Here is a 56584-nt window from a genome sequence, read left to right on the forward strand (position 1 = left end):
ATGCCGAGATCGGCGGCAAGCCGCTTCAGCTCTTCCAGCAGTTCGCCGCCGCCGATCACCGAATAGATCCAGTCGCGGCGCGGCAGGGCGGCAAGCGCACGAAGCGCATACTCGATGCCCTTCTTCTCGGTCAGACGGCAAACAGAGATGAATGACAGCGTGTCCCGCTCCCAGGACCGCCACCGGTACTCTATCTCGCCAGGCCGCACGCCCATATGGTGCACCACGACCTTCGCTGGCGGTGCCCCGACATCGATCAGGGCGTTGCTGAAAAAGGCATTCACCGGCAGTTGGAGAACGCCTTCTTCGAAGACGGTCTTGTAGCGTGCAAGCGTATTGTCATGCATCGGCCCGCCGACATCATTGCCATGGAATATCGTCACCAACGGTGCGGAAATCCTGCCCCGCTTGATGACGCGGGCGACGCGCAGGCCGTTGGTGCCGAAATGCGCAACGATGACGTCGGCCTTCCGCAATTTGTGCGCGTTGACGAGATCGAGGGCGGTCGAGAGCTTGTCCCACAGCCTGCCTGACCATTTCCTGAGGAGCGGTCGATAGCGGCCGAGGCTACCCCACCAGCACACGACCTTGCCGGGCAGCGCCTGCCAGCGCCGATCGTCGATATTGTGTTCCTTGCCGAAGGTCGTCTCGTTGCAGACGACGCCGACTTCCATGCCGTGTTCAAGGCATCCGGCTATCTGGTCGAGGACGAAAGTCTCGGACAATGAAGGAAACTTGTCCACCACGAAGCAAATCTTCATCGGCAGGATGCGCTCGCGCGGATATCGACCAGGCGCCCCGTTCCGCACGACCACGCAATCGGCCGGACAGGACGTGCGCAAACCTTGCGGGATGGCTGTAGGACATCATCTTCGACCGCGCCGGGAGCCGGTGTGCTCTCAATGACAGCCGGGCCGGAAACGTCGTGCCCGAGGCACAAGACATGCAGCATGAAACTCGACCGCTGTTAGGCCCACCCGCGGGGGACGTTAGTACAGGTCTTGCTGCACTGCAACATTTTTGCTGCAGCGTAGCAACATTTCCCGCAATTTCACGCCGCCGTTGAATCAATCACTGGGGCGCAGTGTCAGCCGGCAGGCTGCCCGTAAGGACCTTGGCAAAGCTGATATGCTTGGTGGATTCATTTGCTGACCCTAGCGCGGCCAAGTGGGTAACGATCTGCGCAAAACGTTCGTTCAGCGCATCTGCGTTGAACTCTTCCTCGACCTTGCGACGAGCGGCAAGTGCGACAGCCTCGCATTCCTTCGGGTGTTCGGCGACCCAGGCAAGTTTGCCGGCAAGCGTCGAAACATCCCGCTCGGGTGCGAGAAATCCTGTCTTCAGGTCCTGGATGAGTTCGGGGATCCCCGAGTGAACTGTGCTGACCGCAATCAGCCCGGCGGCCATGGCTTCCATAAGCGCGACCGGGATGCCTTCCATGTCTCCGTTGCTGGCGGTGATACTCGGCAGCAAAAAGAGATGCGCCGCGCGAAGCCGTCGTTTCACCTCCATGTGGGGAAGACTGCCAAGGAATGTTACACGTCCCGTCAAGCCCAGCTCCGCGGCCAGCCTCTCCAAATCCATCCGCAGTGGACCGTCCCCGATAATGTCGTAGCGCCAGTCTATCTGCGGATGGGAGGCCGCGAGTGCGGCCAAGGCACGCAAGGCGAACTCGACGCCCTTCTTCTCCACCAGCCGGCAAACCGTTGTCACGATCAGCTGGGTGCCCTCCCACGATTCCCAGCGGTAGCTGATCTCGCGGGCATCGATTCCCATGTGGTGGACCGTAGTGCTCGCCGGGGACATGCCGGCTTCGAGAAGAAGCCCGCGGAAGAAATCGTTGACCGTCAGGTTCAAGGTCCCATGCTTGATGAGCCCAGCATATTGCGTTGCAAGCCCTGCCTGCCGCGACGGGATGGCGACATCCGCGCCGTGAAAGATGGTTATGACCGGCGGTTTGAGGAACTTCCATTTCTTCAGCGCAGCTGCTCTCTCGCCGTTCTGTCCGAAGTGAGCGACAATCACGTCACAGCGGTTCAGGCGGCGCGCAAAAACCATATCAAGAGCGGTCGAAGCCTTGTATCGCAGGCCCGGCGGCAGCCGCCGTACGAATTCGCGGATTCCAGCGGCCCATCTCCACCAATGCCGGGTTCTGGCCAGCAGCGTCGCCATCGGCTCGCTTTGCCGGTCAATTCGGTCGTCGCCTTTCGTCCTGTCGCACACGACCTCGACCTCGAAGCCCCGCGCCAGCAGCCCAGCCATCTGGTCCGCAACGAATGTTTCCGAGAGGAGTGGGAATTCGCCCACGACAAAGCCCACGCGCATCGCCCGCCTGCAAGGTTGGGACCTGGCCAGACCCCCAAGCGGTCCGCGTCGCACAAGCCCTAATGTAGACGGTCAGAATACACGTTGATTGCTGCAATGCCACAAGAATATTGCACTGCAACATCACGAACGAGACAGCCCGGCGATCCCTGGTACAGGGGCATGAGGCCTTGCGCAGCAGCCCGCGCCGGCGGCGCTATCGAGGCCTATCGGCGAACGCGGATCCGGCTAGTGCATGCCGCCCCCAGGACGGGCTTCAGGCGGCACGCTCCAGCCCGCTTCGCCTGGCATTGTCGAGGACATTCAGGAATGTCGCGAACTGTTTGTCCGGATTCATCTGCGGCCGTTCTGAAAACAACAGCGCCGCTGCTGAAAGCCGGTCGTACTCGGCCTTGTCGTTCCACAATCGCCTGATCGTCGCAACCCAGTCGGCGAGCGGAGCGTCGTAGTCGAGCACGACGCCGCCGGCGCCGATCGCTTCCGGCAGCCCGCCGCGCCGGGACCCGACGACAGGGATGCCGCTGCAATGGGCCTCGGATGCTACCCTGCCCCAGGCCTCTTCCCATTTGCTGGGCGCAAGCAGAATCTTCGTGCGGCCGTAGACCGTCTTCATATCGCTGGTGCGGCTTTCCAGGGTGGCGTTGCCCAGCGGAGCAATGGTTCTTTCGATCTCAGCCCGGTGGTCGTCGTCAAGCATCCAGCTCTCGACGAACAGGAACGGAATTTCAGGGCATTCGCCGGCAATGCGGACTGCCAGTTCGAATCCCTTTTCGTTGTAGGGGTTGATCATCGTCACGAACTCGCGGGTCGTCGGCGTGCTGTAAGTTCCGGGATTGATGGTGGGCGGAATCACCGTCGAATCGATGCCGAATTTTTCCTTGTAGGTGCGGGCGGTGAACTCCGAATTGGCGATGTAGAGCGCCGAGCGCAGTTCGCGCAGGTCGCCAGCCAGTTCATGGAATTCGACATTCCTCAGATAGACGACCAGCGGCACGCCCAGCGCCTGCAGTTCCCTGCCGATCGGCACCGACTTGTGGCACTGGACGACCGCGACATCGGGCTTCAACCTTTCGACCGCGAAGCCCGCCGCCTCCCAGGGGAACCATGCCCGCACCACCGGGTAACCGGGAAAGGTGTCGATGACGGCGCGCTGGCGGAGCAGTTTCATCTTGGCGCGCGCCTTGAAGCCGAACATGCCGTCGCCGAACAGCGCCGCCAGGACCGAGGCCTCATGACCGTTTTCGCGCAGCTGCTCGACCAGATGGTGCGTGCTCGACTGAACACCGCCGCTGAATTGTGGCGTGTAGCCGTTGCCGCCTGCAAACAGAACTTTCATGGACCCTGGCTCCTTGTTGTGCCGCCCTGCCCTCACGCCGCCATCCTGCCGATGCTGAAATATTCGATGCCGTAGCGGGCGATGACCTTGGGATCGTAGAGGTTGCGGCCGTCGAAGATCACCGGCGTGGTCAGCGCATCCTTCAGCGCATCGAAAGAGGGCGCGCGGAAGCTCTTCCATTCGGTGCAGATCAACAGCGCGTCGGCGCCGCGCAGCGCCGCTTCCTTGGTGCCGCACAGCAAAAGGTCGTCGCGCAGGCCGTAGATGGCCTGGCATTCCTGCATTGCCTCGGGATCGTAGGCCTGCACGTTGGCGCCGGCCTGCCAAAGCGCCTCCATCAGCGTGCGCGCGGGCGCCTCGCGCATGTCGTCGGTGTTAGGCTTGAAGGCCAGGCCCCAGAGCGCGAAGGTCTTGCCCTTGAGGTTGCCCTTGAAATAGCGGTGCACCTTGTCGAACAGCACCGACTTCTGCTCGTTGTTGCGTTCCTCGACGGCGCGCAGCAGCTTGGCGTCGAACTTGACGCCTTCGGCGGTCTTGATCAGCGCGCGCACGTCCTTTGGAAAGCACGAGCCGCCATAGCCGAGGCCGGGATAGATGAAGTGGTAGCCGATGCGCGGATCGGAGCCGATGCCTTTGCGCACCTCCTCGATGTCGGCGCCCAGTTGCTCGGCCAGGTTGGCCATCTCGTTCATGAAGCTGATCTTGGTCGCCAGCATGCAATTGGCGGCGTATTTGGTGAACTCGGCGCTGCGCACGTCCATCACGATCATCTTCTCGTGGTTGCGGTTGAACGGCGCATAGAGTTCGCGCATCACCGCCTCTGTATCCTCGCTGGACGTGCCGACGATGATGCGATCGGGCTTCATGCAGTCGGCGACGGCCGAGCCTTCCTTGAGGAATTCCGGATTGGAGGCGACGTCGAAAGCGAGATCCTCGCGTCCTCTCGCCTTAAGCGTTTCGGCGATCCGGGCCTTGATCTTCTCGCAGGTGCCGACCGGCACCGTCGACTTGCCGACGACGATCTTGGGCGCCTCCATCTCGCGGCCGATGGCCTCGGCGACGGCGAGCACATATTTGAGATCGGCCGAACCGTCCTCGCCGGGCGGGGTGCCCACGGCGATCATCTGGATCTGGCCGTGCTTGACCGCGGCGACAGCGTCGGTGGTGAAGCGGATGCGGCCGGCCGCGTGGTTCTCCTTGACGAGCGCTTCGAGCCCGGGCTCGAAGATCGGGATCAGGCCCTGGTTGAGCCGCTCGACCTTTTTCTCGTCGATGTCGACGCATACCACCTGGTGCCCGACCTCCGCCAGCACCGCGGCCTGCACGAGGCCGACATAGCCAATTCCAAAGACGGTCAAATTCATTCGGTTTTGTTCCTGTTCAGGGCCGTCTTCGGTCCGGCCGGTTCAATGTTGCCTGGCCGTGATCCCCACGGCTGTTCCTGTTTGAGCGAACCCAAGGCCTGCGCGGCAAAATCGGTTCCTGGCTTTGCCGCGTCGACCTTGGGTTCGGATGATAACCCTAGTTGCTGTTGGCGCCGCTATTTATGCCGCACGCCAGCGATTCCTTGAACTGGCATGGTTCGCCCAATGCCGTGAACGCGACGCGCTCGACCTGCATTGTGACCTTGCGGCCAGGGTCCGAAAAGGGGCCCATCCAGTTGGTCAGCTTTTCGCTGCCCCAGAGGCTGAAGAATATCTTCTGCGAATGGGTCGGCAATTCCGCGGGGTTGGTCACTTCCTGGACCAGCTTGCCGTTGACGTAGAAGCGCAAGCGCTCCTTTTCCCAGACAAAGCCGTAGTCGTTGAAGCCCTTGTCGGTGCCACCCTCGACATCGGCGAGCTTCTCGTTCTTCGGCTTGCCGGAAATATAGGTGTTGACCTGGACCTTCGAGGTGTCCTTGGTCAGGACCTCGAAGTCGATCTCGTCCCAGGGCTGCTTGTCGGCGGGACCGATGTAGGAAAAGAAGGCGGCGTTGAGGCCGGATCCGGTGTCGGTTTTCATGCGCGCTTCGTACGTGCCGTAGCCGTAGCGCTTCTTGGTCTGGACCTCGCCGCAGGCGAATTCGCGGTCCTTCACCTGGCGCTTCTCGAAACCGAGCGTCAGCACGCCGTCGGAAAGCTCGACCAGGCTCTTCGACCAGGTGCAATTCTGGTGGGGGCCGTTCGACCAGCCGTCGGAAACATACCAGCGCGAATGATCGAAACTGGTGAAATCATCGACGAATGACGGCGCGCTCTGCACGTCCTGCGCATGCGACGGATGCGGGGCTGCGACCAGGCTTGCGGCAACGGCCAGAAGAAGCGCGCCTGCCGAGCAGAACCGCCGCAGGGCCGCTTGCCGTTGTGACGGCATGGCATCGGCCGCGACGATGGGGGTAGTCTTCGGATATGCGTTCATACCAACTCACCTTTGTGCTGTCCGCCCCAACCCAAAAGTCACCAAATGGCCCGCCCGCGCGAGCCGCTTGAACCTCCGCCCCTAGAACTCCTTAACTGTGCTTCGTACCAAACCTGTGCCTGCGGACCCGTGTTCGCGCCGTCAGCGTCCGCCTGCCGACTTGACGAAACCGGTCCGCGAATCGGGACCTTGCGCACTCTCGTCGACAATCGCGTCGATCGAATGACGCAGTTCCTTCATCACGCCGTTCTGGCGGGCAAGCTCGGCAATGCGCCGCTCGCAATTCAGGATCGACTTCGTCAATACGCTGACTTCCGACGACTTGCCTGTCGACGCCGAACCGTTCTCCATCGCCTCGACCAGGAAAGCGGCATTCGTCGCCTTCGTCCGGTAGCGATTCTCAAGCCCGGTCTTCTCCGCCTCGATCTCGCCGGCGATCTGATCGAGCAGCCTTGCCAGACGATCGAAACGCTGGAGATCGGTCTGCCGGTCCCGGGCCGGATCCCTGGATCTGAAGCCGAATATCGAAGCCATCCGGTTGGCCTTCCAAAATTGCTGCACCGCAACATACACTGCCATTCCGAGGACGAGTAAGCAACCTCGGAGTTTGGCAATGGCGATTTTTTCGCGTTTTGGCCCACCGCGGCGCCGCGGTCCGGCTTACTTTTCAACAGCTTGCGCGTTGGCGGCCATGAGGAAGCGCATCGGCGGCACCGGCCGCTTGGGGGCAAGGCCGGTCTGGCGAAACAGCGCCTCGAACTTGTCGGCGGCAACGCCCAGGACGATAGGCAAGAGGTTCGACTGGCTGGCCAGCGCGTAGGCGGCGGCCGATGCCAGACCGCGCTCGGCCTTCACGTCGAGGAAATTGCGCAGCCGGTATTTGTCGCGCACGTGACGCTCGTGCTTTCTCAGCGCCGCCTTGGACGTTTCCGGCAGGCTGTCGATCGCAAGCAGCGCCAGGTCCGCATCGGCCAGGCGCTTCAGATCCTGCGTCTTGTGGCGACCGCTGAGCGAATCGGCGCGCACGATGGCGCCGTAGCCGCAGGACCTGATGACCTTGAAGCGCGCGCCGCAGGCGACCGCCCGGGCATAGAGCTCATAGTCCTCGCCGAGGCGCAGCTTCTCGTCGTAACGCAGCCCGTGGCGATCGAGGAAGGCCCGGCTGATGACGGGCTTCAGGAAGCCAAGTTCGCCGCGCTGCACGCGGCGCCTGGAGATGTTGCCTTCGACGAAGCGCTCGAAGTCGAGGAACTCCGGATCGGCCGAAAAGGGCGGGGCGACGACCTTGGAGACGTCGGTGGCCGTATCGTCCCTGATCAGCATGATGTTGTCGGCGGCGAAATCCCAGTCGGCGCTGGCGAACAGCCTGCGAAAGCGGCCCTCGAGGAAGAAATCGTCGGCGTCGAGAATGCTGATGAACGGCGCGCTGGAGCCGGCAATCGCGGCGTTGCGGGCAAAGGACGGACCACGGTTGACGTCGAGACGCATGACCTTGAGCCTGTCGCTGCCGTCATCGGCGGCGCGCGCGACCTCGGCGGTGTCGTCGGTGGACGCGTCGTCGACGACGACGACTTCGGCCACCTCCGGTTCGCGCAGCGCCGAAGCGATGGCGGCCGGGATGGTCCGGGCGGCGTTGCGGGCGGCGATGATCACGCAAACCCGGGACATTGTGCTGGACATCAATTCACCTCTCGATTGAACGAGTTCTTCCAAATTTGCTGCCCCTTGATGCCCAAGACGTTCGTCACCGGCTGCCCGCCTCGCCGACTGCCGGCCGTTCGAAAATGCGCCGGCTGAGATCGGCCGAGGCTGCCCAGCCGGCCTCGGCCAGATAGCGCACCGGCGCGCGGCCGCACAATTCCCAAAGCACCGTGCGGCGCTGCGGCCAGCGCAACGACGACAGCCAGGGCGCGATCACCATGTGGAGCAGGTCGGCATTGTCGATGCGCGACAAGATCCGCGTGGCGCGCTCCGACAGCAGCGTGCCCGCTCCACCAAGCAGCACGTCGGCGGCGCGAAGGCCAAGCAGCAGCGTGTCCGCCAGCCCCTGCTCGATTGCGTAGTCGAGCACGTCCCGCTGCTCGGCCTCGCTCAGGCGACCGGCGCTCGCCCTGACGTCGCAGACATAGCCGGCGCAGGGTTCGCGGTTGAAGAACGCCTTGGCGACGCTGATGCAGGACAACAGCAATGTGTCGGAAGCCGAGATGAAGGGCACATGACCGCCGGCGATCCCGACCTCGCGCTTGCGCCGCAGGAAACCATCGGTGTCGCGGGGGCTTGGCGAGCCGGGCTGCTGCAGCCGGTAATGGAGGTCGACGGTGGACGCCTTAGCGTCACCGCCGCGGATCATGTGCTGCTCGCCGAGAAAGCGCAGCCACCACAGCGAGCGCGACTGGCCGGCGACCTCGTAGCCGATCGCGCGCAGCGCCTCGCGCGCCTTGGCGAAGCCCGCCTGCGAGACGAGGATGTCGACATCGCCCGACGGCTTCATGAAGTGATCGCCATAGAGCAGTTGCTGCTGGAACGGTCCCTTCAGGAACACGAAATCGATCTGCCGGTCGCGCAGCACCTGGTGGATGGCCAGCGAATCCATGATGCCGGACGAGTTCATCGAGACCGTGCGGCGGCGGTAGGTGTCGAGCCAGCCAAGCAGTTCGGACGACCCCCCGCCGGCCCCCGCACGGGACAAGGCCTTGAGGACGAAGATCGCGACCTTGTTCAGCCTGGCGATGTCGGCAACCCTGGCTATGGAGATGGACGGCGCCGACGCCCCGCCTGCCACCGCGTCCGTGGCTGGCGAGAAGAACAGCCTCAGGCAGGCCTGCACATAGGCGACCTCGTCGGCGCAGTCGGCGGCGCGCAGCCTTTGGTAAGCACTTTCCTGCACGGCCATTCCCGACAAGGTCCTCGCAAAAATCCGTCCGACGCGTCATATTGCAACTGCGAAGGAAAGCATCGCTAAAATCATCGCCGCCGTCCAGCTTTTCCTCCGGCGGGGCGGCCGTCTGCAACTGTAGCGTTTACACGCCATCGCACGGCGGCGACCCGGCTGACGGTCCGGCCCAGGGTCCGGGACCGACAGGAGTTCGGCACCTCGCGCACAAAATTCTACATGCCTACAATGCAGGCATGTGAGTCAAAAAATTTATCATAATTAAATCATATGCTTAAATAGGCGTCACGGACGCGTCGTTAAATTCCGTTATGAGGCAAGGCCAGGATGGCGCGTGCAAAAGGTTTGATCACCAACCAAGGCAAGCGCAACCAAGAATTGATTAATGGTTGGTAAATCAGGCTTGACTCATTTAGGGTGCCATGCAGCTATTGCGTTGCAGCATAGAAATGTGCTGCCGGCACTCGACAGGCCGTTTCCAGTCCTATCGGAGAGTAAAATGGAACAGAATGTTGAAAAGCAAGAGTACGAGACGCCAAGCCTGACGGTTCACGGTTCGATCGAAACGATCACGCAAGGCGGCTCGGGTACGACGGCGCTCGACGCGGCATTCCCCGCGCACACGCCTTTCGACCAGCTTACGTTCTCTTGAGCTTGACTGTGTTCCGGGGCGAAGAAGTTGGGGCTCCGAATACATCTTCTCGGAGAGCCGGGGGATCCAATCCCCCGGCTTTCTGCCCGGAGCCAGAACTGTCCCGGTGAACCGGGAGGAGACCTCGGCTTCTGTTCGATCATGACCTCTCCTGGACGGATCGGCTGAGATCGATCGATCCTGTCCCGGAAACTGACGAAGCGTAGCGTTTTGTAGGGAGGTTTAGGATGACCTGGGATCCGGCGGATCAAGACCGCGTAACCGCCACCAGCGATGCGGTGGCTTGCGAATTCGGCAGCGGACTGGCGTTGCTCAACCTGAAATCCAACATCTACTACAGCCTGAACAGCGTCGGCGCCTATATCTGGGAACTGATCCAGGAACCGCGGCCGATCGCCGACATCCGCACCGCGGTGCAGACGCGCTACGACGTCGATCCGGAGCGCTGCAAGGCCGATGTCGACGGGTTGTTGAAAGGCCTGGCCGAGGCAGGGCTTGCGAGGCTGCACCATGAGGAACTTGTCTAGGCTCCTCTCGCTGAGCGGCCCGCAGATGCTGTTTCTGGCGCGCTGCCTGCTGGTGGTCGCCGCCGCGCGGCTGGGGCTGACGCTGTTTTCCTTCAACCGTGTTCGGAGCCTGGTGACGCGGCTCGACGCGCGCGAGGCGGCCAGCGTCGCCGATCTGAGACACATCGCCTGGGGTGTCGCGGCGGCCGCTCGCCTTGTCCCCCACGCAAGCTGCCTCACCCAGGCGCTGGCGGGCCAATACCTTCTCGCCCGCAAGGGCAAGGCCTCGAACATACGCATCGGCATCGAGCAGAACACGGGCGCCGAGCTGAAAGCGCATGCCTGGCTGATGAGCGGCAACCACATCGTGCTGGGCGGCTCGCTTGCCGGGTTCGCCCATCTCGTCGACCACGGTCAGTAGACGATGAGCGGCGTGGCCGGAATCCTGTCCAGGCGCAATGGCAAGCCCGCCACCGCGGCCGACATCCAGCAGATGCTGGCGCGCATGCGGCACCGCGCCCGCGACGGCGCGTCGTGGTGGTCCGACACGATTATCACGCTTGGCCACGCCTGGCTGAACACGACGGGCGAGGGAGGACCGGGCCCGCTGACGATGGCCGGCGGCAGGCTGGCGATCACCGCCGACTGCCGGCTGGACAACCGCGACGAATTGCTGGCCAGGCTCGGTATCCGGGACAGGTCGGTCGCCGACGCCACGCTGGTGATGCGCGCCTATCTCAACTGGGGCGAGGCCTGCCCCACCTATCTGCAAGGCGACTTCGCCTTCGCCATCTGGGACAGCGAACGCCAGGCGCTGTTTTGCGCTCGCGACCATTTCGGGGTCAAACCCTTCTACTATCATGCGAGCGACCGGCGGTTTGCCTTCGCGTCGGAGATCGGACCGCTCCTCGGCCTCGATGAGGTCGGCAGCCGCCTCAGCGAGCACCAGATTTCCGGCTTTCTCGCAGGGCTGCCGGATGATCCGCAATCCACGGCTTACACCGACATCTTCCGCTTGCCGGCCCGCCACAGCCTGACGGTGACGGACAGCCAGGTGGCGCTGCGCCGCTACTGGCAGATCGAGCCGTCGCGACGGCCGCTTCGATCGGATGCCGCCGAAGAATTCCGGCACCTGTTTTCGCAATCCGTCCGCAACCGCATGCGCGGCACCGATGCGGTTGGCGCGATGCTGAGCGGCGGCCTCGATTCCTCCTCGATCGCCTGCGTGGCCGGGCTGGAGAATACGGCGCGGAGAAAGCCGAAACTGCCGACCTTCTCGCTGATCTTCGAGAAGGGATCCTCGATGGACGAAAAGCCCTTCATCGACGCGGTGCTTGGCAAGCCGAGCCTCGACGGCACGTTGATGCCCGTGGGCAACTATGCGCCGTTCGCCGAGTTCGAACGCATCCTGGAGGAGCAGGAAGGCACCTTCCTGGCGCCCGGCCTGTCGCTGACCCGCAGCATCTACCGGACCGCGGGCGCGAAGGGCATGAAAGTGCTGCTCGACGGTCATGGCGGCGACGAGGTGGTGTCGCAGGGCCACGGCCTTCTGCACGAACTGGCCATAGCCGGCAGGTGGATGGAGCTGTGGCGCGAATTGCGCGGCGCCTCCAACACCTATGGCGACGGCATGCTCGGCATGTACTTCAAATTCCTGACCGTCTACGGACCAGCCTGGCGGATCGCCAAACTGCGCGGGATGGCCAAGCGTATCGTCGGCAGGCTGCGGCGCGGGCCGGCGCCGGCGCCGCGCGGCTGGGGCGGCCTGGTCAATCCGGAGCTTGCGCGGCGCACCGAGCTTGCCGCGCGGTTCCACAGGGCCGGCTACATGCCGTCCAGCGTCAGCGCCAGCGAGGCGCTGACGCATCGCTGGATCCTGTCGACGGGACTGGTGCCGCACGCCTTCGAGGTGCTCGACAAGGCGGCCGCCAATTTCGGCGTCGAGCCGCGCTATCCGTTCTGGGACAAGCCGCTGGTCGAGTTCTGCCTGGCGCTGCCGGGCGAGGAGAAGCTGAACCGGGGCTTTGGCCGCTACGTGCTGCGCCGCGCCATGGACGGCATCCTGCCGCCCGCTGTGCAGTGGCGACGCGACAAGATCGATTTCACGGCCAACCTGGTCAAGGGCATGGTCGGCAACCACCGCGACCTGCTGGACAGGGTGCTGGTGTCGGACGCCGGCCTGATCGCGCCCTATGTCAATCTGCCGGAGGTGACCGCCGCCTATGCCCGCATCCTGCGGCGGCCGGACGAGGCGGAGCCGCTGGACGTGCAATATGTCTGGCGCTCGACCTCGCTGTCGCTCTGGCTGCGTCAGGTCAAACTCGGCGGGAGCCACGCATGATGTCGTTCAACGGTTCGCTTGCGCCCGATCTTCGACAGGACCCGGCCCGGCCGGCGGCCGAGAGCAGCCGGGAGCGCCGCTTCTACCGCGCCTATGGGCTGACGATCAGTTCGGAGGTGGCCTTGCCCGAGCTGGAGGCAACGGCGCCGGCAGCCGCCGACGTGGTGATCGCGGTCGGCCCGATCGACTATCCAAAACCCCGCTCCGAGGCCGGAACCGCCTTCCGCTTCGAGCCTTCGCGCCAGTATCTGGCCTGGGACGCGGTTGGCGCCTTCCTGGTCAGCGATGCCCGCCGCATCGACATCGAGCCGGCGCCCGGCATTGACGACCAGCTGATCGCCTTCCCGCTGCTGGGACCGGTCATGGCGCTGCTGCTGCATCAGCGCGGCCTGCTCGTGCTGCACGCCAGCGCGATCGCCGTCGGCGGCAGCAGCGCGATCTTCATGGGCGACAAGGGCGCCGGCAAGTCGACCACCGCCGGCGCCATGATCAGCGCCGGACACGGGCTGCTGACTGACGATGTCGTGGCGCTGGACCTGTCCAGGCCGGACGAACCGGTGATCGTTCCCGGCTTTCCGCAGCTGAAGCTCGCCGCCGATGCCGCCGCCGCCATCCCGATCCGGCAAGCGGAAGTGCGTCCGCAAGCGCATCCGGCGATCGACAAGGCGCAGCATCGCCTGCATGGCGGATTTGCCGGCGACGCGGTTTTGGCAACGCGGATCTACATCCTGCAGCGCGGCGACAAGGCCGCGGCCTCGCGCCTGCCCGGGCCAGGCGCCCTGTCGGCGATCATCAAATTCTCCTACGTGACGCGCTTCGGCCGCGCGGCGCTGGTCGGCGACTTCGCCGCCACGCATCTGCGCCAATGCGCGGCGCTCGCCAGCCAGATCGGCGTATACCGCCTCGAAGTGCCGACCGGGTTGGAGCGCATCGGCGAGGCCGTCGCCCTGATCGAGCGCGACCTGGCGGTCGGCGACGGGTCCCGGTGAGGCGCGCCGTGGCTTCGATCCTTCGCCTGTCGCTGTTTCGGGATATCGCCGGCTTCGGCGCCGTCATGGCCGGCATCGGCGGGCGTCGGACATGGATCGCGCTCGCCTTCCTCGTCCTCGGCAGCCTGACCGAAGGCGTCTCGATCCTGCTGCTCATCCCGTTGCTGCATCTGATCGGCAAATCCGACCAGGATTTCGCCATCAGGCTGCCCGACAATGCGTTGCTGCACTGGCTGGCGCCTGGCGGGACGCTTGGGCTGGCGACGGTGCTTTGCCTGCTCGTCGGCCTCGTCGCGCTGCAGGCGGGCTTCAACCGCTTCAAGTCCGTTTACATGGCGCGGCTGCTCTACGACTTCGTCAACCGACTGCGCATGGATCTGTTCGAGGCCATCGGCAGGGCGCGCTGGGGCATCTTCGCGCGCACGCGCAGCTCCGATCTCGACCACGCGCTGACCGGCGACATCGACCGCGTGCAGGCCGCCGCCTTCTCGCTGCTGATGCTGGCGCAGACCGCCGTGCTGCTGGCCGGTTATCTGGTGGTGTCGCTGTTCATATCGCCGGTGATGACCTCGTTCGCCATCGTCATCGGCGTGCTGATGTTCGTTGCGTTGCGGCCCTTCCGCTCGCGCGCGACGGCCTATGGCCGCGTGCTCACGGCCAATCGCCAGGACCAGTACCGCACGGTCTCGGAGTTCCTCGGCGGCATCAAGGTGGCCAAGAGCCTGAATGTCGAGGCGAGCTACTTCGCGCAGCTGCGCGCGACGCTGGAGAAGATGAAGGCCGACAACCTCAACTATGTGCGCAACAGCACGATCGGCACCGCTTTGTTCCAGGTGGCGAGCGTCATCGGCCTCAGCCTGTTCATCTACATCGCGCTCACCCGCTTCCACCTCTCGCTGGCCGAGATCGTCGTGCTGCTGCTGGTCTTCATGCGCATCGCCCCGCGCTTCATGGACATGCAGACGCAGGCGCAGCAGCTGCTGATCAACCTGCCGGCCTACGCCTCGATGCAAGGCCTGCAGACGCGCTTCGACGCCGAGCGCGAGCCGGCGGGAAGCCAGAGCACGCAAGGCGCGAGGCTCAGCCTCGATGTCGGGCTCAACATACGCGATGTCTCGCTCGCCTATGGCGGCCTTGCCGATGCCGTGGAGGGCAAGGCGGTCGTCAGCGGCATCACCTTCGGCCTTCCCGCCGGCAAGGTCACCGCGCTGATCGGCCCCTCTGGGTCGGGCAAGAGTACGATCGCCGACATGCTGCTTGGCCTGCTCGAACCGTCGCAAGGCAAGATCCTCGCCGACGGTGTCGAGATCGGGCCCGGAAACCGCAGGCTTTGGCGCGACCAGGTGGCCTATGTGCCGCAGGACGTGTTCCTGCTGCACGATACGATCGCGGCGAACCTCCGGCTCGCCGCGCCGCAAGCCAGCGACGCGGAGCTGTGGACGGCGCTGCGCTCGGCGCATGCCGCCGATTTCGTCGAGCGGCTGGAGCAGCGCCTGGACACCGTGGTCGGCGACCGCGGCATCCGGCTCTCCGGCGGCGAGCGCCAGCGGATCGCGCTGGCGCGGGCATTGCTGCGCAAGCCGTCACTGCTCATCCTCGACGAGGCGACCAGCGCCCTCGACTGGCAGAATCAATCGCTGATCGCCAAATCGATCGACGGGCTGCGCGGCACGATGACGATCCTGACCATTGCGCACCGGCCTTCGATGATCGCTTTCGCCGATTGGGTCGTGGCCATCGAGAACGGCCACATCGTCGAGGTCGGGCAGTATCAGCGCTTGAAGGCGAAATCCGGCAGCCGGCTGTCCAGGATGCTGTCGGGCGAGCAAGCGGAACGAGAGGTAGCCGACGCCGGCTGAGGGCGCTCGGTCGGCCGTTGCTGCGGGACGCCGCATTGGAGCGGTTCAGCGTTTCATAGAATCGCCGGCCCGCTCTACTCGCTACGCAATTTACCTGAAATTGTTCTAGCGGATGCTGCGCCTGGCGCTGAACTTCTCCCCTTCGGCAGCCTTCGGTGCGCCCAGGCTTCTTTCAGCCTCGCGCATCCTGTCGGCCGTGGTCGGCACGCTCCTGGCAACCATGAGAAAGACCAGCACAAAATAGCCGGCCTGGATAATGGCGGCGCAGATCACGGCGCGCAGCACGATCGTGCCGAGCGAGGCGCCTTCGAAATAGGACCACGAGATCACGATCGCGAGGGCGAACAGCATCCCGAAGATGAATTTTGGCAGTGACATCTCCGTCGATCCATCAACCGACGCGAGCATGCAAAAGTGACGGCTTACCCACCCGAGTATCTCCCCATGCGCCACGCGAGCTATTCCTGCTGCTCGCTTTCGACCGGTTGCTTCCGGCCTTCCCAACCTATCCAAACTCTAACAGGAACATTTTGCGACTCTATTAAGGCGGGGACGCGCGGGCAAGGCCAACGGCAAATAATTTCGAATGGGTTTTCGGCTTCGACTCTGCCATGCTGCGTCGCACACGCAGGCTTCACAGCCGATTGCGAAAAGCGGATTATGCTGCAGTAGAATTTACAATATTAATTAGTATTTTACTGGAATAACTTGCCCATGCGAGTGATTCGGAGGTGAGTTTAAGCGATCCCCTCTGCGACAAGGAACGATCCGCCCAAAAATGGCCTCAAAAAGGCACTACATTTCCTGGTGTTGCTCATATCTTGTCACAAACGTGCCATAAAGGTGAATTTTTGGGCAGCGCACGTTTATTATTTAGTCAATTCATGACGTGACTATTTCATCGCGATGGGAAATTGTGTGTTGCGCTGCAGCATTTTTTTGATATCGTGCCGTAAACCATTCGTTCAACGTATGGAGTTGCGGCATGAGGGATATTGCCAAGTCGGCCGATGCGGGTTTCTCGCATGCCGGCATTGATTTTCCGCCACCGATCGGCGGCCTGCTTAAGCGCAGTTTCGACATCGTCGGCTCATTGGCCGGGCTGGTGCTTCTCAGCCCGCTGTTCCTGATGGTCGCGATGCTCGTGAAGCTGTCCGACGGCGGGACTATCTTCTATGGCCACAAGCGCATCGGCCGCGGCGGCCGCATCTTCCCCTGCCTCAAGTTCCGCACCATGGTCCAGGACGGCGAGCGGGTGCTGGCCGCGCATCTTGCCGCCAATCCGGAGGCCAACGCCGAATGGATCGCGACGCGCAAGCTGAAGAACGACCCTCGCGTCACGCGTGTCGGCCAGGTGCTGAGGAAGCTCAGCCTCGACGAGCTGCCGCAGATTATCAACATCCTGCAGGGCGACATGAGCCTGGTCGGACCGCGCCCGGTCGTGCGCGACGAACTGGAGATCTATGGCAGCGCGGCGGTCTACTATTTGAAGTCGCGTCCGGGACTTACCGGGCTGTGGCAGGTCAGCGGCCGCAACGACGTGTCCTATGACAGCCGCGTTGCCTTCGATCGGCACTATGTCGAGAACTGGTCGCTGTTCGAGGACATTCGCATCATCTTCAAGACAGTGCCTGCAGTATGGATGTCACGCGGCAGCTACTGAGCCGCAAAGCCGGGCTCCGCAAGGAGCGCGGCACCTTCGATTGGGACGCCGTTTCGCATCGGATCGAGCGTCCGGCAGCAAGCTCATCGGGCGATGGGGCAAGCGGATCGGAAACGTTCAGTTGAAAACAGACATATTCGGACTCCTTCGCGACAGCCGTCTGTCGCGCCCCATGATGCCGGCGCGGCTTGCTGTCGCCGGCCTTGCGCTTCTGCTTGCCGTCCCGGCGATCGCCGGCGACTACCAACTTGGACCGCAGGACAAGCTCAACATCCGCATCGCCGAATGGCAGACCGTGGAGGGCACCTTCCGCGACTGGTCGGCCATCAACGGAGAGTATTCGGTCGGCCCCGCAGGAACGCTGTCGGTGCCGTTCGCGGGAGAATTGCCGGCCGTCGGCAAGACCACCGCCGAAATCGCCGCGGCGATCAGCGAGACGCTGCAGCGTAAGCTTGCGCTTTCCGACAAGCCGGAAGCCTCGGTGGAAATGGTGCAGTTCCGGCCGTTCTACATTTCTGGCGAGGTGCAGAGCCCCGGGCAATTCCCGTACGTGCCGGAACTGACCGTATTGAAGGCGATCAGCGTCGCCGGCGGCATCCGCCGCAACGCGGAAAATGGCCCGCAGCAGGATCGCGACCTGATCACCGCCAAGGGCAATTTCGACATCTACGACGACCAGCGGCTTCGGCTCGTCGTCAGGCGCGCCCGCATCGACGCCGAGCTCGCCGACAAGACGACATTCGAGGCGCCGAAGGAAGTCGCCGACGATCCGAAGGTGGCGACGATCGTCGCCGACGAGATGGCGGTGCTGACCTCTGACCAGAAGAAGCTCAAGCTGAAGCTGCAGGCGCTGGACGATCTGAAGAACCTTCTGCAGAACGAGATCGAGTCGCTGCAGAAGAAGATCGTCAACCAGCAACGCCAGGTGGACCTCGCCAAGGAGCAACTCGACAGCGTCGGCGCGCTGGCGCAGAAGGGCCTCGTCGTGCAGACGCGGGTGCTGAATTCGGAACAGACCATCGCCGACCTGCAGGGGCAGATCCTGGACTACGAGACGGCGATCCTCACTGCCAAGCAGTCGATGAGCAAGGCGACGCAGGACGCCACCGACGCCGAAAACACGCTGAGATCGAGCCTCGCTTCCGACCGGCAGCAGGTCGAAACCGACCTGAAGGAAGCAGAACTCAGGGTCGGCATGCAAAAGGGCCTGATGACCGTGGCCTCGGACCCCGCGACGCAGGCGGCCATGACCAACAGCGATCAGCCCGCGCTTCAGTATGTGCTGGTTCGGGTGGTCGACGGCAAGACGAGCGAGATCGCGGCGACCGAGGAGACCCCGGTGCTGCCTGGAGACGTGATCAAGGTGAAGCTGGCGCCGATGACCAGCCAGTAATGCATGCCGCCCAAAAGCGCGCAGCGATTTTGGGACAACGACATGCATAGGAACAACACCTGAGGCGCGACGCGGCTCAGGTGTTCGGCAGGCCGGACGAGTGGGGCGCCGGCAAGAGTTGAAAAAGGCAGCATCGAGTGCCGCCCGGCGGGCGCAGGAGAGCCGCTGAAGAAGTCGCGGAGCGATCCGCTGATGAAGGCCACGAATGCAGCCGGCAACCCGTCACGTCTACCTCAATCTCGACGCGTTGCGCGGTGTGGCCGCGATCTGCGTGATGCTCTACCACTTTTCGCCGTTCCTCGCCGACGGCAAGGTGCTGCCGTCGAGCTACCTGGCGGTCGACCTGTTCTTCCTGCTCAGCGGTTTCGTCATCGCCCACGCCTATGACCGGAAGATCGAGGCGGGGATGGGATTCGGATCCTTCCTGCTGGTGCGGCTGATCCGGCTCTATCCGCTCTACCTCGCCGGCACCTTGCTCGGCGCCTTCTACCTGCTGATCAAGAACACGCTGATGCCCGGCGACTACATGCCGATGTCCGACATCGCCATGATGCTGACGACGGGCATGCTGTTCATCCCGCTGGTCGGCAACGCCTATCACACGATCTTCCCGCTCAATCCGGCCTCGTGGTCGCTGTTCTTCGAACTGCTGGTGAACATCGCCTATGTGCTCCTGTTCTTCGCCCTGTCGAAGCGTGTGCTCTCGGCGCTCGTCGCCGGCAGCCTCGCGCTGTTGATCGTCGCCGCGGTGTTTTCCGGCACCCTCGATTTCGGCATGACCGGCGCGACCATCGCCAGCGGCCTGCCGCGCGTCGCCTTCTCGTTCTTCCTAGGTGTCCTCATCTGCCGGTCGATGGCGCAGGGAGGCACCGGCTTCCTGCAGAGCGGCTACTGGGCCGAGATGGCGCTGCTTCTGACGCTGGTGATCTTCGCCATAGCGCCGGCCGGCGGCGGCGCGCGCGCTGGCTATGATCTGATCTGCGTGGTGCTGCTGTTCCCGGTCATGGTGACGGTCGGGGCGGCGGCGCCCACCCGGCCCGGCCTGGCGAAGCTGTTTGGCTGGCTCGGGCGGATCTCCTACCCGATCTACATCATCCATACGCCGATGCTGATGATCATCGCGGGAGCGGGCAAGGCCGCCTCCATCGATCCGTTCGCCAACCATCCCTGGTTCGGCATCGCCATGGCGGGCGCCGTGATCGTCATCGCCGACGTCGCGACACGCATCTATGACGAGCCGGTACGGCGCTTCCTGCAGCGGCTGACCCAGCGCTCTCGCGCCATCGCCTGAGTTTTTCTCAACGAGAGCAGGCGCTCAGCCGCTTGCGGGCTTCGCTTCCTGGATAGCGACGCGCGTGCGGTGCGGCCGCGCCGCCACGGGCGCCGGGCGCAACTTGAACAGGCCGTAATAGACGACGAACGAGGCCGTGAAATACGGGCCGAGGATCTCGACCTCGAAGAAGGAGCGGAGCAGCATCAGGCCCACCGCGCCGGCAAGCACGACCGAATCGACGCGCCAGTCGCGGAAGATCACCGACGAAACGTGTCCCCAGAAGGACCGCAGGATGACCAGGGCAATGAGCGTCACCCCGACGAAGCCAAGCTCGACCAGCGTCTCGATATAGGTGTTGTGGAAGTGGAAGCCGGTGCGGGTGGTGATGTAGAACTCGGCCCACAGCCGCTCGGCCTCGGCGAAGCCCTGCACCCAGTAGGCGGCGTAGCCATAGCCGAGAATCGGGAATTGCTGCGCGGCCTCCCAGCCCTGCTCCCACAGATAGGTGCGGCCGGTAAGCGTCGAGTCCTTGCCGAAGAGGCCGAGCACGAAGTCGAGCAGGCCGAGATTGAGCGCAGCCATGACCGCGCCGACCAGCGCGCAGGTGCCGACCGTGAACAGCACCCGCCGATAGCGGCGCGACAGGACCTTGCTCACGCCGAGCAGCAGGACGACGCCGACGGCCGCCGGCAGCGACGCCACCGAGGTGGCGGAATGGGCGATCGCCAGCATATAGAGGGACAGCAGGCCGATCGGCGCCGTCCACACCAGGCTCTGCCAGCCGCGCCGGTAGAAGATGGCAAAGACAAAGCAGAAATAGAGGCCGAGCGAGGCGAAGAAGCCGACCTGGTTCTTGGAGCCGAAGGCGCCGACGAAATTGGTGGTCCCGTCGATGGTGTCGAGCGCGTAGCCGCCGACGCGCAGCGAATAGAGCAGCACGAGGAAGATGCCGATCAGCGAGCCGACCACCAGCGTGCGGACACTGACCGTGCGCGCGGCGACATAGGCGCACAATATGTGCGAGAAATACTGCAGCGCCGCCCGCGCCGTTGTGCCGGGCGCATGCGACCAGAACACCGAGAAGCAGATATAGGCGGCGAACAGCAGCGGCAGCCAGGCGTCGGAGAGATGCCGCAGGAACCGCCGGTAGTCGACCAGGATCAGCGGCAGCCAGACCGCATAATAGGCGAGGATGAGAACCTTGCCGAAATTCGTGGAATAGGCGAAGGCGATGACCGAGATGGCAACGGCAAAGGCGCCGTAGACGGCATTCCTGTCCGGATCGATCAACAAGGATTTTGGAATCTTCATACCCCTACCGGATATCTCTTTCGCTGAGCCCTCGGGAGCGGGCTGTCAAAGGCCGGTGCGAAGCCCCGGGGCATTCCCGATCCGGGCTTCCATTGTGCAGTGCAATATAACTTACCGTCCTATCGTGCGGCACTCAACGACAAATGTTGTCGCGGGCAAATGAGCGCCTGCAAGCCATATGGCACAAACGCATGGCGCGAATGCGGCGACGGCGCGTGTCGAGGCGCTGCCGGCCACCCTCGCGCGCCGGCGCTACCACAAGGCGCCGCCGGTGATCTGGATGTTTTCCATGGTGATGCCCCTGGCGGCGTCCGAGCACAGGAACACCGCGAGCGCGGCGATCTCCTGCGGCTGCAACATGCGGCCCTGGGGATTGCCCTTCCTGAGTTCGTCCATCGCCTCCTCGACGCTGCGGCCCTTGCCTTCGCGCGCCACCACCTGGGCGACGTTGCGGCGCATCAGCTCGGTCTCGACCCAGGTGGGGCTGATCATGACGCAGGTGACCCCGTGCGGCGCGCCTTCCAGCGCGACGCACCGGGTGAGGCCGAGCAGGCCGGCCTTGGAGGCGCAGTAGGCGGGATTGTCCTTCCAGCCGACGGTGGCGGCGGTGGAACCGATGTTGACGATGCGGCCCCAGCCGCGCTCGATCATGGCGGGCAGCACGGCGCGAGTGACGCGGAAGGCGCCAGTCAGGTTGGTGTCGACGATCTTGTCCCAGAGCGCGTCGGAATGACCGCAGACCGGCTGCTCGGCGGTGGTGCCGGCAGCGTTGACGAGGATATCGATCGGCCCGAGCGCGCCTTGCGCCTCGGCAACGAAACGGTTGGTGAGATCGCTGTCGCGCACATCGAGATGCGCGGCGTGCACCCTGGTGCCATGCGCGGCCAGCGCCGAGCGGACGCGTTCTATCTCTTCGGCGCCGGGATAGTAGGCGGCATCGGTCCCGCCCGAATCTGGAGCGGCCACGTAAGAGCCGACGGCGACGCTTGCCCCGGCCTGGGCGAGCGCGGCGGCGATGGCGAAACCCATGCCGGAAAAACCGCCGGTGACGATCGCGCTGCGGCCGGACAGATTGGTCATCGAGCACCTCCGGGATCAGACGGCTGCATAACCTCCCCGCCCATCGCCATCAACCTCCCTTGCTTGACGGCTCCAGCGGCTTGCCCAGCCAGTCGCGATAGAAGCCTTCGAGGTCCGGCTCGAAATCATGCACGATCGGATAGCCGGGCGCCGCCGCCTCGACCTCGTGCAGGGTACCGCATTCGGGGCAGATGAATTCCCGGATCTCCATCCATTCGGGATCCGGCAGGTCGCTGTTCGGGTAGATTTCGCGCAGCGTCTCCTCTGTGTCGCGCACGATGATCGCGGCCTTCAGCTTCCAGTTCCGGCGGTAGTCGCCGAAGGAATGGCCGCATTCGCATTTCGTCACCCGCTCGCCACCGCTCTGGCAGATGAAGAGGTGGTCGCCGACCGGCAGCAGGATCGGATCCTTCCAGCCGACGCGATCCTGCAGCACCGCGACATACTTGAAGAAGCGGTCGTCGTCCTTGTAGGCGCTCATGATGCGACGCGTCTGCGGCCAGGGCAGCGTGCCGGCTACCAGATCGGCGATGACTTCCTTGCTGTATGAGGTCATGTCCCCTACTCCACGCCGAAGGTCGATTGGGCATCGACATCCCAGAAGGTCGAAAAATCCCTGGTGAAGCGCGCGGAAAGCTTGATCGCGCTGGCATACATCTTCTTCACCTCGGGCGCGAAATCGGCGGCCTTTACCCGCTCGCGCTCCTTGGCCATCCACTCGGAAACGGGCTTGGCGCGCGCCAGCCGCTTGGCCCGCATCTCGGCGCGGTGGCGCTTGGTGGCCTCGATATTGGCGACCGGGAAGCCCTCCCCGTCCTCGTCGAGCACGATGCCGAAGATGCCTTCCGCCGCTTCCCTGGTGAGAAAACCGTTCTCGACGTCCCAGGCGGTCTTGAGCGGATCACGCTCCAGCACGTCGCCGTAACCGCCGCCGCCATTGTAGGAATGGGTGAAGACGTCGCCGGTCTTGTGCGGCGCGGTGATGTATGGCCCTTCCATCGTCACATGCTGGCCTTCGAGCCGCACCTCCAGTTCCGAGCGATACGGATTGGTGCCGGTGTGGTGCGCCAGCGGCGCGCCTTTTTCGGCAAGCTCGAAGATGTTGGTGTCGCGCACCGCGCGATGTTTCTGGCAGGTCGGCGCCGGATAGCCGCCGCACAAGCCGCCATTGTCGAAGACGCGCGAGGAGTGCTCGGAGGTGACCAGCCGCAAATGGTCGGTCTTCGAAACCAGCCAGGTCGACAGGAAGGAACAGCCGCCGCGATATTTGCCGGCGCCGCCGGAATTGGGAACGATGGAGCGGCCGATATAGAGCATCGGCATGTTCTGTTCCCAGATCTCGATATTGCCCATGTCGGATTCCGGGTTCCAGCCGACATAGGCGGTGTCGAGACCGTCCTTGATGGCAAGTGCGCCGGAGCCGGCGGCGGCGCATTCGAAATGCGCCATGCCGAACAGCGTGCCGTACTGGCTCTGGCCGCCCATCTCGATCATCGGGCTGTTGACCTGGCCGACGAAAGCCTCCTCGACGAAGCCGCGGGCGATGAAGGAGCGCGACAATAGCCGCTGGAAGACGCCATAGGCGGGCAGCAGCAGCGCCCAGGAGGTGGCGGTCGCCACCATCTCGTTGTCCGGATTGGTCCAGGTGCCGTGCGGCAGCTTCAGCTCCGTCGCCATCCAGGCGCCGTCATTGACAAGACCCTCGAAATTCATGTGCTGGGTCAGGGTCACGAACATGCCGCCATCCATGCCGGCCGGCGTGCAGTTCATCGAATGGTAGCCCCAGGGCTGGGTGCCCTCGAAGTCCATGATGATCTTGCCGTCGGTGGTGATCTCCATCTCGATCGGCATGTTGTAGAGCCAGTCGGGATCGCCGAGCGGCTGGTAGCCCGGCTTGCCGGCGGTGACGTGGCCGTAGAAGGTGTGGCCGCGATAGATGCCGGGCACGGTAAGCTGGCGGGTGCGGGCGAGCTGGGCTCGGCGGCCCTCCTCGATGAATTCCTTCGACACCTGCATCCAGTAGTCGAGGCCGATCTCGTCGATCAGCGCCTTGACGCTCTCGCGCATGTCGATGCAGGAGGCGACCTTGGCCTTCTCGTCCAGCACCCAGTAGATCGGCATGCGCAAGTTGCGCTCGCAGCGGATGACATAGTCGCGGCGCAGCTCATCGTTCTCGCCGACCTTCTCGGCGCAGACGAACAGGCCTTCGGTGAAGCGCTCCTGCGCCAGCGCCACGTCGCCGCCGGGGGTGATGCCGCCGGCCTCGAGCTCGTGGCAGACGGCGCCGGCCCAGCCAACGAGCTTGCCGGAATGGAAGATCGGCACCACGTCCATCACATCTGGCACCTGGACGGTGCCGATGAAGGCGTCGTTGTTGGCGAAGATGTCGCCGTCGCGGATCTGCGGGTTCTCCTCGTAGCCGTTGCGGATCATCCATTTGATGAAGCGGCTCATCGTGTGCACATGCACCATGATGCCGTTGGAGAGCGCGATCGCGTCGCCTTCCGGCGTGTAGATGGCGACGACCATCTCGCCGACTTCGCGCACGCCGGGCGAGGCCGAGATGCGGCGGGCCATCTCGCGCGCCGACACGCAGTAGGCGCGCAGCTTGGTGTGCAGCGTCTCGAACTTCAGCGGGTCCTGGTTGCGCAGCTCGAGCTCGGTGATGCCGTCATAGCAGCCGGTCTCTTCCATCAGCCTTTCGGATTCGATCAGCCGCTCGCGGATGCGGAGCGCTGAGGCGGGTTTGTCCAGCATGGCGTTCGGCCTTCTCAAGCGTGGGAGTAGTGGAGCAGCGTCCATTCATCGACGAAGACGCGGTCCTGCGGGTGGACGACGAGCGTCGTCGCCGGATGTTCGATGATGGCCGGGCCGATGACTTCGTGGCCGGGCTGCAGCAGGTCCATCTCGTAGAGATTGGCCTTGTGCCAGCGGCCGCCGATATAGGCTTCGCGCACGCCCTTGTGGGCAGAAGCCGGATCCGGCTTGCCGAGCGGCCGCTTGACCAGCATCGGTTTGACCTTGTCGGCGGTGGCGATCAGCCCGAGCTCGGTGATCGAGAAGCCGGCTTCGCCATAGCGCGAGACGCGGTGGTTGACCTTGGCGTAGACCGCCTCGAACTCGGCGATGACCCTGCGCATGTCGTCGGCCGAAGCGATTGCCGACAGCGGCGCCATCACCTCGACATCCTCGAGCTGGCCGGTGTAGCGCATCATCAGGAACGGCACGGTCCTGACCTTGTCCAGCGCATGGCCGTCGGCAACCATTTCGTCGACCGCCGCCCTGGTCAGATCGTTCCAGACGGCCGTGACCTTGGCGCCGAAGGCCTGCAGCTCGTCGTCGCTGGCGCGCGCGCCGATGTCGATCTGCGTCGACACCGAATGGCGGCGCATGAAGTCGGCGGTGGTGCAGCCGAAGGCCGAGAAGGCTGCGGCGAACTGGAAGGTGAGGATGTCCTTGAAGCCGATGCCCCTGGAGCAGCCGGCAAGATGCAGCGGCCCGGAGCCGCCATAGGACAAGAGCGTGAACTCCGACGGATGGATGCCTTGTCCGGAGATGACGCGGCGCAGCGCGTTGTTGGCGTCGGCCTCGAGCATCTCGATCATGCCTTCGGCGGCTTCCTCGACGCCGACGCCGAGCACCCGCGCGCATTTCTCCTCAAAGGCCTCCCGCGCCTTCTCGACCTGCAGCACGACCTTGCCGCCGAGGAAGTAATGCGGGTTCAACCGGCCCAGAATGGCGTCGCAGTCGGCGATGGTCGGCTCGGTGCCGCCCTTGGCGAAGCAGATCGGTCCGGGATCGGAGCCGGCGCTTTCCGGTCCGAGCGAAACCTTGCGGGTGAGCGGATCGACCTTGAGGATCATGCCGGCGCCGGCGCCGATCGTATCAAGATGCAGCGTCGGCACGTTGAGCTTGAAACGGTCCATCAGCGGCTCGTTCTCGATCCGCGTCTGGCCGCGCGTGATGACGCCCATGTCGAAGGAGGTGCCGCCCATGTCCGAGCAGATCAGCGAGTCGTTGCCGATCAGCTTGCCGACATAGGCAGCACCCAGGATGCCGCCGATCGGCCCGGAGATCATGGTCTCGTGCAGGCGAGGATGGTTGATCGAGGTCAGGCCGCCGAAAGAGAGCAGCGTCTGCACGCCGTATTTGAAGCCGTATTTCTTGGAGACGTCCTCGATGCCCTTGAGCTGCCTACGGCCGCGCGAGGTGGCGTAGGCCTCGATCAGCACCGAGTTCAACCGCGACTGCTCGCGGACGACCGGACGCACCTCGTGACTGGTGTAGACGAGGATGTCGGCGCCGGCGGCGGCGATTTCCTCGCGGCAGATTTCGGCGATGCGCTTCTCATGCGCCGGATTGACGTGCGAGAAGACGGTCATGATGCAGATCGCCTCGACCTCGTCGGCAATCAGCTTCTTGGCCGCCGCATGCACCTCGTGCTCGTAGAGCGGCAGGATGACGTCGCCGAACTGGTCGATGCGTTCGGTCACGCCATGGGTGCGGCGGCGCGGCACCAGCGGATCGGGATGGTGATGGGTGACCGCATGCAGGCGGTCGGCATAGGAATAGTCCGCCCAGGCCTGCAGGCCGCGGCCCATCAGGATCATGTCCTCGAGGCCTTTGGTGGTGATCAGGCCGAGCTTGCGGCCGGTGCGCGACAACAGCGTGTTGAGCATGCCGGTGCCGGAGTAGAGCACCACGTTGACGCCCGAAAACAGGTCCTGCAGCGAGATGCCCCAGGCATCGGCCGCGTCCTCTGCCGAGGCGAGGAAGCCCTCGGCCTCGTTCTTCGGCGTGGTCGCCGACTTGCCGATCTTGAAGTGACCGTCCTGATCGACAAGGATCGTGTCGGTCATGGTGCCGCCGGCGTCGATGCCGATGACGATGGGATTGGTGGTGATCTGGTCCACGGGTCGCTTTCCCTTGCCGAGAATGACCGCAGGCTAGATTCGATCGGCCCGATCGCGCCATATGCCTAAAGACACAATGACGCTTGGGCCGGGTTCGCCGAGAAAAGGGCATGCGCATGGGCACTATCTGGGCGCCGCTGGCCAGGGCGATCGCCGCCACCGGCACGGACCGGCATGTCGACTGCCTGATCGACCTGATCGGCGCCGACATCGCGCATGACCTGGTCACGGTCACCCGCTATTCGGCGACGACGACGCCCGAATTCGTCAAGCATCGGCGCTTTTCGGACGAGATGGTGCGACGCTATCTCGCCAGCTACTACATCTTCGACCCCTTCTATGCCTCCTGGCGGCAGGAGCGCCGGCTGGGCATCCTGCCTCTGAAGCATTTCGCCGACGACAGGGCCAAGCGCGGGCAATACATAGCCGGTTTCCTGGCGCAGTCGGAGATCTGCGACGAGGTCGGCATCATGCTGTCCGACGGCGGCGACTGGTGCCTCGGCATCTTCCTCGATCGCTCGACCGCGTCGTTCAAGGACAGTGAGATCGCGCTGCTCGTCGAGCGGTTGCCGGTGTTCGAGGCACTGCATGCGCTGGACATCAAGGCGCGCGGCAGCGCGTTTTCCCGAACATCGACCCCCACAGGCCCCGGTGCCTCGCCTCAGCAGAAACCGACTGTCCCGGCGAGCCTCTGGCCGGAACTTTCGCTGCGCGAAAGAGAGCTGGTCCAGCTGGTGCTGGCCGGGCATCCGACCGCCAACATCGCCGAGCGCCTCGGCATCACCGTCGGCACCGTCAAGAACCATCGCCGGCGGATCTATGAGAAGCTCGACATCACCACCGAGCGCGAGCTGTTCCTGCAGTTTTTCCAGCACCCGACAGAGAGATAGCGGCAAACTCCGCATCGCACTGCCGTCGTTGCAATGAGATAGGTCATCCGCCTACGCTTTGGGGAGTGTTCGTTGCGCCGGAGGGAACGGAATGGCCAAACCTCGTATCTTTCTCGGTTCGTCGGGGAAACAGAAGAAGCTGTTGCAGGCGCTGACGCGCGGCCTCGAGGACATCGCCCATGTCGAGCCGTGGACGACGGTTTTCAATCCCGGAACGACAACGCTGGGACGCCTCCTCGAGCTGACGCGCGAGGTCGACTTCGCCGCGTTCGTGTTCGCTCAGGACGACTGGACGAGCGCGGGCCAGCCGGAATCGACCGCCACTGTTCCCGCCCAGGCTTCGCCGCGGGACAATGTGGTGTTCGAGGCTGGGCTGTTCGGCGGGGTGCTGGGGATGCGGCGGACATTCATCCTGCATGCCAATGGCGCCAAGCTGCCCAGCGATCTGCTCGGCCTGACGTCGGTCCGCTATGGCGAGGCAACGAGCGCCGCGGAGACGCGGGCGATCAACCAAAAACTGCGTAACGCCATCGAAAATGAAGGACGGGTCGCCCGTATCGAGGGATTCTGGTGGCAATTTTCCCTGACGGAGCGCACAGCGAGGGAGCCTTCCGCCGTCAGTCTGCTGAAAGTTTCGCGGGACCGCAATGGCGCGCTGGAGCTGAACGGCCGCTCATGGCAGGAGAATGGCAGCCTGTCAGCCAGATACTGGAGCGAGGCGACGAAGGAGAAGGGCGAGTCTGCTGGCATCTTCTACTATTGGAACGGCGAACGGCCGCTGGACGCAAATGCGCCGCAGCTGTACGGGACGGGCGAGATAAAGCTGGAGTCCGCCGATCGCGCATCCGGGTACTTCACAACGCGTTCGGACACCAACTCGGAGGTGAATGCACGAACCTCCGGCGTCTATCTGCGCGCCGATCCGGAGGACCTGACCATCCTGGACGGAAACGACAATCAGCGGCGCGTGGAATTGATCGCCGAGCGCCTGAACCACTGGAAATCGATCAAGAACATTTGAAGTTGGGTTCTCCCCCGGTCCACCCGACAGCTATAGACGGCGGACTGAACGCGGTCGCGCCCGATCGAGATGCCTGCACAATCGCGTGAAGGGACCGGAAGCGGAAAGGGGCCAGGCGGCAGCGAATGCGCCAATGCTTGACGAACGGGCTGTTCGGCTAAAGAGATTGGGCAGGGAATTTCATGGTCGCGGAACATTTGTCGGATGCAGCCCCGAATACTGACCGACTACGCAGTCCGGCTGCTGACGCAGGGCTATGTCTGCCTGCCGCTTCGTGCCGGCGGCAAGCATCTCGACCTCGCGGCGATGGGCTATGAACCCTTGCATCTGCCCAGCCAGCGCAAGGATCTGAAAGAGCTTGCCTTCTGTTCGATAAGCTTTCAGCTGTCGCAGAAACCGCCAAGCGCCGACGATGTCGGACGCTGGTTTGGCGACTTCTCCGGCAATGTCGGCCTGCTTGCGGGCCTGGCCAATCTGTTGATCCTGGATTTCGACGACATTGCCGCCTACCTGAGCTGGCGGCGCCGCTATGACGCCGTGGCAAGCCGCACACCGGTGGCAAGATCGCCGAGCGGTTTCCATGTCTATCTGCGGACACGCGAGCCGATGGTGTCGTCGAGCCTCTATTGCGGCTTACGCAGGATCGGTCACCTCAAGGCGCTTGGCGGCTATATCGTCGCCAGCCCCTCCGTGCTGAGGGACGGCTCATCCTATAGCTGGCTGGAGGGCCAGTCGCCCTTCGATGTCGAGCCGCAGCTGATCGAGAGCCTTGCCAGCCTGTCGCTGCGCCAGGTCTCGCCGTTCAAGCACTACTACGACCACATGCTGAAGCGCGGCTTCTTCGAGCGGCAATGAGCAGGGAAGCAGCCGCTGATATCACGGTCGTCATTCCGGCGAAGAACGCCGTCGCGACGATCGACGCCGCGCTGGGCAGTCTTGCCCCCGACGGCGCGCTGATCCGCGAGGTCCTGCTCGTCGACGATGGTTGCGACGATCGGACGGCGATTGTCGCGGCCGAAAGCGCGGTGCGGCACGGCTTGCCGCTGGAGGTCGTAGCCGGGCGCTTCGGCGGGGCGGGCGCCGCGCGCAATGCCGGCATGGCGCGCGCATGCGGCCGGTTCCTGTTCTTCCTCGACGCCGATGACGAGGTGATCGAGGGCGGCCTGACGCAACTGCGTGAGGCGTTCGAGCGCCATCCGAAAGCAGGCGTCGCGGTCGGGGCCAGCATCCGGCGCACGGCTGGGCGACCGGACAAGATGAAGACACCGCACGGCTACGGCAGCGACAGGACCGAGAATACCCGGCGCTACCTCCGCAACGAGCTGTGGCCGATCGCCATGGGGAGCGCGCTGGTGGCGCGAGCGGCGACGGCCGGCATCCGCTTTCCGGAGGCGATCGGCCTCGACGAGGACACGTGCTTCTGGACAGCCGTTCTGGCGCGCGCCGACGTCATCAGCATCGCGGCGCCGGTGCTCCTCTATCATCTCGATGAAACCAGGATGGCGCGGCGCTTCATCACGGCGCCGCGCGCGACGTTCCTTGCCGTAGCGCTGGCGCTGAACCGGCTCGCGGCTCACGGCGTCGACCGGAAGGCGCTGCAGTGGCGAAAGGCCTGGATCGCGCAGCGGATCGCGCGCCAGCTGATCAAGCAGAGGATGATTGCCGACGCGGGCGGCATGATGCGGGCCGTGCGCGCGCACGAGGCGTTGGGCCGAGCCCGGAAGGCATGGCAATACCGCGCCCGCATCCGCCTGGCGCGGCTGGCCCCGGCAAGGCCCCCCGCGCCATCGCTTCCGGCATCCGGCAGACCGAGGCGGACCCTGGTGGTTTGCCACGAACCGGCCTTTCCGCCGGTGTCGGGCGCCGATCTGCGAAATTTCGACAATGCCATGGCGGCGGCCGAACTCGGACCGGTCCGCCTCGTCTCGATCCAGCCACGGGCCGATGATGCGCAGCCGCTCCCCAGCGCTATCAGCGTGGCCGCGCTGACGAATGCGGACGAACCGCGCGCTCCGGCGCTCGGCTGGCGGCGAGCCAGGGGCGAGGGCCGGATTCCGCGCCCGGCGCTCACCCGCCTCAAGGCGCTCGTTCGCGAGTTCCGCCCCGACACCATCATCGTCGAGGGCATTGCGCTGTTCCGATTGCTTCGGCCGCTGCGACCGCTGGCCGGGCAGCTCGTCCTCGACATGCACAATGTCGAATCGGATCTCGCCGGACAATTGGAGCTGGCCGATGGTTCGCGGGTCAGCGCGCCCGGCCTCAAACGCCTCGAGCGAAAGGCCGCCGGGATCGTCGACAGGATCTGGGTCTGCTCTCGTCTCGACCGTGAAAGGCTGTCTTCCGGAACGGCGCCGATCGACGTCGTTCCGAACGGCATTCCGCGGGCCGAGGCCATGCCGGCGGCGTTGCCGGCGCAGCCCACGTTTGCAGACGGGTTTCCGGTTGTTCTGCTTGTCGGCCATCTCGGATACAGGCCGAATGTCGAAGCCGCCGAGCGCCTGGTGCGCAACATCCTGCCGCGCATCCGGCAAGCGCTGCCGGCGGCGAGCGTTGTCCTTGCCGGCCGTGCGCCCAAGCCGGCCGTGCGGGCGCTCGCCGGGCTGGACGGCGTTTCGCTCGTCGAGGAACCGGGCGACACCAGGCCGCTCCTGGCCAGGGCTCACCTCAGCATCGTTCCGCTGTCGTCGGGCGGCGGCACGCGCATCAAGATCCTTGAGGCGATGGCTTGCGGCGTTCCGGTGGTGGCGACGCCGCTGGCAGTGGAGGGCCTCGATCTGATCGAGGACGAAGAGGTGCTGCTGTCGGAGTCGGACGAGGGGCTGGCGGAGATGGCGATCGCCCTGTGCAGCGACCCGGCCCGCCTCGCCCGACAGCGCGCTCGCGCGCATGCGACCGTCTGGTCACGATTCGGGCCCCAAGCCATAAGAGAGGCCGTCCGCGACGGCCTTGGACCGGACGGGGCCGGCCAATGACGACAACAGCGTCTTCAACGTCCCGCCCGATGAGCCGCCGATGATCCCCAAGATCCTGCACCAGACCTGGAAGACCGACAGCATCCCGGCTCGCTTCCAGGCCTATGTCGAGAGCTGGAAGCGGCTTCATCCGGATTGGACGGTGATGTTCTGGAATGACCGGATGCTGCTCGAATTCGTCGCCCGGCACTATCCGGACTTCCTGCCGATCTTTTGCAGCTATTCGCAAGGTGTGCTGCGCGCCGACGCGGGACGCTATCTGCTGCTGCATCATTTCGGCGGCGTCTATGCCGACATCGACTGCGAATGCGTGGCACCCTTCGACCTCTTGACGGGCGAGGATCGCATCGTGGTCTGCAGGGAGCCGGACACGCATGCGCGGGTGCAGGCGGGTTTCCGCGGACTGCCTTACCTGTTGTTCAATGGTACGATCGCCAGCCCGCCCGGTCACCCGTTCTGGCTGCGGCGCGCTCGACTACCCGAAGGACAGGATCAAGCTGGTCTTCTGCGAGGGCGACAGCGCGGACGGAAGCTGGGAACGATTGCAGCGGGCGGTGGCGCCGCTTGCCGGGACATATCGCGACATCGTTCTGCTGCAGAAGCAGACGGGCACCAGCCTCGACCGTGCGAAGCGCGCGCGGCCAAAGCTGCAGCGCGCGCGGCGCGGCGCCATCGCCAAGGTGCGCAACCACCTGATCGACCATGGCCTGGCGCCGGATGATGACTGGGCGCTCTGGGTGGACATCGATGTCTGGCGGTTCCCGGACGATGTTCTAAGCCGGCTTGTCGGAGCCGGTCATCGCATCGCGGTCCCGCATTGCGTGAAGATAGCCGGCGGCGACAGTTTCGACCTGAACTCCTTCATCAGCGTTCGGCCGGAAAAGGACTATCGCTACTATCGCCAGATCCATGGCGGCCTCTACCAGCCGCCGGCGCGGTCCTACAGCCGCCTCCATCTCAGCGATCTCAGGCATCTCGACATTGTCGGGCTCGACGGTGTCGGCGGAACCATGCTGCTCGTCGACGCGGCCCTGCATCGCGGCGGTCTGCGCTTTCCCGAAATCCCCTATCACGACCTGATCGAGACCGAAGCCTTCGGCGTGCTGGCCAACGAGCTGGGCATCCGGCCGGTCGGCCTGCCCAAGCTCGAAATCCTGCACGTGCCTTGGTGAACGGCCGTGCCCGCCCCGCATTCAACGGCGACGGTGCGCCTTCCGCCAGCGGCGCAGCCTGGTGCGCAGGAAGGAGAGGCCGCCAAACGGCAGTGACGGCCGGCCGGCCGACAGGCCCTGATCTTGCTGAAGGCGCTGATGTATACGCTCGGCCAGCCGGCATTTTGCCGGCGTTTCCAGGAGCGCCAGACGGCTGGCGAGGGGTCCCGGCAGCGGTTGCGAGCGCCAGGCGAAATAGGCCTCGTAGGCCTGAGGCGTCTCCAGCAGATGGCGGAGATAGGCGGCAAGCTCGGCCGGCGTGCCGAACGCCGTCGCGTCGATGTAGGAATTGGCGGGGACGAACTCGCCGACATTGGGGGCGCCGAGATAGACCGGCACGCTGCCTGCACAGAGCGGATCGAAGATCTTCTCGGTGACATAGTCGGGCGCGATCGAATTCTCCAGCGCCAGGCAGAAGTGGTATCGCCCTATGGTCTCGATCTTGGTCCGCGATCCGAGATCGGGGCCTTCGATCTGTCGCGTGGGACGATAGCGGCCATAGGAATCGACGCCGATATGCCCGGCAAGCTCGGCTGCGAACGCCCCACGGCCGCTAAGGTCGATGCTTGCGGACTGGAAACGCACCACCGGGGCGCTCTCGGTCTTGGACGGTATCGCGCTGTTGCGTATCGCCTCCCACCAGCTCGCCTCCTGAAGATAGGGTGTCCAGATGTCCGATCCGGACTCGTGCGTCATCGTGAGATCGAAATGCCGCATGAAGCCGGGAGCGGCGGCGCGTGGATAGTTCTGCGGGTTCTCCATCGACCACGCGACCCATGTCTGGCCGGTATATTTGCGGGCGTCGCCGATCTCGCGGTAATCCGGAAGGTGGAACACCACCGCCGCGGCTTCGGCAAGGCGGCGGCGGTCATTGGTCCATTCGACTGGCACCGCGCAAGCGGGGATGGCCGATATGTCGACCGGCTTGCCGAAGAAGGTCGTGTAGAAAAGGATGAGCGGTTGGTTCGATGGCATGAAGACGCTTTCAAAGCGCGGGAACCGCTTCCGTATACGCTTTGGACCCAGCTTCGGGGAAGGACCTCCGATTATCCGCTCGGCCAAGCCGGCCCTAGTCGTGAAGCTCCCTGGCAATGGGCGGACCGATCGAAAAATCCGAAAAGGTGACCTCGAAGCCTTCACGCTGCGGCGAGCAGCACATCATGCCGACATCGACCGATTTCGAGGCCGGGAAATAGGCGAGCCGCACCGGCTTCCAATGGCCGTCGGCGGCGTCCAGATACTGGATGCGGATAGCCTCGGCGTGGCGGGTCAAACGGATCCTGACGCCGTTGGGATCGGCAGCAATGCTGACCAGCGACCAGTCCGAGGTATCGTTGGTAACGACGACCGAGAAATAGGCCAGCCCGTCGGTGTATTCGATGCCCGCCTTGATCCAGAGCGTTTCGCTCAGCCGCACCATCAGCCCGGCCTGGTCGTAGAGCACCCGATAGTCGCCCTTGACCGTGACCTCGGCGCTGAAATCGCCGGCGACCGGCCGATAGAGGAAATGGCCGTTGTCGCGCCAGAAGCCATAGAAGGTCTCGCGCCAGAAGTCGGTCTCCTTGCCGGTGCGCACATGCACGGTGCCGCCGGCAAAGTCGTGGTGCGGCGGCGGGTTGAGCCAGGTCAGGTCCGCTTTCCAGTCTGTCGTCGACATGCTCGCCTGCCTGGTTCCTCCCGTCGTCGCCAGCTTGCCTTATTGTTTAGACGCAATTCCGTTACGGAAGGCTACGGCGACGTCGCCGAGCTCAACCGTTTCACACTTTCCTGGAATTGCTTTAGCCAGCGAATGTATAGGCCGTCTTCACCGTGGTGTAGAACCCCATGGCGTAGCGGCCCTGCTCGCGCGGGCCGTAGCTCGAGCCCTTGCGACCGCCGAACGGCACGTGAAAGTCGACGCCGGCGGTCGGCAGGTTGACCATGACCATGCCGGCTTCCGAATTGCGCTTGAAATGCGTGGCGTGCTTGAGGCTGGTGGTGCAGATGCCGGAGGTCAGGCCGAACGGCGTATCGTTGGCAACAGTCAGCGCCTCGTCATAGTCCTTGACGCGGATGACGTTGGCGACCGGCCCGAAGATCTCCTCGCGCGAGATGCGCATGGCATTGGTGGCGCCGACAAACAACGCCGGCTGCAGGTAGAAACCCGGCGTCTCGCGGCCCAGCCGCTCGCCGCCGAAGGCAAGCTCGGCGCCTTCCTGGCGGCCGATGGCGATGTAGTCCTCGTCCTGTTTCAGCTGCGTGGCGTCGACGACCGGTCCGATCTGGGTCTTGGCGTCGAGCGCATCGCCGATGACGAGCTTCTCCATGCGCTCCTTCAGCGCGGCAACGAAGCGGTCGTGGATGCCGTCGGTCACGACGAGGCGAGACGAGGCCGTGCAGCGCTGGCCGGTGGAGAAATAGGCGCCGTTGAGCGCGCAATCGACGGCGACCGCCAGATCGGCGTCATCGAGCACGACGAGCGGGTTTTTGCCACCCATTTCGAGCTGGAACTTGCGCATGTGCTCGACGCTGGCGGCGGCGACGCGTTTTCCCGTGCCGACCGAGCCGGTGAAGGAGATGGCGTTGACGTCCGGGCTGTCGAGCATGGCCTGGCCGACCACCGAGCCTTTGCCCATGACCAGGTTGAGCACGCCCTTGGGCAGGCCGGCGCGGTGCAGGATGTCGACGATGGTCCAGGCGCTCTCCGGCACCAGCTCGGCCGGCTTGAAGACGATGGTGTTGCCGTAGGCCAGTGCCGGCGCGATCTTCCAGGCCGGGATCGCGATCGGGAAATTCCACGGCGTGATGATGCCGACCACGCCGACGCCCTCGCGGGTCATCTCGACGCCGACGCCCGGCCGCACGCTCGGCACCAGCTCGCCCGCCAGACGCAGCGTCTCACCGGCGAAGAAATCGAAGATCTGGGCGGCTCTGATCGTTTCGCCGATGCCTTCGGCCAGCGTCTTGCCTTCCTCGCGGGCGAGCGCGCGGCCGATCTCGTCTTTGCGCGCGGTGATCTCGTCGGCAGCCTTCCTCAGCACCGCGTGGCGGACGAGTGGCGCCGAGCGCGACCAGACGGGGAAGGCCGCCTTGGCGGCGGCGATCGCCTGACGCGCCTCATCCGGTCCGGCAGAGGCATATTCGCCAACGACATCGCCGGTGTTGGAGGGGTTGATGTTGCGGGAGCCGGCCTCGCCCACCCAGTCGCCATCGATGAGGTTCTTACGAAACAGGGTCATGGTCTTTCCTTGTGAAGCTTTGCTGGCGGCCTTGTCCGCCGCGGTCATCTCTCAGTCAAGCCATTTATCAGACAAATGATGACAGCGAGAAGGCGGGCATGGATCGGAATAGCCGATGGCGCGGGCCGATGAAAGCCCGCGCCTGTCCGCCTTGCCGAACCGACATATGGGTGGTCAGGCCGGGAAGGTCCAGAACAGGCAGGCCAGCGTCGCCGCGGCAAAGACGACGAAGAACAGGCTTCTCAGCAGGATATTGCGGCGCAGCTCGTTCATGGCGAGGTGGGCCGCGACGATGGCCGCGACGAACAGGAAGCGCCAGTTGACCAGCGCCCACAGCACGCCGCCCTGGCCGAAGGCCCATCTGGCGACGAGGCAGCCGACGATGGTGGCAAACAGCGCGACCGTCGCCCAGAACAGCGCATCGGCGGCGTTGGTAAGCACGATGCTGGCGGCGCGCAACGGCAGGATCATCATCAAGAGCGCGCTGAAGAAATAGACGGCGGCTAGCGGAATGAAGGAGCCGGCATCGGCGATGCCGTCGAGGCGCTTCACGCCGAAAGCGCCGTAGGGATAGCCGTGCCTGGCGACCGCCAGCGAAAGCGCCATGAGCAGGGCGGTGAGCACCGCGACCAACGCGAAAGTGGTAAGAGCCTTGCTCATGCCGTTCCTGCTCCTGCTCTCCGGGCCATGACCGGGGACGAATCAAACAGGGACGATCTTAATCGAATGCGCTCGTAAAATTACCCGCAAGCTTCAAGGCAGCGGCAGGTCTTGAGACTGCCACTCAGGGCTTCTGCGTCGCCGTGACCAGCTCGGCCTTGCGCCGCGCCGTCTCCAGCCCGACCGCGATGAAGCGGCGGGCATGGCGGGCGAGCTCCATATTGTCGGTCCACAGATTGCGCCAGATCGCCGTCTTCTTCGACAGGTTCTCGTCGACGATCTCCGAGGAAAAGGATTCGAAGCTGAGGTCGTCGTCGTAGCCGATGGCGGTCAGCGCATCGAAGATCCCAGCGAAATCGATGCTGCCGGTGCCGAGGAAGCCGCGATGGCTCTCGCCGATATGGACATAGCCGATCTTGCCCACGGCGTTGCGGATGGCCAGGGCGGCATCGGCCTCCTCGATGTTCATGTGGAAGGTGTCGAGGTGCAGGAAGATGTTGTCGGAACCGGTGTCCTCGATGAAGGCCAGTCCCTGCGCGGCGGTGTTGAGCAGATTGCTCTCGAAGCGGTTGACGATCTCAAGGTTCAGGGTGACGCCGGCGGCCTTGGCCGTCTCGGCCACCTTGGCCAGCGTTGCGGCGCTGCGGTTCCACTGGTCGCGCGTCGGCGCCTCGGTCTGCAGGCCGTGGCTGGTCGACAGTATGCCGCCCACCTTGCGGCCGCCGAGATCGCGGGTGAGCGCGATGGTGCGGTTGAGGATGTCGACGCCGCGCGCGGCAACCGCCCTGTCGGCGCTCGAGATATCGCCGTTGGCCGGCAGCCCGATGCTGATCGCGACGCCAAGATCGAGATCGGCGATGCGCCTGGCGAGCCGGCCGATATCGACATTGGCGGGGTCGAGATAGGAGAACTCGATCAGCTCGAAGCCGGCTTCCTTCGTGTTGGCCAGCGTGCGCTCGAGATCCGCTTGCGCCGAGCTCGCCGACCAGACGAAGGAGTGGATACCAATGCGCGCCATGATCGTCTCCATCTGCTCAAATCTATCGTGCCGCAGTGCGGCCCTTGCCGTTCTCGGCGCCGATCGCAAGATCGCGCCAGCGATCACGATAGCCGGCTAACTCGGCAAAGTGCGCGGCATCAACGGGCTCCGGCGTTTCGGCCGCCATGCCGCGACCGGCGCTCTCGAAGGCGAGCGCCGCGGCGCCCGTGGCGCTGCCTTCCAGCGTGGCGCCCTGCAGAAAGGGCTGGCCGGGCCGTAGCTGCGCCAGCAGGCTGGCGAGCAGGCCGCCCGCGTTCAGCCCGCCATCGACGATGACGGTGTCTTTGGAATGGATCAGGTCGAGCGACAGATCGACCATCAGCGCCACGTAGAGCAGCGCCACCGCAGCGCGTTCTTCGCTGTCGGGCGCGCCGCCGATCACTTCGCCGACGCGATCAGGCATCGGACCGCCCGGGGCGAAGCTGGGCAGGGCCATTATGCCGGCGTCGATCACCCGCTGTATCGAAGCCGGCGATATCGCGCCTTGCCAGCCGGCGCTGATCACCGCGAATTCGCGCCCACCCATGAAGCGGATGGTCGGCACCGGACCGCCGTCGACATCGACATTGACCAGCATGTCGCGGTCACGGTCGAGCACGTCCAGCGGACAATCGGGGTTGAGCACGACCACCCAGGTGCCGGTCGAGACCACGGTGAGCGATCCAAGCTGTTGCCGGCGATAGGCATGGAGCGCGGCATTGGAGTCATGGACGCCGTTATGGATGGCGATCGGCCTGCCGGCCTTGCCGAAGTTCCGCTCGCCGATAACGGCGCCGGCGCGCCCGAAGCCCGGCATGCGGCCGCGCCAGCCCTCGGCATCGACCAGCGAGGAGAAGTCGCGCCGGCGCGGCGCCCACAGATGCGAATGGCAGCCGAGATAGGACACTTCCGAGACGGCGCGGCCGCCGAAACGCCAGCTCCAATATTGCGGATAGCCGAGGATCGATGTCGCCGAGGCGAAGGCGCCGGGCTCGACCTCGTTCAGCCACAGCATGTGGCGGCCATAGTTGAAGCCGAGCGGCAGTCGCGGCGAGAAGGTCTCGGAGAAATCCGGGATGCGGCGATCGATGCGCGCCGCGACCTCGGCAGGCGGTTCCTGCTCGTAGTCGAGGATCGGGTGCGTCAGTGCCGTATCATCGACCAGGGCGAAGGTGCAGCCATGGCCAGAGACCATCAGCCCTTCGACGCCGTGACTGTCGACCGCTTCGTCGACGGCAGCGAGCGCCCAGTCATGGAGTGCCGCCTCGTCGAGCACGCTGAAGTTGCCCGCATGTGTCCAGACCGGCTTGGTCCGGCGCTCGGCGAGGATGCGCCCGTCCTCATCGAAGACGAACAGCTTCGAATTGGTCTTGCCGAAATCGAGCACGGCCAGTTTCACCGGATGGCTCCCGAGGACGTGGCGATGCGGACCGTGACGCCGGCAGCTTCCAGCATGCGCGCGTCGGTGTCGGACAGGCCGTCATCGGTCACCAGCGTGCCGATGCGCGACAGCGGCAGCGCGACATTGCGGGCATGGATCGACAGCTTGCGGCTGTCCGCCAGCACCACGATCTGGTCGGCGCACAGGCTCAAATCGACGATCGAGCGGACCAGCAGCGGGTGCGATTCCAGCACGCCTTCCTGGCTGAGCCCCTGGGCGCCGAGGAATAATTTCGAGGCGTAGAAAGGTGCCGCCTGGGCGAGCGAATGGATGATGCCGGGCTCGCGATGCAGGTCGCCGCCGGCGATCGTCAGGCTGCAATGGCCGTGATCGCTGAGATAGGCGGCGAGCGGCATGGAATTGGTGAAGAGGCGGATGTTGCGGTCGGCAAGCCTGACGCCGAGATGGAAGCAGGTCGAGCCGCCGTGGACGATGATCGCCTCGCCGTCGCGCACCATAGTCGCGGCAAGCGCGGCGATGCGCCGCTTGGCCTCGACCGCGAGATCGCGGTTCTCGTCATAGGGCCTGGCGTAGGCGATGCCGGCCTGCGCGGCGCCATCGAGTGCCGAGATGCCGCCATAGACCTTGCGCGCCTCGCCGGCGCCGTCAATCTTGTCGATGTCGCGCCGGATCGTCGCCGCCGAAACGCCAAGCCGCTGCTGCAACTCGCGCACCGAGGCGAACGGGCGGTCCCGCAAGATCTCGACGATCTGACGTTGGCGGCCGGAGTCGCTCAACTTTTCCTCCCGGATGTCGCTTGGCGTAACTTACTCAAGCTGTACGTGACAGCAAGGCCATTTCTGACGAAGGAAGATCATGATTGACGTAGATCGCTCGCATCTGCGATACCGACGTCGGTTCCCTTGCAGGGATTTCGAGCGGAAAGCGCGACGCGGCCGGCAGTTGCGAAGGACAGCGACATGGCGCCATTGGCCATAGGCATCGACATCGGCACCTCGGGCGCGCGCGCCGTCGCCATGCGTCCGGATTTCTCCATCGCCTCGCGCGCCGCCGTGCCGCTCGACCGCTTTGGCGCCAACGGCCGCGACCCCGCCGTCTGGTGGGCGGCGGTCGAGGCGACATTGAAGGAACTGCTCTCCGGCATCGATCGGACGTCGGTGCGCGCGATCGCCGTCGACGGCACCTCGGGCACCGTGCTGCCGGTCGACTCCGCCGGGCGGCCGCTGGCCGAGCCGCTGATGTACAACGACAAGGTTTTGGACGACGCGATCCTCGCCGTGATCGCCCGCGAGGCGCCGGAAGCAAGTGCGGCACATGGCGCGACATCGGGCCTCGCCAAGGCGCTGGCGTTCCAGCTCGTGCCCGGCGTCGCCAGGATGCTGCACCAGGCCGACTGGATCGCCGGGCAATTCTCGGGCCGCTTCGATGTCAGCGACGAGAACAACAGCCTCAAGACCGGCTACGATGTCGAGACCGGCCGCTGGCCGGACTGGATCGCGGCGACCGGCATGCGCACGGAACTGCTGCCCGAAGTCACCAGGCCGGGCAGCGTGGCCGGCTGGCTCACCGCCGGCGCCGCCGGGCTGTTCGGCCTTGCGCGAGACGTCGTGGTGGTTGCCGGTACGACGGATGGCTGCGCCTCGTTCCTGGCCACCGGCGCTACGGACGCCGGCGAAGGCGTCACCGCGCTCGGCTCGTCGCTCACCATCAAGATCCTCTCCGACCGGCCGATCTCGGCGCCACGCTACGGCATCTACAGCCATCGTCTCGGCGACGCCTGGCTGGCTGGCGGCGCGTCGAACTCCGGCGGCAAGGTGCTTGCCCAGCATTTTTCCGTTGCGCGCATCATCGAGCTGAGCGCCGCGATCGACCCGGCGACCGAAACCGGCCTCGACTACTATCCGCTCGGCATACCCGGCGAGCGCTTCCCCATCGCGGATCCGGCGCTGCCGCCGCGGCTCGAGCCGCGACCCCAATCCGAAGCCGACTATCTGAAAGCCATGCTGGAAGGCATCGCCGGCATCGAAGCGCTCGGCTATAGAAGGCTTGCCGAGCTCGGCGCGCCAAAACTGACCTCGGTGCGCAGCGTCGGCGGGGGCGCCGCCAATGCCGCCTGGACCGCGATCCGCCAGCGCAAGCTTGGCGTCGATTTCCTGGCCGCGCTGTCCGACGAAGCCGCCGCCGGCACGGCGCGGCTGGCGCTCAAGGGCGCAAGCGAAGCGGGGCTGCTGTGAGCGCGAAACAAGCCAGACATCTCGACGGGGTTGCCGCGCTGGCCGAGTGCTACAGCATGTTCCTGCTCGACCAGTTCGGGGTGCTGCACGACGGACAGCAGCCGTATCCCGGCGCGGTGGAGACCCTGTCCGCGCTGAAGCGCGCCGGCAAGACGGTGACCCTGATCTCGAATTCCGGCAAGCGGGCGGCGCCGAACGAGCGCCGCCTGCTGAAGCTCGGCTTCGAAGCTGGAAGCTGGGATCATTTCGTCTCCTCCGGCGAGGTGGCATGGCGCAGCTTCCATGACATGGCGGCCTCGGGCACGCTCAAGGCCGGCACCAAATGCCTGCTGATCAGCCGCGACGATGACCGCTCGGCGATCGACGGGCTGCCGCTTGCTCTGACCGACAATGGCAGCGACGCCGAGCTGGTGCTGATTTCCGCCAGCGAAGGCGATCGCTACGACCTCGAGCACTATCGCACTCTGCTCGGTCCGGCTGCGGCGCGGCGGGTGCCGTGCTTCTGCACCAATCCCGACCGGATCATGCTGACGGCGGTCGGGCCGCGCTTCGGCGCCGGCGAGCTCGCCGATCTCTATGAAAGCCTCGGCGGCAACGTCACCCGCATCGGCAAGCCCTATCCGGCGATCTATGAGGCGGCGCTGGCGCTGGCCGGCAATCCGGATCGCGGCAGCGTGGTCTGTGTCGGCGACAGCGTCGAGCACGACATCGCCGGCGGAGCCGGCGCAGGCGTCGCGACCGCGCTGGTGCGCTCTGGGATATTGGCCGACGTCGACGACCTCAGCGCGCTCTTCGATCGGGAAGGCGCGTACCCAGACTATACGCTGGACGCGTTCCGCTGGCGCTGATCGGCCGGCTTACTCGATCCGGTTTCCATCTTTCGGATCGAACAGGTGCAGCGCCGCCGGATCGGCCGACAGCCGCACAATGTCGCCCGGCCTGACGTTGCTGCGCCCCATGACGAAGACGCAGGCCTGCTGGTTGGCGAGCCTGACATAGAACTGCGTCGACAGGCCGAGCGGCTCTACCACCTCGACCTCGCCTTTCAGCGCGCCATCGTCGGCCAGTCTGATGTGTTCCGGGCGCAGCCCGATGGTGAGCGCATCGCCATCCTCCAGAGGCAGCCCGTCCGGCAGCCTGAGCTTCTGGCCGTCGGCGAGCACGGCATCGACCTTGCCGGCCTTGGCGACCTTCGCCGGCAAGAAATTCATGCCGGGCGAGCCGATGAAGCCGGCAACGAAAGTGTTGACCGGCCGGTCGTAGAGTTCGAGCGGATGGCCGACCTGCTGCACATAGCCGTCATGCATGACGACGATGCGGTCGGCCATGGTCATCGCCTCGACCTGGTCGTGCGTCACATAGACCGAGGTGGTCTTGAGCTGCTGGTGCAGCGCCTTGATCTCGGCGCGCATATGGACGCGCAGCTTGGCGTCGAGATTGCTGAGCGGCTCGTCGAACAGGAAGACTTTCGGATCGCGCACGATGGCGCGGCCCATGGCGACGCGCTGGCGCTGGCCGCCGGAGAGCTGGCGCGGCAGGCGGCCGAGGAAACTGTCGAGGCCGAGGCGTTTGGCGGCAGCGCCAACCCTGCCATCGATGGTCGTCTTCTCGGCCTTCTTCAACAACAGGCTGAAGCCCATGTTCGACGACACGTCCATATGCGGGTAGAGCGCGTAGGACTGGAACACCATGGCGATGTCGCGGTCCTTGGGCGCCACATCGTTGACCAGCCGCTCGCCGATGCGGATCTCGCCGCCCGAAACCTCCTCCAGCCCGGCGATCATGCGCAGCAAGGTCGACTTGCCGCAGCCGGACGGGCCGACCAGCACGACGAACTCGCCATCGGCGATCTCGAGGTCGACGCCGTGCAGGATGCGCAGCGAGCCATAATCCTTCTCGACATGTTGCAGCGTGACGGAAGCCATCGATTATCCTTTGACCGCGCCGGCGGTGAGGCCGGTGACGAGATAGCGTTGCAGGAAGGCGAAGAAGATGCAGACCGGGATCAGCGCCAGGATGGAGGCCGCCATCATCTGCCCCCAGTCGACGGCGAACTTGCCGATGAAGGTGAGCAGGCCGACGGCGAAGGTTTTCTGGTCGTCGCTCGAGATCAGCATCAGCGCGAACAGCAATTCGCTCCAGGCGGCGGTGAAGACGAAGCCGAGCGTCGCCCCCATGCCGGGCAAAGTCAGCGGCACGATCACACGGCGCATTGCCTGTGCGCGCGTGCAGCCGTCGATCATCGCCGCCTCCTCCAGATCCTTCGGGATGCCGTCGAAGAAGGACTGCATGAGGAAGGTGGCGAAGGCGGTGTTGAAGGCGGTGTAGATGATCATCAGCCCGGTCAGGCTGTTGGTCAGGCCGAGATCGCCCATGATGCGGTAGATCGGCGGGATGACCATGACCAGCGGGAAGGTCTGGGTGAGCAGCAGCAAGATGGCCAGCGTCGCCTTGCCGCGGAAGGTGAAGCGCGACATGGCGTAGCCGGCGAGCGTGGCGATAACGGTCACGAGCGCCGCCGTCGACACCGAGACGATGACGCTGTTCAGGAAATAGCGCGGGAAGTCGGAGGCTTCGAGCACGGTAACGAAATTCTGCAAGGTCGTCTCGGACGGCCAGAAGGTGATGCCTTCGGAATAGAGCAGGCGTTCCGGCGTCACCGAGATCTTCAGCGTCCAGAAGATCGGGAACAGCGCAAAGATCATGTAAGCGGCGATTGCCGCGTAGAGGCCGATGCCGCCGGCGAGGCGCGAGGAGGTGGAGCGTCCGGCGATCATCAGACGTGCCTCACAAGCGAGCGGCGGATGGCGATCAGCCCGATAGCATAGGCAATGAGCAGCACCAGGAGCAGCACGGCGACCGCCGAGGCATAGCCCTTGTCGAGCGACTTGAAGGCGCTGACATAAATGTAGACCGGCACCGTGCTGGTCGATCCCGCCGGTCCGCCTTCGGTCATGACGAAGATCAGGTCGGCGAAGGTGGCGATCCAGATCGTGCGCAACATGACGGTGATGACGATGGTGGGCGCCAGGAACGGCAGCGTCACCTTGGTGAAGCGCTGCCAGGGCGACGCGCCGTCGATTGCCGCGGCCTCGTGCAGTTCCGACGGGATCGACTTCAGCGCGGCAAGCAGAGTGATGGCGAAGAACGGGATGCCAAACCAGATGTTGGCGACAATCGGCCCCCACATGGCGGTGGCCGGATCGGAGAGCACATTGGTCGGTTCGGCCTTCAGCCCGAGCGCGAAGAGCCAGTGCGGCAGCGGCCCGATAATCGGGTTGAACAGCCAGGCCCAGGTGAGGCCGGAGAGGAAGGACGGCACCGCCCAGGGCAGGAACACCACCGCTTGCACCACCTTGCGGCCGACGAACGGCTTGTCGAGCAGCAGCGCCAGGCCGAGGCCAAGAAAGAACTGGAAGAACAGGCTGGCGACGGTCCACCACAGCGTGTTGATCAGCGCCTGGCCGAGCACGGCGTCCGAGAGCATCGTCTGATACTGGCCGAGCCCGACATATTCCGACTTGAAGGCCGAGAATTTGCGGAAGGAATAGCTGATGCCGATGATCAGCGGCACCAGAAGCACAACGACAAGCAGGACGATAGCCGGCGAAAGATAAAGCCAAGGCTCGATCGCGGCCTTGCTCAGCCCGCTCTTGCGCGACCGGGCGGCGGATCGGATTTCGGACACTGCGTAGGTCATACGGTGCTCGCGTTGGAGGGTGGGTGCCGGCGTTAGCGACAGCGTCCTTCTCCCCGTTCACGGGGAGAAGATGCCGGCAGGCAGATGAGGGGCGGCGCGAACCTTTCGGAAGTGGGCGCTGCCCCTCATCCGGTCCTTCGGACCACCTTCTCCCCGTGAACGGGGAGAAGGAAGAAGGGTCACTTCTTGTTCTTAGCCATCCAGTCCTGCTGTTCCTTGGTCAGGAACGCGGCCCATGCGTCGGCCGCCTCCTTGGCCGTCTTCTGGCCGAGCAGCACTTCCTGGAAGTTCTTGATCGCCACCTGGTCGACGAAGTTGCCGAGGTTTTCCAGATGCGTCGGCGGCGTGACCATTTCATATTTGGAGCTGTCGCTGAGCTCGGTGAACCAGCCCTTGAACTGCTCGGTCTTGAAATGGGCATCCTGGTCGGCGCCGTTGTGGATCGGCACGACGCCGACTTCCTTGGCCCATTCCAGATTGTCCTTCGGCGACAGCAGGGTGGCCATCAGCTTCCACGCATCGTCCTTGTGCTGCGAATTGGCAAACATCGCCCAGCCGGCATAGCCCAGCGTCGGGTAGGACTTGCCGCTCGGTCCGACCGGCAATGGCGCGACGGCGAAATCATCGGCGCTCATCTTGTCGGCGATGCCGAGCAGCGCGTCGGGATCCTGGTTGAGCATGGCGCAGGTGCCGGAATAGAAGCCGGTGACGGTCTCGTTGAAGCCCCAGCTCACGGCATCCTTCGGCGCCAGGCCGTTCTTGTACATGTCGGCCAGCATCTGCAGGCCCTTGACCGAGCCTTCGTCGTTGATGGTCGAGGTGCCGTCTTCGTTGAAGTAGCCGCCCTTGCCGGCGGCGATGTTCATGAACATGTGCATGCCGTTGAAGGCGCCCGGGCCGCCGCGCAGGCAGTAGCCATATTTGCCGGGGATGGCCGAGATCTTCTTGGAGTCCTCGACGAACTCGTCGAGCGTCGCCGGCGGGCCGTCGAGACCGGCTTCCTTGAACAGCTTCTTGTTCCAGAACAGCGCGTTCACATAGTAGCCGTAAGGGATCATGAACTGGGTGTTGTTGACGGTCGAGCCGAACTGCTTGGCGCGATCGCCGAGCGTCTTGGCGTCGTCCCACTTGGCCATGTAGGGACCGAGGTCTTCGAGCTGGCCGTTGTTGGCATAGAGGCCCATCCAGCGTTCCGGCATCTCGACGACGTCGGGCGTGTCGCCGGCCTGGACCATGGTGAGGAATTTCTCAAAAGCCTGGCCCCAGGGCAGCGAGACGAGCTCGACCTTGACGCCCGGATTGGCGGCCTCGAATTCGGCGATCTGCTTCTTGAGGAATTCGGTGCGCGGCGGGCTGGTGATGACCTCGACCATCTTGATTGTGCTGTCGGCCAGCGCGCCGCTGGCGGAAATCGCCAGGCCGGCGACGGCGGCAAGCATCAGCGTCAGTCTCTTCATGTTCAGGACTCCCATTTTGAACGCTCAGTTTATTTTTTTGCTTTGTCGAAGGCCTGGGCGATGTCGGCCCAGAGATCCTCGACGCTTTCCAATCCGACATTGAAGCGGATGGTTCGGGGGCTGACGCCGAAGCGCGCCATCGAATTCAAGCCCGGCGTCTGCTCGAGCGAGGCCTTGGCCGGCACGACCAGGCTTTCATGACCGCCCCAGCTGACGCCGATGCGGAAGAATTTCAGCGCATCGACGAAAGCGGGAATGTCGACATCCTCCGTCACCTCGAAGGAGAACAGCCCGGCATAGCCGGCAAGCGTCTTCTTGCCGGGATGGTTGGAATAGGCGGGATGGTTGACGCGCTCGACCTTGCCATGCGCCTTCAGCCGCTCGGCGAGGATGAGACCGCTTTTCATGTGATGCGGCAGCCTGAGCGGCAGGGTGCGCAGCCCGCGCAAAAGCAGCCAGCCTTCGAAGGGCGACAGCTTGCCGCCGAGCGAGGAATAGGTCTGCTCGTTGATGTGCCTGATATGCGCGGCCGATCCCGCCACCACGCCGGCGACGGTGTCGCTGTGGCCGCCGAGATATTTCGAAGCCGAGTGCAGGACGAGGTCGACGCCGTGCGCGATCGGCTTCTGGAACACCGGCGTCGCCCAGGAATTGTCGATGGTGGTGACGATGCCCTGCTCCTTGGCCAATCGCGTCAGATGGGCGATGTCCTGCAGTTCGAACATCATCGAGGTCGGGCTCTCGAGGTAAAGCAGCTTTGCGCCGGGGAGTGCCGCCGCCACCCCGTCCGGGTCCGAGCCGTCGACATAGTCGACCTTGATTTGCAGGCGCGGGAACAGCCGCTCGAACAGCCGGTAGGCATCGCCATAGCAGTTGCGCACGGCGACGATGCGCTCGCCGGCGCCGACAAAGGCGAGCACGGTGGCGCTGATCGCCGCCATGCCGCTGGAGAAGCCGCGCGCGGCTTCGGCGCCTTCCAAAGCCGCGACACGCGCCTCGAACTCCATCACCGTCGGATTGTCGCCGCGCGAATAGATCGGTTGCTTTCTGCGGCCGGCGAATGTGTCGGCCATGTCGGCATAGCTGGCGAAGGTGAACAGCGAGGTCTGGTAGATCGGCGGCACCACCGGACCACCCGGGAACGGATCGTCATGCGCCAGCAGCGTCGCCGCCTCGGCCAGATAGTCGCTGCTGGAAAGGCCCGGGTCGAAACCGGTCGGGTGCTCGTTCATTTGCGGTCCGAAAGCTTGAGGTTGGCGGCGCCGCGCTTCAAATCGTCCTCGACGGTGGCGATGAGCTTCAGCGCCTCGACGCGGGCGCCGTCGGGGTCACGCGCGGCAATGCAATTGAAGATGCTGCGGTGATAAGGAAAGCTGGCATGGCCGAAATCGCGCACGCCCAGAGGATGTTCCCAGAAGCGGTGAAACATCTCGTACATGGCGGCGATGATCTGCTCGAACAGCGGATTGCCGGAGGCGCGGAAGATCGCCTGATGGAATTCCCAGTCCTCCTCCGACGACATGCCGGCGCGGGTCTGGAAGGCCTCCTCCATCAGGTCGAGCTTGCGCTCGATCTCGGCGAGCTCGGCCTTGCCGGCACGAATGGCGCAGAGCGCGGCGGCCTCCGCCTCCAGCGCGCGGCGGATCTCCAGCGTGGACATCAGGCCGGCGAAATCGTTACCGCCGGCAAGCGTCAGCGGCATGTGCAACATGTCGGGCGAGACCGCGGCCTTGAGATAGGTGCCTGAGCCCTGACGGCGCTCGACGAGGCCGAGGCCCTCCCAGCGCGTCAACGCCTCGCGCACCGTGTTGCGGCTGACCTTGAGGCGCTCGGCCAGAATGCGCTCGGTCGGAAGCTTCTCACCGGGGCCGAGCGCTTCCTGCCTGACGAACCCCGCCAACGCCTTCAGCACCGCGTCGTCGCGGGCCGTCGTCTGGATGGGGGGCAAGAGATCGGTCACGCCGGCAGGGCCTAAAGTGGTTCAATGGTCCAACCAATTTCTGCACAGGCCGACGGGCGAGTCAACAGCCGAGACGAGACAGGCCGAACGGCGCATGGATGCGCCATTCGGCCGGAAGGTTCAGCCGTGGGCGCGCACCGGGGCATTGCGCCAGCGCGCGAACATTTCCTCGCGGACCCGCCGCGACGCCGAGAGCCGCTCTTTCGCCTCCGCCAACACGGCAGGCGATGCCTCTGCGGGCGTGCCTGAGCGGAACGGAGGTGCCGGCGCATATTCGAGTGCAAGCTGCACGGTTTCGGCTTCGGCCTGTCCGAGCAGCCTCGCGACCAGGAGAAGACCGAAATCGATCCCCGATGTGACGCCCCCTGCGGTGATCAGCTTGCCGTCCTCGACGATCCGCTCGTCGACAGGGATGGCGCCGAATTCTTCCAGGAAATCATGCGCATACCAATGCGTTGTCGCGCGCTTGCCCTTCAACAGCCCGGCCGCGCCGAGCACCAAAGCGCCGCTGCACACCGAGGTGATGTAGCGCGCCTGCACCGCGCGCTCCCAGACGAAGTCGAGAACTGTCTGATCCTCCAGTAGTGCGTTGACGCCGCCGCCGCCAGGAACGCACAGCACGTCGAGAGGCCGGCAATCGTCGAAGGTGGCTGTCGCGGTAAGGGGCAGCCGCGTCGACGACATCACCGGATCGCGATCCTTCCAGATCAATTCCACCTCGGCGCCCTTTGCCGATGCCAGGACTTCGTAGGGGCCGGTGAGGTCGAGTTGCTGGACGTTGGGGAACACAAGGATGCCGAGACGAAGGACCATGGAAATCTCCTCAGGTTGACTCCGGCCAAGCTAAGGCATCATGCTTTGGCAAGATCGCCAATCACCCCTCGTTTCAAGCCAAAGCCATGCGCCGTATCGAAATCCTTGCCTATCCCGACGTCCAGCTCCTCGATGTCAGCGGGCCGCTACAGGTGTTCGCCAGCGCCAACGACTTCAAGATCCAGGCCGGCGAACCGGCGGCCTATGAGGTCATGGTCGTAGCCGCCTCGCCGCGGATCAGGACGTCGGCTGGCCTCGTGCTCGAGGCCACGCTGCTGCCGCCGCATGGGTCCGGGATCGACACGCTGATCGTGCCGGGCGGATGGGGCGTCAACGCGGCCTGCGAGGATCGCGAGCTCCTGCAATGGGTGATCGGCCGCTCGCGCGATGCCACGCGAACAGCCTCGGTTTGCAGCGGCGCCTTCCTGCTAGCGACCGCAGGCCTGCTCGATGGCCGTCGCGCGGTTACCCATTGGGGACGCTGCGCCGAGTTTGCACGGCGCTTTCCAGCGGTCCGGCTCGAACCCGACCCGATCTTCATTCGTGACGGCAATGTCTGGACATCGGCGGGGGTCACGGCGGGCATAGATCTCGCGCTGTCCTTCGTCGAGGCCGATCTTGGCCGACGCATGGCGCTTGCCGTGGCACGCCAGCTGGTGGTGTTCCTGAAACGTCCCGGCGGCCAGGCGCAATTCAGCCAGACGCTCAAGCTGCAGGAAGGCGACGAGCGCTTCGACCGGCTGCATGGCTGGATCCTGGACAATCTGGACGGCGACCTTTCGCTGCCGAATTTGGCCGACCGCGCCAACATGAGCCCGCGCAGCTTCTCGCGGCATTATCGCGAAGCGACGGGTCGGACACCGGCCCGCGCCATCGAAGAGATCCGAATCGAGGCAGCGCGGCGAATGCTGGAACGGGGACAGGCGATCAGCCAGACGGCCCGGCGCTGCGGCTTCGGCTCGGAAGAAACGATGCGGCGCGGCTTTCTACGCGTCCTCGGCACCAACCCGCGCGACTATCGCGAGCGTTTCTGATCGCGCCTTCTCGCCCTGAATGTTCGCTACAACGGGCTCTCGACCAGCCGATGTGACTGCACGGCGGCGCGACCGATTTCGGTCAGCGCGTAGATGCCGCGTTCGGCCCTGGCGAACCAGCCATAGTAATTGTGCAGCAGGATGCTCGCCGCGCGCGGCGAAAGCACTTTCAGGTCGCGCGGCCGCTTGGGACCATCGGCCATGGCGGCGGCACAAGCGAGCGCCTCCTGCCGGTAGGCGGTCATGATGGGCGTGCGCGTGCTGCCGCCGGTAGCCGGGTCGCCCTTGCGGCGATGATGCTCCTCCATCAGGCGCGAGCGCCGCCTGGGATCGCGCCTCGGCGGCAGGGCGGCGGGACTGAGCAGGAGTTCGACCTCGCCCTTGCCGCCGACGCCGAGCAAGCCGAAGCCAAGTCGCCGGCACAGGGCCCGGAAGCGGCGGTCGTGCTCGCGGCCCTTGCCGCGCGCCGACATGCGCGCGGCAAGCCAGACCTCGTCGCAGGCGGCGGCGCGATCGACCGCCTGGAGCACAAGCTCGAGATTGAACTGCAGTTTCAGTTCGCAGATGACGACCACCGGCGGCTCGCCTTCGCGCAGCCCGACCACGTCGCAGCCGCCGACTTCGCCCTTGACGGTGAAATCCAGGCTCTCGAGGAACCGCTTCACCGGGACGTAGAGGGACGTTTCCTGCATGCGGCGAGACATAGCCGATTCGGCCCGGGCCCGGACAGCGCCGCCAAAGTGAAGCCGGCCCGCACTATCGTGAAGAACCGCAGCGCGCGTTCGGGCTTGGATCGATTGCGGCCAACGCCGCGACGGCCATTCACTTCGCCAGAAGGCTACTGCCTGGTGAACGAACCGGTGTAGGTCTGGCCGGCAAGCGCATAGCTGGTGGCCAGCGTTCCGTCGGGAAGCATTGTGGCGGTGACGTCGGCGCCGTTCGGCAGGCGCCCGAGCTTCAAAGTGCTGCCGACGATTTTCCCGGCACCATCGGCCACTCCCGGCTTGTTGTCGGCCAGATCGCCCCACGCATAGGTGACGGTCACCTGCCCGCGCGGAGAAACCGTCAGCACGGCGAGCTTGCCTTCGTACATCCCGTCCAGCTGTCCGGCCCATATGCCCGAAAATGCGGCATACTTTGCCGGAACGCCCTTGCCGGGGGGCGTGACCACCACTGATGGATCCAAGACCGCCGAACCCTGGGGAGCAGGAACAGCAACCGCGGCAGCCAAGGCAGGCTGGGGAGGTGGCGGTGGCGGCGCTTCAGGCGCCGACTGGCAAGCAGCGAGCGCGAATGCCGCGAATCCGAGCATCGGAAAAAGACTGTTTGGTGGAGCCAATCGGAATCGAACCGACGACCTCTTGAATGCCATTCAAGCGCTCTCCCAACTGAGCTATGGCCCCACTCCCGGCAGTCAGCCGGCGCCGTTTCCGGCGAAGAGATCCGGCGCGGGTTTGGATCCGCGCCGTCAAGTGCAGGCGGCTTCTAACCCCGCCTTCGGTCAAGATCAAGCCTTCAACGACCGCTTTTTCGTCACAGGCCAAAAAGGCCGGCAAACGGTCGCGCCCGGGGCCTGATCAGACCTCGTCGTCGTCGTCGCCGACGCCGATCATGTCAGAGACATCGTCGTCCTCTTCCTCTTCATTGGCAAGGAAGGTGTCGTCCTCGTCGTCGCCGAGGTCCACATCGTCCTCGTCGTCGCCGAGATCGGGAAGATCGTCGCCGCCCTTGGCCTCTTCGTCGGCCTCCTCGAGCGAAACGACCTCGGCGCCCTCTTCGTCCTCGCCGTCGACTTCCTTGTCGGCAACTTCCTCGTCCTCTTCGAGGGCAGAAATCTTGCCATCCTCGAAATAGGAACGCGGATAGCTCTTGCCGGTATAGGGCGAGACAATCGGGTCCTTGTTCAGGTCATAGAATTTCCGACCCGTTTCCGGGTCGATGCGTTTGGTGCCAAGTTCAGCTTTTGCCACAGCAGGCCTCGTAGATAGAAGAGTGGTCCCCTTAACCGCAGTTTACGGCGCTGTCAAAGCCAAAAGCCGGCTTCGGGCCGACGCCGCAAAAGCCCGCAATCGCAGGCGTTGCACCAAGGGGATGACCATTCCCGTCCGCCGTGATACGAGACCGCCGCAACAAAAGAAAAGTGCCGGTGCGCCGGCGTTCCATCCAGGGAAAACCATGTCTCACGCTGCCGCTCCGAAACCGGCCACGGCCCGCAAATCATCAGCGCTTTCCGGCACGGCGCGCGTGCCGGGCGACAAGTCGATCTCGCACCGTTCCTTCATGTTCGGCGGCCTTGCCTCCGGCGAAACCCGCATCACCGGACTGCTCGAGGGCGAGGACGTCATGCGCACCGGCGCGGCGATGAAGGCGATGGGCGCGCATATCGAGAAGCGCGGCGCCGAATGGGTGATCCGCGGCACCGGCAACGGCGCGCTGCTCCAGCCCGAAGGCCCGCTCGATTTCGGCAATGCCGGCACCGGCTCGCGGCTCACCATGGGCTTGGTCGGCACCTATGACATGGAAACGACCTTCATCGGCGACGCCTCGCTGTCGGGCCGGCCGATGGGCCGGGTGCTGGAGCCGCTGCGCCAGATGGGCGTGCAGGTGTTGAAGGCGACGCCCGGCGACCGCATGCCGATCACGCTGCGCGGCCCCAAGCACGCCGCCCCCATCACCTACCGTGTGCCGATGGCCTCGGCTCAGGTGAAGTCGGCGGTGCTGCTGGCGGGCCTGAACACGCCGGGCATCACCACCGTGATCGAGCCGGTGATGACGCGCGACCACACCGAAAAGATGCTGAAGGGATTTGGCGCCAATCTGACGGTCGAAACCGACGAGCGCGGCGTGCGCCACATCTTCATCGAGGGCCAGGGCAAGCTCAGCGGGCAGACGATCGCGGTGCCTGGCGACCCGTCCTCGGCGGGCTTCCCGCTGGTGGCGGCGCTCATCGTGCCGGGCTCGGACATCGTCATCGAGAACGTGCTGATGAACCCGACTCGCACCGGCCTGCTCCTGACGCTGCAGGAGATGGGGGGCCGGATCGACATCCTCAACCCGCGCAATGCCGGCGGCGAGGACGTCGCGGACCTGCGCGTGCGCTCTTCGGAGTTGAAGGGCGTCACCGTGCCGCCGGAGCGGGCGCCGTCGATGATCGACGAGTATCCGGTGCTGGCGGTTGCGGCGAGCTTCGCCGAGGGCGAGACGCTGATGCAGGGGCTGGAAGAGCTGCGCGTCAAGGAATCCGACCGGCTTTCGGCCGTCGCCAACGGGCTGAAGCTCAACGGCGTCGACTGCACGGAAGGCGAAGCGACGCTTGCGGTGCGCGGAAGGCCGGGCGGCAAGGGGCTGGGCAGACACCCCAACGGGCCGGACACGACGGTAAAGACGCATCTCGACCACCGCATCGCCATGAGTTTTCTCGTCATGGGCCTGGCGAGCGAAAAGCCGGTGACCATCGACGACGCCAACATGATCGCGACGAGCTTTCCGGAGTTCATGGGGCTGATGAAGGGGCTGGGCGCGGAGATCGATGTCCAAGGCTGAACGCGGGCCGGGCTGGATAAAGAGGGACGACGGCAAGATCTTCTACAGAGCAAGCCGTTGGTCTCCGGCTTATGCTGTAAGCCAAGAGCAATTCGACCGCCTTCGATCGCTTACAAATTCAGAGTGGGTCCTTGCGTGGTCAACAATCTCGATACCCGCCTTCGCATTCTTTGCGTGGTTTCAAGGTTTCTCTACCCTCAATACTTTCGCTTACTGCCTCGTTGGCTATTGCATTGTGAACTCGGCTTACAGCGCCGTTTCCTGGCGCCGTCGTCAGCTGATCCTGCGGGACTCAACCCCCACAAGTGAGCATGTAGCTTTTCTCTCGCCATCGGATGTGATTTCAAGGATGCTGTCCGGTTTGAGCGTTTGGCAGAAACGACGCCTTCTCATCGTCGTTCTATGCGTAGTTGTGGGCAGCATAATTTCTCTTTCCCAAACCCTCTTTGGCTATTCACTGGGCTCACTTAAACCTGTTCATCCTATCGCTGCGTCGCTCGGCCTCTTGATATTTGTCCCAATGATGTTCCTGCTGATCAGTCATATATGGTTTGGCCTATTTGCGGACACATCCAGCATCGAGGATGATCGTGGCTAACATGGGCGATGCTAGATACGTGACCATAGCCATCGACGGGCCTGCAGGCGCGGGCAAAGGCACGCTTGCCCGCCGGCTTGCCGACCACTATCGGCTGAACCTGCTCGACACCGGCCTGACCTATCGCGCCGTCGCGCATGCGCTGCTGCAGCTCGGCCTGCCGCTCGACAATGTCTCGGCGGCGGAAACCGCGGCGCGGCAGGTGGATCTTTCGAAACTCGATCGCGCCGTGCTGTCGGCGCATGCGGTGGGCGAGGCCGCTTCCAAGGTCGCCGTTTTCCCGACTGTGCGGCGCATTCTGGTCGAAAAGCAGCGCGCCTTCGCCAAAACGCCGCCGGGCGCCGTGCTCGACGGGCGCGACATCGGCACCGTCGTGTGCCCCGACGCCGACATCAAGCTTTATGTGACGGCAAGCGCAGAGGTGCGGGCGAGACGCCGGCTGGCGGAGATCGAGAGCATCGGCGGCAGCGCCGATTTCGCCACCATTCTGGCCGACATCGAGCGGCGCGACGAGCGCGACATGGGCCGCGCCGACTCGCCGCTCAAGCCGGCCGCCGACGCGCACTTGCTTGATACGTCCGAAATGGCTATAGAGGCCGCGTTCCTGGCGGCCATGGCGATCATCGACGACGTCCTGGCCAAGAGAAACAAAGCCTGAGCCGGGTTTTTCCTCGTGTTTCCGTTGCCGGAGGCGAAGAAAATACCCATATCGGGCACTAACCAGCCTGCCAGCATTCTTCATGCGCCGGACTTGCCGCTTTGAGCGGCCAAGGGCTCTTCAGCCCGGAACGCCGGCAGGCTCACGCAACGCTAACCCACGGCGCCCGTCCCGCTCGATATGCGGGGCACTTCAGGAGAAACAATGTCAGCTGCTAATCCGTCTCGCGACGATTTCGCGAGCATGCTCGAAGAATCATTCACCGCCGGCCATTCCGGCGAGGGCCAGGTTGTCCGGGGCACGATCACCGCGATCGAAAAGGACATGGCCATCATCGACGTCGGCCTCAAGGTCGAAGGCCGCGTGCCGCTGAAGGAATTCGGCGCCAAGGGCAAGGAGTCGTCCCTCAAGGTCGGCGACACCGTCGAAGTCTATGTCGAGCGCATCGAGAACGCGCTTGGCGAAGCCATGCTGTCGCGCGAGAAGGCTCGCCGCGAGGAGAGCTGGGTGCGCCTCGAGGAGAAGTTCACCAAGGGTGAGCGCGTCGAAGGCGTCATCTTCAACCAGGTCAAGGGCGGCTTCACCGTCGACCTCGACGGCGCCGTGGCGTTCCTGCCGCGCAGCCAGGTCGATATCCGTCCGATCCGCGACGTCTCGCCGCTGATGCACAACCCGCAGCCCTTCGAGATCCTCAAGATGGATCGCCGCCGCGGCAACATCGTGGTGTCGCGCCGCACCGTGCTCGAGGAGAGCCGCGCCGAACAGCGTTCGGAAATCGTGCAGAACCTCGAAGAGGGCCAGGTGGTCGAAGGCGTGGTCAAGAACATCACCGACTACGGTGCGTTCGTCGACCTCGGCGGCATCGACGGCCTGCTGCATGTCACCGACATGGCATGGCGCCGCGTCAACCATCCGACCGAGATCCTCAACATCGGCCAGACGGTTAAGGTGCAGATCATCCGCATCAACCAGGAAACCCACCGCATCTCGCTCGGCATGAAGCAGCTCGAGAGCGATCCGTGGTCGGAGATCGGCACCAAGTTCCCGATCGGCAAGAAGATCAAGGGCACCGTCACCAACATCACCGACTACGGCGCGTTCGTCGAGCTGGAGCCGGGCATCGAGGGCCTCATCCACGTTTCGGAAATGTCGTGGACGAAGAAGAACGTGCACCCCGGCAAGATCCTGTCGACGACCCAGGAAGTCGACGTGGTGGTGCTCGAGGTCGATCCGGCCAAGCGCCGCATCTCGCTCGGCCTCA

Annotated in this window: 52 protein-coding genes, 1 tRNA gene and 1 pseudogene (2 of these 54 cut by a window edge); 22 read left to right on the top strand and 32 right to left on the bottom strand. The window is 64.6% G+C overall.

The window, feature by feature from the left end; translation table 11 throughout:
• The 8 genes from EN857_RS02145 to EN857_RS02180 form a co-directional block, all read right to left on the bottom strand.
• Window positions 1-725 carry the 5' portion of a glycosyltransferase gene (locus EN857_RS02145; RefSeq protein ID WP_245511256.1) on the bottom strand. It extends 409 nt beyond the left edge of the window, so 725 of the gene's 1134 nt are visible here — the first part of the coding sequence; its start codon is at window positions 723-725; the stop codon falls past the left edge of the window.
• 346 nt (window positions 726-1071) lie between these two features.
• Window positions 1072-2325, bottom strand: a complete 1254-nt coding sequence (locus tag EN857_RS02150) for a glycosyltransferase (RefSeq protein WP_135857908.1) — start codon at window positions 2323-2325, stop codon at window positions 1072-1074.
• A 256-nt stretch (window positions 2326-2581) separates the two neighbouring features.
• Window positions 2582-3661, bottom strand: a complete 1080-nt coding sequence (locus tag EN857_RS02155; protein ID WP_127391467.1) for a glycosyltransferase — start codon at window positions 3659-3661, stop codon at window positions 2582-2584.
• A gap of 32 nt (window positions 3662-3693) precedes the next feature.
• Window positions 3694-5025, bottom strand: a complete 1332-nt coding sequence (locus tag EN857_RS02160) for a UDP-glucose/GDP-mannose dehydrogenase family protein (protein WP_127286256.1) — start codon at window positions 5023-5025, stop codon at window positions 3694-3696.
• Between the two features lie 157 nt (window positions 5026-5182).
• Window positions 5183-6016 carry a family 16 glycosylhydrolase gene (locus EN857_RS02165; protein ID WP_245478379.1) on the bottom strand — a complete coding sequence of 278 codons (834 nt, stop codon included), beginning with the start codon at window positions 6014-6016 and terminating at the stop codon, window positions 5183-5185.
• A 186-nt stretch (window positions 6017-6202) separates the two neighbouring features.
• Window positions 6203-6595 carry a hypothetical protein gene (locus EN857_RS02170; protein WP_135857910.1) on the bottom strand — a complete coding sequence of 131 codons (393 nt, stop codon included), beginning with the start codon at window positions 6593-6595 and terminating at the stop codon, window positions 6203-6205.
• A 126-nt stretch (window positions 6596-6721) separates the two neighbouring features.
• Window positions 6722-7741 (bottom strand): glycosyltransferase family 2 protein, encoded by a 1020-nt coding sequence (locus EN857_RS02175; RefSeq protein WP_127286259.1) that lies wholly within the window; start codon window positions 7739-7741, stop codon window positions 6722-6724.
• A 64-nt stretch (window positions 7742-7805) separates the two neighbouring features.
• Window positions 7806-8954 carry a nucleotidyltransferase family protein gene (locus EN857_RS02180; RefSeq protein ID WP_127391466.1) on the bottom strand — a complete coding sequence of 383 codons (1149 nt, stop codon included), beginning with the start codon at window positions 8952-8954 and terminating at the stop codon, window positions 7806-7808.
• Window positions 8955-9453: 499 nt separating this feature from the next.
• On the opposite strand from EN857_RS02180, the gene EN857_RS02185 reads away from it, so the two are divergent.
• The 6 genes from EN857_RS02185 to EN857_RS02210 all read left to right on the top strand — a co-directional run bounded on the left by EN857_RS02185 (window position 9454) and on the right by EN857_RS02210 (window position 15301).
• The gene (locus EN857_RS02185; RefSeq protein ID WP_126056859.1) at window positions 9454-9606 is read left to right on the top strand and encodes a lasso peptide; all 153 of its coding nucleotides are present in this window, start codon (window positions 9454-9456) and stop codon (window positions 9604-9606) included.
• 227 nt (window positions 9607-9833) lie between these two features.
• Window positions 9834-10133 (top strand): PqqD family protein, encoded by a 300-nt coding sequence (locus tag EN857_RS02190; RefSeq protein ID WP_127311118.1) that lies wholly within the window; start codon window positions 9834-9836, stop codon window positions 10131-10133.
• Window positions 10117-10533 carry a lasso peptide biosynthesis B2 protein gene (locus EN857_RS02195; protein WP_127391465.1) on the top strand — a complete coding sequence of 139 codons (417 nt, stop codon included), beginning with the start codon at window positions 10117-10119 and terminating at the stop codon, window positions 10531-10533. The genes EN857_RS02190 and EN857_RS02195 overlap by 17 nt, the downstream gene beginning before the upstream one ends.
• Before the next feature lie 3 nt (window positions 10534-10536).
• The gene (locus EN857_RS02200) at window positions 10537-12453 is read left to right on the top strand and encodes a lasso peptide isopeptide bond-forming cyclase (RefSeq protein WP_127391464.1); all 1917 of its coding nucleotides are present in this window, start codon (window positions 10537-10539) and stop codon (window positions 12451-12453) included.
• Window positions 12450-13442 carry a serine kinase gene (locus EN857_RS02205; RefSeq protein WP_245509001.1) on the top strand — a complete coding sequence of 331 codons (993 nt, stop codon included), beginning with the start codon at window positions 12450-12452 and terminating at the stop codon, window positions 13440-13442. Before EN857_RS02200 ends, EN857_RS02205 begins: the two co-directional genes overlap by 4 nt.
• A gap of 65 nt (window positions 13443-13507) precedes the next feature.
• A complete protein-coding gene (locus EN857_RS02210) occupies window positions 13508-15301 on the top strand; it encodes an ABC transporter ATP-binding protein (RefSeq protein WP_127391472.1) in 1794 nt (597 codons plus the stop codon).
• Window positions 15302-15406: 105 nt separating this feature from the next.
• Here the strand turns inward: EN857_RS02210 and EN857_RS02215 are convergent, their stop codons facing one another.
• Window positions 15407-15679 carry an exopolysaccharide production repressor exox gene (locus tag EN857_RS02215; RefSeq protein ID WP_127391471.1) on the bottom strand — a complete coding sequence of 91 codons (273 nt, stop codon included), beginning with the start codon at window positions 15677-15679 and terminating at the stop codon, window positions 15407-15409.
• 607 nt (window positions 15680-16286) lie between these two features.
• On the opposite strand from EN857_RS02215, the gene EN857_RS02220 reads away from it, so the two are divergent.
• The 3 genes from EN857_RS02220 to EN857_RS02230 all read left to right on the top strand — a co-directional run bounded on the left by EN857_RS02220 (window position 16287) and on the right by EN857_RS02230 (window position 19648).
• Window positions 16287-16964: a sugar transferase gene (locus tag EN857_RS02220; protein ID WP_127283223.1), complete on the top strand. Its 678-nt coding sequence runs from the start codon at window positions 16287-16289 to the stop codon at window positions 16962-16964.
• Between the two features lie 172 nt (window positions 16965-17136).
• Window positions 17137-18357: a polysaccharide biosynthesis/export family protein gene (locus EN857_RS02225; protein ID WP_127391470.1), complete on the top strand. Its 1221-nt coding sequence runs from the start codon at window positions 17137-17139 to the stop codon at window positions 18355-18357.
• A 205-nt stretch (window positions 18358-18562) separates the two neighbouring features.
• Window positions 18563-19648: an acyltransferase gene (locus tag EN857_RS02230; protein WP_135857912.1), complete on the top strand. Its 1086-nt coding sequence runs from the start codon at window positions 18563-18565 to the stop codon at window positions 19646-19648.
• Between the two features lie 24 nt (window positions 19649-19672).
• Here EN857_RS02230 and EN857_RS02235 read toward each other — a convergent pair whose 3' ends face one another.
• The 5 genes from EN857_RS02235 to EN857_RS02255 all read right to left on the bottom strand — a co-directional run bounded on the left by EN857_RS02235 (window position 19673) and on the right by EN857_RS02255 (window position 26934).
• Entirely contained in the window at window positions 19673-20941 is a 1269-nt protein-coding gene (locus tag EN857_RS02235) for an O-antigen ligase (RefSeq protein ID WP_127391364.1), read from the bottom strand.
• Window positions 20942-21193: 252 nt separating this feature from the next.
• Entirely contained in the window at window positions 21194-22021 is an 828-nt protein-coding gene (locus EN857_RS02240) for an SDR family NAD(P)-dependent oxidoreductase (protein ID WP_127391363.1), read from the bottom strand.
• Window positions 22022-22070: 49 nt separating this feature from the next.
• Entirely contained in the window at window positions 22071-22577 is a 507-nt protein-coding gene (locus EN857_RS02245; RefSeq protein WP_127391362.1) for an acetone carboxylase subunit gamma, read from the bottom strand.
• Between the two features lie 5 nt (window positions 22578-22582).
• The gene (locus EN857_RS02250; RefSeq protein WP_127283218.1) at window positions 22583-24778 is read right to left on the bottom strand and encodes a hydantoinase B/oxoprolinase family protein; all 2196 of its coding nucleotides are present in this window, start codon (window positions 24776-24778) and stop codon (window positions 22583-22585) included.
• A 14-nt stretch (window positions 24779-24792) separates the two neighbouring features.
• Window positions 24793-26934, bottom strand: a complete 2142-nt coding sequence (locus EN857_RS02255; protein ID WP_135857915.1) for a hydantoinase/oxoprolinase family protein — start codon at window positions 26932-26934, stop codon at window positions 24793-24795.
• 110 nt (window positions 26935-27044) lie between these two features.
• Here EN857_RS02255 and EN857_RS02260 point away from each other — a divergent pair, with 110 nt between their 5' ends.
• The 6 genes and pseudogenes from EN857_RS02260 (at window position 27045) to EN857_RS02280 (ending at window position 32989) form a co-directional block, all read left to right on the top strand.
• The gene (locus EN857_RS02260) at window positions 27045-27824 is read left to right on the top strand and encodes a LuxR C-terminal-related transcriptional regulator (RefSeq protein ID WP_127391359.1); all 780 of its coding nucleotides are present in this window, start codon (window positions 27045-27047) and stop codon (window positions 27822-27824) included.
• Between the two features lie 91 nt (window positions 27825-27915).
• Window positions 27916-28845 carry a TIR domain-containing protein gene (locus tag EN857_RS02265; RefSeq protein ID WP_127283226.1) on the top strand — a complete coding sequence of 310 codons (930 nt, stop codon included), beginning with the start codon at window positions 27916-27918 and terminating at the stop codon, window positions 28843-28845.
• Between the two features lie 204 nt (window positions 28846-29049).
• The gene (locus tag EN857_RS02270) at window positions 29050-29700 is read left to right on the top strand and encodes a bifunctional DNA primase/polymerase (protein ID WP_127391358.1); all 651 of its coding nucleotides are present in this window, start codon (window positions 29050-29052) and stop codon (window positions 29698-29700) included.
• Window positions 29697-31817 (top strand): glycosyltransferase, encoded by a 2121-nt coding sequence (locus EN857_RS02275; protein ID WP_135857917.1) that lies wholly within the window; start codon window positions 29697-29699, stop codon window positions 31815-31817. Before EN857_RS02270 ends, EN857_RS02275 begins: the two co-directional genes overlap by 4 nt.
• A 145-nt stretch (window positions 31818-31962) precedes the next feature.
• A pseudogene (locus EN857_RS35450) lies at window positions 31963-32100 on the top strand (hypothetical protein); the annotation flags it as partial.
• 139 nt (window positions 32101-32239) lie between these two features.
• The gene (locus EN857_RS02280) at window positions 32240-32989 is read left to right on the top strand and encodes an ANP1/MMN9/VAN1 family protein (RefSeq protein ID WP_245511257.1); all 750 of its coding nucleotides are present in this window, start codon (window positions 32240-32242) and stop codon (window positions 32987-32989) included.
• 21 nt (window positions 32990-33010) lie between these two features.
• Here EN857_RS02280 and EN857_RS02285 read toward each other — a convergent pair whose 3' ends face one another.
• The 7 genes from EN857_RS02285 to EN857_RS02315 all read right to left on the bottom strand — a co-directional run bounded on the left by EN857_RS02285 (window position 33011) and on the right by EN857_RS02315 (window position 40102).
• Window positions 33011-34003: a glycosyltransferase family 10 fucosyltransferase gene (locus EN857_RS02285; protein ID WP_127391356.1), complete on the bottom strand. Its 993-nt coding sequence runs from the start codon at window positions 34001-34003 to the stop codon at window positions 33011-33013.
• Between the two features lie 94 nt (window positions 34004-34097).
• A complete protein-coding gene (locus EN857_RS02290) occupies window positions 34098-34685 on the bottom strand; it encodes a DUF1349 domain-containing protein (RefSeq protein WP_127391355.1) in 588 nt (195 codons plus the stop codon).
• 121 nt (window positions 34686-34806) lie between these two features.
• Entirely contained in the window at window positions 34807-36246 is a 1440-nt protein-coding gene (locus EN857_RS02295) for an aldehyde dehydrogenase family protein (RefSeq protein WP_135857919.1), read from the bottom strand.
• Between the two features lie 174 nt (window positions 36247-36420).
• Window positions 36421-36906, bottom strand: coding sequence for a hypothetical protein (locus EN857_RS02300; RefSeq protein WP_127283209.1), 486 nt, complete (start codon window positions 36904-36906; stop codon window positions 36421-36423).
• A 124-nt stretch (window positions 36907-37030) separates the two neighbouring features.
• Window positions 37031-37924 (bottom strand): sugar phosphate isomerase/epimerase, encoded by an 894-nt coding sequence (locus EN857_RS02305; protein ID WP_127391353.1) that lies wholly within the window; start codon window positions 37922-37924, stop codon window positions 37031-37033.
• A 22-nt stretch (window positions 37925-37946) separates the two neighbouring features.
• The gene (locus EN857_RS02310) at window positions 37947-39323 is read right to left on the bottom strand and encodes an FGGY-family carbohydrate kinase (protein ID WP_135857922.1); all 1377 of its coding nucleotides are present in this window, start codon (window positions 39321-39323) and stop codon (window positions 37947-37949) included.
• Entirely contained in the window at window positions 39320-40102 is a 783-nt protein-coding gene (locus EN857_RS02315; protein ID WP_127391351.1) for a DeoR/GlpR family DNA-binding transcription regulator, read from the bottom strand. Before EN857_RS02315 ends, EN857_RS02310 begins: the two co-directional genes overlap by 4 nt.
• A 183-nt stretch (window positions 40103-40285) precedes the next feature.
• Between EN857_RS02315 and EN857_RS02320 the strand changes: the two genes are divergently transcribed.
• Together EN857_RS02320 and EN857_RS02325 are read left to right on the top strand one after the other, a co-directional pair.
• Entirely contained in the window at window positions 40286-41560 is a 1275-nt protein-coding gene (locus tag EN857_RS02320; RefSeq protein ID WP_128346379.1) for an FGGY-family carbohydrate kinase, read from the top strand.
• Window positions 41557-42408: a TIGR01459 family HAD-type hydrolase gene (locus EN857_RS02325; protein ID WP_127391267.1), complete on the top strand. Its 852-nt coding sequence runs from the start codon at window positions 41557-41559 to the stop codon at window positions 42406-42408. Before EN857_RS02320 ends, EN857_RS02325 begins: the two co-directional genes overlap by 4 nt.
• Before the next feature lie 9 nt (window positions 42409-42417).
• On the opposite strand, the gene ugpC is transcribed toward EN857_RS02325, so the two are convergent.
• From ugpC to EN857_RS02360, 7 genes are all read right to left on the bottom strand, one after another.
• Window positions 42418-43485 carry a sn-glycerol-3-phosphate ABC transporter ATP-binding protein UgpC gene (gene ugpC / locus EN857_RS02330; RefSeq protein WP_127391266.1) on the bottom strand — a complete coding sequence of 356 codons (1068 nt, stop codon included), beginning with the start codon at window positions 43483-43485 and terminating at the stop codon, window positions 42418-42420.
• A gap of 3 nt (window positions 43486-43488) precedes the next feature.
• The gene (locus tag EN857_RS02335) at window positions 43489-44337 is read right to left on the bottom strand and encodes a carbohydrate ABC transporter permease (RefSeq protein WP_127391265.1); all 849 of its coding nucleotides are present in this window, start codon (window positions 44335-44337) and stop codon (window positions 43489-43491) included.
• Window positions 44337-45260 (bottom strand): sugar ABC transporter permease, encoded by a 924-nt coding sequence (locus EN857_RS02340; RefSeq protein ID WP_127391264.1) that lies wholly within the window; start codon window positions 45258-45260, stop codon window positions 44337-44339. Before EN857_RS02340 ends, EN857_RS02335 begins: the two co-directional genes overlap by 1 nt.
• Window positions 45261-45439: 179 nt before the next feature.
• A complete protein-coding gene (locus tag EN857_RS02345; protein ID WP_127284408.1) occupies window positions 45440-46717 on the bottom strand; it encodes a sugar ABC transporter substrate-binding protein in 1278 nt (425 codons plus the stop codon).
• 29 nt (window positions 46718-46746) lie between these two features.
• Window positions 46747-47949 (bottom strand): PLP-dependent transferase, encoded by a 1203-nt coding sequence (locus EN857_RS02350; RefSeq protein ID WP_127284409.1) that lies wholly within the window; start codon window positions 47947-47949, stop codon window positions 46747-46749.
• Window positions 47946-48677 (bottom strand): FadR/GntR family transcriptional regulator, encoded by a 732-nt coding sequence (locus tag EN857_RS02355; RefSeq protein WP_127284410.1) that lies wholly within the window; start codon window positions 48675-48677, stop codon window positions 47946-47948. The genes EN857_RS02350 and EN857_RS02355 overlap by 4 nt, the downstream gene beginning before the upstream one ends.
• Window positions 48678-48797: 120 nt before the next feature.
• Window positions 48798-49490, bottom strand: a complete 693-nt coding sequence (locus tag EN857_RS02360; RefSeq protein ID WP_127284411.1) for a DJ-1/PfpI family protein — start codon at window positions 49488-49490, stop codon at window positions 48798-48800.
• An 86-nt stretch (window positions 49491-49576) separates the two neighbouring features.
• Here EN857_RS02360 and EN857_RS02365 point away from each other — a divergent pair, with 86 nt between their 5' ends.
• Complete coding sequence (locus tag EN857_RS02365) at window positions 49577-50524, top strand: GlxA family transcriptional regulator (RefSeq protein ID WP_127391263.1); 948 nt, start codon at window positions 49577-49579, stop codon at window positions 50522-50524.
• Between the two features lie 26 nt (window positions 50525-50550).
• Here EN857_RS02365 and EN857_RS02370 read toward each other — a convergent pair whose 3' ends face one another.
• From EN857_RS02370 to EN857_RS02385, 4 genes are all read right to left on the bottom strand, one after another.
• Window positions 50551-51216: a DUF2161 family putative PD-(D/E)XK-type phosphodiesterase gene (locus EN857_RS02370; protein ID WP_127391262.1), complete on the bottom strand. Its 666-nt coding sequence runs from the start codon at window positions 51214-51216 to the stop codon at window positions 50551-50553.
• Window positions 51217-51362: 146 nt separating this feature from the next.
• Complete coding sequence (locus EN857_RS02375) at window positions 51363-51695, bottom strand: hypothetical protein (protein ID WP_245511258.1); 333 nt, start codon at window positions 51693-51695, stop codon at window positions 51363-51365.
• A 156-nt stretch (window positions 51696-51851) separates the two neighbouring features.
• Window positions 51852-51927: transfer RNA gene (locus EN857_RS02380), tRNA-Ala, on the bottom strand.
• Between the two features lie 174 nt (window positions 51928-52101).
• Window positions 52102-52494 (bottom strand): TIGR02300 family protein, encoded by a 393-nt coding sequence (locus EN857_RS02385; protein ID WP_127284414.1) that lies wholly within the window; start codon window positions 52492-52494, stop codon window positions 52102-52104.
• 205 nt (window positions 52495-52699) lie between these two features.
• Here EN857_RS02385 and aroA point away from each other — a divergent pair, with 205 nt between their 5' ends.
• The 4 genes from aroA to rpsA all read left to right on the top strand — a co-directional run.
• Entirely contained in the window at window positions 52700-54067 is a 1368-nt protein-coding gene (aroA, locus tag EN857_RS02390; protein ID WP_127311342.1) for a 3-phosphoshikimate 1-carboxyvinyltransferase, read from the top strand.
• The gene (locus EN857_RS02395; RefSeq protein WP_135857924.1) at window positions 54054-54665 is read left to right on the top strand and encodes a hypothetical protein; all 612 of its coding nucleotides are present in this window, start codon (window positions 54054-54056) and stop codon (window positions 54663-54665) included. Before aroA ends, EN857_RS02395 begins: the two co-directional genes overlap by 14 nt.
• Window position 54666: 1 nt before the next feature.
• Window positions 54667-55323 (top strand): (d)CMP kinase, encoded by a 657-nt coding sequence (gene cmk, locus EN857_RS02400; RefSeq protein ID WP_135857926.1) that lies wholly within the window; start codon window positions 54667-54669, stop codon window positions 55321-55323.
• A 204-nt stretch (window positions 55324-55527) separates the two neighbouring features.
• A protein-coding gene (gene rpsA, locus EN857_RS02405) for a 30S ribosomal protein S1 (protein WP_127284419.1) crosses the window boundary here: on the top strand, window positions 55528-56584 show its 5' portion. 641 nt of this gene lie beyond the right edge of the window; only the first 1057 of its 1698 coding nucleotides appear in the window; its start codon is at window positions 55528-55530; its stop codon lies off the right edge, out of view.

This window comes from Mesorhizobium sp. M4B.F.Ca.ET.214.01.1.1 (assembly GCF_004791545.1).
GTDB classification, from domain to species: domain Bacteria; phylum Pseudomonadota; class Alphaproteobacteria; order Rhizobiales; family Rhizobiaceae; genus Mesorhizobium; species Mesorhizobium abyssinicae.

What these genes read in the sequence shown, in the direction of transcription:
- EN857_RS02150 (WP_135857908.1), bottom strand. Translation starts at nt 2,325, where the DNA reads ATGCGCGTGGGCTTTGTCGTGGGCGAATTCCCACTCCTCTCGGAAACA.
- EN857_RS02155 (WP_127391467.1), bottom strand. Translation starts at nt 3,661, where the DNA reads ATGAAAGTTCTGTTTGCAGGCGGCAACGGCTACACGCCACAATTCAGC.
- EN857_RS02160 (WP_127286256.1), bottom strand. Translation starts at nt 5,025, where the DNA reads ATGAATTTGACCGTCTTTGGAATTGGCTATGTCGGCCTCGTGCAGGCC.
- EN857_RS02165 (WP_245478379.1), bottom strand. Translation starts at nt 6,016, where the DNA reads ATGCCGTCACAACGGCAAGCGGCCCTGCGGCGGTTCTGCTCGGCAGGC.
- EN857_RS02170 (WP_135857910.1), bottom strand. Translation starts at nt 6,595, where the DNA reads ATGGCTTCGATATTCGGCTTCAGATCCAGGGATCCGGCCCGGGACCGG.
- EN857_RS02175 (WP_127286259.1), bottom strand. Translation starts at nt 7,741, where the DNA reads ATGTCCAGCACAATGTCCCGGGTTTGCGTGATCATCGCCGCCCGCAAC.
- EN857_RS02180 (WP_127391466.1), bottom strand. Translation starts at nt 8,954, where the DNA reads ATGGCCGTGCAGGAAAGTGCTTACCAAAGGCTGCGCGCCGCCGACTGC.
- EN857_RS02185 (WP_126056859.1), top strand. Translation starts at nt 9,454, where the DNA reads ATGGAACAGAATGTTGAAAAGCAAGAGTACGAGACGCCAAGCCTGACG.
- EN857_RS02190 (WP_127311118.1), top strand. Translation starts at nt 9,834, where the DNA reads ATGACCTGGGATCCGGCGGATCAAGACCGCGTAACCGCCACCAGCGAT.
- EN857_RS02195 (WP_127391465.1), top strand. Translation starts at nt 10,117, where the DNA reads ATGAGGAACTTGTCTAGGCTCCTCTCGCTGAGCGGCCCGCAGATGCTG.
- EN857_RS02200 (WP_127391464.1), top strand. Translation starts at nt 10,537, where the DNA reads ATGAGCGGCGTGGCCGGAATCCTGTCCAGGCGCAATGGCAAGCCCGCC.
- EN857_RS02205 (WP_245509001.1), top strand. Translation starts at nt 12,450, where the DNA reads ATGATGTCGTTCAACGGTTCGCTTGCGCCCGATCTTCGACAGGACCCG.
- EN857_RS02210 (WP_127391472.1), top strand. Translation starts at nt 13,508, where the DNA reads ATGGCCGGCATCGGCGGGCGTCGGACATGGATCGCGCTCGCCTTCCTC.
- EN857_RS02215 (WP_127391471.1), bottom strand. Translation starts at nt 15,679, where the DNA reads ATGTCACTGCCAAAATTCATCTTCGGGATGCTGTTCGCCCTCGCGATC.
- EN857_RS02220 (WP_127283223.1), top strand. Translation starts at nt 16,287, where the DNA reads ATGAGGGATATTGCCAAGTCGGCCGATGCGGGTTTCTCGCATGCCGGC.
- EN857_RS02225 (WP_127391470.1), top strand. Translation starts at nt 17,137, where the DNA reads ATGATGCCGGCGCGGCTTGCTGTCGCCGGCCTTGCGCTTCTGCTTGCC.
- EN857_RS02230 (WP_135857912.1), top strand. Translation starts at nt 18,563, where the DNA reads ATGCAGCCGGCAACCCGTCACGTCTACCTCAATCTCGACGCGTTGCGC.
- EN857_RS02235 (WP_127391364.1), bottom strand. Translation starts at nt 20,941, where the DNA reads ATGAAGATTCCAAAATCCTTGTTGATCGATCCGGACAGGAATGCCGTC.
- EN857_RS02240 (WP_127391363.1), bottom strand. Translation starts at nt 22,021, where the DNA reads ATGACCAATCTGTCCGGCCGCAGCGCGATCGTCACCGGCGGTTTTTCC.
- EN857_RS02245 (WP_127391362.1), bottom strand. Translation starts at nt 22,577, where the DNA reads ATGACCTCATACAGCAAGGAAGTCATCGCCGATCTGGTAGCCGGCACG.
- EN857_RS02250 (WP_127283218.1), bottom strand. Translation starts at nt 24,778, where the DNA reads ATGCTGGACAAACCCGCCTCAGCGCTCCGCATCCGCGAGCGGCTGATC.
- EN857_RS02260 (WP_127391359.1), top strand. Translation starts at nt 27,045, where the DNA reads ATGCGCATGGGCACTATCTGGGCGCCGCTGGCCAGGGCGATCGCCGCC.
- EN857_RS02265 (WP_127283226.1), top strand. Translation starts at nt 27,916, where the DNA reads ATGGCCAAACCTCGTATCTTTCTCGGTTCGTCGGGGAAACAGAAGAAG.
- EN857_RS02270 (WP_127391358.1), top strand. Translation starts at nt 29,050, where the DNA reads ATGCAGCCCCGAATACTGACCGACTACGCAGTCCGGCTGCTGACGCAG.
- EN857_RS02275 (WP_135857917.1), top strand. Translation starts at nt 29,697, where the DNA reads ATGAGCAGGGAAGCAGCCGCTGATATCACGGTCGTCATTCCGGCGAAG.
- EN857_RS02280 (WP_245511257.1), top strand. Translation starts at nt 32,240, where the DNA reads ATGGTACGATCGCCAGCCCGCCCGGTCACCCGTTCTGGCTGCGGCGCG.
- EN857_RS02285 (WP_127391356.1), bottom strand. Translation starts at nt 34,003, where the DNA reads ATGCCATCGAACCAACCGCTCATCCTTTTCTACACGACCTTCTTCGGC.
- EN857_RS02290 (WP_127391355.1), bottom strand. Translation starts at nt 34,685, where the DNA reads ATGTCGACGACAGACTGGAAAGCGGACCTGACCTGGCTCAACCCGCCG.
- EN857_RS02295 (WP_135857919.1), bottom strand. Translation starts at nt 36,246, where the DNA reads ATGACCCTGTTTCGTAAGAACCTCATCGATGGCGACTGGGTGGGCGAG.
- EN857_RS02300 (WP_127283209.1), bottom strand. Translation starts at nt 36,906, where the DNA reads ATGAGCAAGGCTCTTACCACTTTCGCGTTGGTCGCGGTGCTCACCGCC.
- EN857_RS02305 (WP_127391353.1), bottom strand. Translation starts at nt 37,924, where the DNA reads ATGGCGCGCATTGGTATCCACTCCTTCGTCTGGTCGGCGAGCTCGGCG.
- EN857_RS02320 (WP_128346379.1), top strand. Translation starts at nt 40,286, where the DNA reads ATGGCGCCATTGGCCATAGGCATCGACATCGGCACCTCGGGCGCGCGC.
- ugpC (WP_127391266.1), bottom strand. Translation starts at nt 43,485, where the DNA reads ATGGCTTCCGTCACGCTGCAACATGTCGAGAAGGATTATGGCTCGCTG.
- EN857_RS02335 (WP_127391265.1), bottom strand. Translation starts at nt 44,337, where the DNA reads ATGATCGCCGGACGCTCCACCTCCTCGCGCCTCGCCGGCGGCATCGGC.
- EN857_RS02340 (WP_127391264.1), bottom strand. Translation starts at nt 45,260, where the DNA reads ATGACCTACGCAGTGTCCGAAATCCGATCCGCCGCCCGGTCGCGCAAG.
- EN857_RS02345 (WP_127284408.1), bottom strand. Translation starts at nt 46,717, where the DNA reads ATGAAGAGACTGACGCTGATGCTTGCCGCCGTCGCCGGCCTGGCGATT.
- EN857_RS02350 (WP_127284409.1), bottom strand. Translation starts at nt 47,949, where the DNA reads ATGAACGAGCACCCGACCGGTTTCGACCCGGGCCTTTCCAGCAGCGAC.
- EN857_RS02360 (WP_127284411.1), bottom strand. Translation starts at nt 49,490, where the DNA reads ATGGTCCTTCGTCTCGGCATCCTTGTGTTCCCCAACGTCCAGCAACTC.
- EN857_RS02365 (WP_127391263.1), top strand. Translation starts at nt 49,577, where the DNA reads ATGCGCCGTATCGAAATCCTTGCCTATCCCGACGTCCAGCTCCTCGAT.
- EN857_RS02370 (WP_127391262.1), bottom strand. Translation starts at nt 51,216, where the DNA reads ATGCAGGAAACGTCCCTCTACGTCCCGGTGAAGCGGTTCCTCGAGAGC.
- aroA (WP_127311342.1), top strand. Translation starts at nt 52,700, where the DNA reads ATGTCTCACGCTGCCGCTCCGAAACCGGCCACGGCCCGCAAATCATCA.
- EN857_RS02395 (WP_135857924.1), top strand. Translation starts at nt 54,054, where the DNA reads ATGTCCAAGGCTGAACGCGGGCCGGGCTGGATAAAGAGGGACGACGGC.
- cmk (WP_135857926.1), top strand. Translation starts at nt 54,667, where the DNA reads ATGGGCGATGCTAGATACGTGACCATAGCCATCGACGGGCCTGCAGGC.